General features: G+C 33.2%; 43 protein-coding genes and 2 rRNA genes. 15 read left to right on the forward strand and 30 right to left on the reverse strand.

The genetic code is table 11. The annotated features are described in order from the left end of the window. Positions 1 to 981: ribosomal RNA gene (locus DPN68_RS11320) — 23S ribosomal RNA — on the forward strand; the annotation flags it as partial. Positions 982 to 1,147: 166 nt separating this feature from the next. Next, a 5S ribosomal RNA gene (gene rrf, locus DPN68_RS11325) occupies positions 1,148 to 1,257 on the forward strand. A gap of 423 nt (positions 1,258 to 1,680) precedes the next feature. Here the strand turns inward: rrf and DPN68_RS11330 are convergent. Continuing rightward, the gene (locus DPN68_RS11330) at positions 1,681 to 5,193 is read right to left on the reverse strand and encodes a reprolysin-like metallopeptidase (RefSeq protein WP_162298414.1); all 3,513 of its coding nucleotides are present in this window, start codon (positions 5,191 to 5,193) and stop codon (positions 1,681 to 1,683) included. A gap of 746 nt (positions 5,194 to 5,939) precedes the next feature. On the opposite strand from DPN68_RS11330, the gene DPN68_RS11335 reads away from it, so the two are divergent. Next, positions 5,940 to 9,461 (forward strand): Ig-like domain-containing protein, encoded by a 3,522-nt coding sequence (locus tag DPN68_RS11335; RefSeq protein WP_162298415.1) that lies wholly within the window; start codon positions 5,940 to 5,942, stop codon positions 9,459 to 9,461. Positions 9,462 to 9,512: 51 nt separating this feature from the next. Here the strand turns inward: DPN68_RS11335 and DPN68_RS11340 are convergent, their stop codons facing one another. From DPN68_RS11340 to DPN68_RS11375, 8 genes are all read right to left on the reverse strand, one after another. After that, on the reverse strand, positions 9,513 to 11,477 hold the full coding sequence (locus tag DPN68_RS11340) for a DUF3857 domain-containing protein (RefSeq protein ID WP_113989763.1): 1,965 nt from the start codon (positions 11,475 to 11,477) through the stop codon (positions 9,513 to 9,515). A gap of 4 nt (positions 11,478 to 11,481) precedes the next feature. Next, complete coding sequence (locus DPN68_RS11345) at positions 11,482 to 13,410, reverse strand: DUF3857 domain-containing protein (RefSeq protein ID WP_162298416.1); 1,929 nt, start codon at positions 13,408 to 13,410, stop codon at positions 11,482 to 11,484. Next, entirely contained in the window at positions 13,385 to 16,639 is a 3,255-nt protein-coding gene (locus DPN68_RS11350; RefSeq protein ID WP_113989765.1) for a toxin-antitoxin system YwqK family antitoxin, read from the reverse strand. Before DPN68_RS11350 ends, DPN68_RS11345 begins: the two co-directional genes overlap by 26 nt. A gap of 86 nt (positions 16,640 to 16,725) precedes the next feature. Next, a complete protein-coding gene (locus DPN68_RS11355; RefSeq protein WP_113989766.1) occupies positions 16,726 to 17,766 on the reverse strand; it encodes an ATP-grasp domain-containing protein in 1,041 nt (346 codons plus the stop codon). After that, positions 17,763 to 18,440, reverse strand: coding sequence for an NRDE family protein (locus DPN68_RS11360; RefSeq protein ID WP_113989767.1), 678 nt, complete (start codon positions 18,438 to 18,440; stop codon positions 17,763 to 17,765). Before DPN68_RS11360 ends, DPN68_RS11355 begins: the two co-directional genes overlap by 4 nt. After that, a complete protein-coding gene (locus DPN68_RS11365) occupies positions 18,428 to 18,919 on the reverse strand; it encodes a DinB family protein (protein ID WP_113989768.1) in 492 nt (163 codons plus the stop codon). Before DPN68_RS11365 ends, DPN68_RS11360 begins: the two co-directional genes overlap by 13 nt. A 65-nt stretch (positions 18,920 to 18,984) precedes the next feature. Beyond that, on the reverse strand, positions 18,985 to 19,461 hold the full coding sequence (gene msrB / locus DPN68_RS11370) for a peptide-methionine (R)-S-oxide reductase MsrB (protein WP_113989769.1): 477 nt from the start codon (positions 19,459 to 19,461) through the stop codon (positions 18,985 to 18,987). Positions 19,462 to 19,533: 72 nt separating this feature from the next. After that, positions 19,534 to 19,977, reverse strand: coding sequence for a DUF4268 domain-containing protein (locus tag DPN68_RS11375; RefSeq protein WP_113989770.1), 444 nt, complete (start codon positions 19,975 to 19,977; stop codon positions 19,534 to 19,536). Between the two features lie 69 nt (positions 19,978 to 20,046). Here DPN68_RS11375 and DPN68_RS11380 point away from each other — a divergent pair, with 69 nt between their 5' ends. Continuing rightward, positions 20,047 to 20,688 (forward strand): NUDIX hydrolase, encoded by a 642-nt coding sequence (locus DPN68_RS11380; RefSeq protein ID WP_113989771.1) that lies wholly within the window; start codon positions 20,047 to 20,049, stop codon positions 20,686 to 20,688. A 79-nt stretch (positions 20,689 to 20,767) separates the two neighbouring features. After that, a complete protein-coding gene (locus tag DPN68_RS11385; protein ID WP_113989772.1) occupies positions 20,768 to 21,571 on the forward strand; it encodes a lysophospholipid acyltransferase family protein in 804 nt (267 codons plus the stop codon). Positions 21,572 to 21,615: 44 nt separating this feature from the next. Here the strand turns inward: DPN68_RS11385 and DPN68_RS11390 are convergent, their stop codons facing one another. From DPN68_RS11390 to DPN68_RS11400, 3 genes are read right to left on the reverse strand one after another with little or no spacing between them, the layout of a single operon-like run. Then, positions 21,616 to 22,470: a TraB/GumN family protein gene (locus DPN68_RS11390; protein WP_113989773.1), complete on the reverse strand. Its 855-nt coding sequence runs from the start codon at positions 22,468 to 22,470 to the stop codon at positions 21,616 to 21,618. Between the two features lie 2 nt (positions 22,471 to 22,472). Further along, positions 22,473 to 23,114, reverse strand: coding sequence for an ABC transporter ATP-binding protein (locus DPN68_RS11395; protein WP_113989774.1), 642 nt, complete (start codon positions 23,112 to 23,114; stop codon positions 22,473 to 22,475). A 4-nt stretch (positions 23,115 to 23,118) separates the two neighbouring features. Continuing rightward, complete coding sequence (locus tag DPN68_RS11400; RefSeq protein ID WP_113989775.1) at positions 23,119 to 23,613, reverse strand: RNA polymerase sigma factor; 495 nt, start codon at positions 23,611 to 23,613, stop codon at positions 23,119 to 23,121. A 418-nt stretch (positions 23,614 to 24,031) separates the two neighbouring features. On the opposite strand from DPN68_RS11400, the gene DPN68_RS11405 reads away from it, so the two are divergent. Further along, positions 24,032 to 25,336, forward strand: a complete 1,305-nt coding sequence (locus DPN68_RS11405) for an NAD(P)/FAD-dependent oxidoreductase (RefSeq protein ID WP_113989776.1) — start codon at positions 24,032 to 24,034, stop codon at positions 25,334 to 25,336. A 63-nt stretch (positions 25,337 to 25,399) separates the two neighbouring features. Here the strand turns inward: DPN68_RS11405 and DPN68_RS11410 are convergent, their stop codons facing one another. Continuing rightward, positions 25,400 to 26,470, reverse strand: a complete 1,071-nt coding sequence (locus DPN68_RS11410; protein ID WP_164496746.1) for a DUF3810 domain-containing protein — start codon at positions 26,468 to 26,470, stop codon at positions 25,400 to 25,402. Between the two features lie 102 nt (positions 26,471 to 26,572). Between DPN68_RS11410 and DPN68_RS11415 the strand changes: the two genes are divergently transcribed. Further along, positions 26,573 to 28,039, forward strand: coding sequence for an aminoacyl-histidine dipeptidase (locus tag DPN68_RS11415; protein WP_113989777.1), 1,467 nt, complete (start codon positions 26,573 to 26,575; stop codon positions 28,037 to 28,039). A 139-nt stretch (positions 28,040 to 28,178) separates the two neighbouring features. On the opposite strand, the gene DPN68_RS11420 is transcribed toward DPN68_RS11415, so the two are convergent. The 7 genes from DPN68_RS11420 to DPN68_RS11450 all read right to left on the reverse strand — a co-directional run bounded on the left by DPN68_RS11420 (position 28,179) and on the right by DPN68_RS11450 (position 35,040). Next, on the reverse strand, positions 28,179 to 28,937 hold the full coding sequence (locus DPN68_RS11420) for a hypothetical protein (RefSeq protein ID WP_113989778.1): 759 nt from the start codon (positions 28,935 to 28,937) through the stop codon (positions 28,179 to 28,181). A 144-nt stretch (positions 28,938 to 29,081) separates the two neighbouring features. Next, on the reverse strand, positions 29,082 to 30,050 hold the full coding sequence (locus tag DPN68_RS11425) for a hypothetical protein (protein ID WP_113989779.1): 969 nt from the start codon (positions 30,048 to 30,050) through the stop codon (positions 29,082 to 29,084). 168 nt (positions 30,051 to 30,218) lie between these two features. Next, entirely contained in the window at positions 30,219 to 30,608 is a 390-nt protein-coding gene (locus DPN68_RS11430) for a hypothetical protein (RefSeq protein ID WP_133256599.1), read from the reverse strand. A 13-nt stretch (positions 30,609 to 30,621) separates the two neighbouring features. After that, positions 30,622 to 31,122, reverse strand: a complete 501-nt coding sequence (locus tag DPN68_RS11435) for a hypothetical protein (protein WP_113989781.1) — start codon at positions 31,120 to 31,122, stop codon at positions 30,622 to 30,624. Between the two features lie 198 nt (positions 31,123 to 31,320). Then, positions 31,321 to 31,668 (reverse strand): DUF6686 family protein, encoded by a 348-nt coding sequence (locus tag DPN68_RS11440; RefSeq protein ID WP_162298417.1) that lies wholly within the window; start codon positions 31,666 to 31,668, stop codon positions 31,321 to 31,323. A 4-nt stretch (positions 31,669 to 31,672) separates the two neighbouring features. Continuing rightward, complete coding sequence (locus DPN68_RS11445; protein WP_113989782.1) at positions 31,673 to 32,845, reverse strand: PepSY-associated TM helix domain-containing protein; 1,173 nt, start codon at positions 32,843 to 32,845, stop codon at positions 31,673 to 31,675. A 53-nt stretch (positions 32,846 to 32,898) separates the two neighbouring features. Beyond that, complete coding sequence (locus DPN68_RS11450) at positions 32,899 to 35,040, reverse strand: TonB-dependent siderophore receptor (protein WP_113989783.1); 2,142 nt, start codon at positions 35,038 to 35,040, stop codon at positions 32,899 to 32,901. A 198-nt stretch (positions 35,041 to 35,238) separates the two neighbouring features. Between DPN68_RS11450 and prfA the strand changes: the two genes are divergently transcribed. After that, positions 35,239 to 36,312: a peptide chain release factor 1 gene (prfA, locus tag DPN68_RS11455; RefSeq protein WP_113989784.1), complete on the forward strand. Its 1,074-nt coding sequence runs from the start codon at positions 35,239 to 35,241 to the stop codon at positions 36,310 to 36,312. Positions 36,313 to 36,400: 88 nt separating this feature from the next. Here prfA and DPN68_RS11460 read toward each other — a convergent pair whose 3' ends face one another. From DPN68_RS11460 to DPN68_RS11480, 5 genes are read right to left on the reverse strand one after another with little or no spacing between them, the layout of a single operon-like run. After that, on the reverse strand, positions 36,401 to 37,051 hold the full coding sequence (locus DPN68_RS11460) for a hypothetical protein (RefSeq protein ID WP_113989785.1): 651 nt from the start codon (positions 37,049 to 37,051) through the stop codon (positions 36,401 to 36,403). Between the two features lie 10 nt (positions 37,052 to 37,061). Then, a complete protein-coding gene (locus tag DPN68_RS11465; RefSeq protein WP_113989786.1) occupies positions 37,062 to 37,391 on the reverse strand; it encodes a hypothetical protein in 330 nt (109 codons plus the stop codon). Positions 37,392 to 37,408: 17 nt separating this feature from the next. Continuing rightward, the gene (locus DPN68_RS11470) at positions 37,409 to 37,780 is read right to left on the reverse strand and encodes a hypothetical protein (RefSeq protein ID WP_113989787.1); all 372 of its coding nucleotides are present in this window, start codon (positions 37,778 to 37,780) and stop codon (positions 37,409 to 37,411) included. A 9-nt stretch (positions 37,781 to 37,789) separates the two neighbouring features. Continuing rightward, a complete protein-coding gene (locus DPN68_RS11475; RefSeq protein ID WP_113989788.1) occupies positions 37,790 to 38,059 on the reverse strand; it encodes a YtxH domain-containing protein in 270 nt (89 codons plus the stop codon). Between the two features lie 18 nt (positions 38,060 to 38,077). Then, positions 38,078 to 38,230 carry a lmo0937 family membrane protein gene (locus DPN68_RS11480; protein ID WP_113989789.1) on the reverse strand — a complete coding sequence of 51 codons (153 nt, stop codon included), beginning with the start codon at positions 38,228 to 38,230 and terminating at the stop codon, positions 38,078 to 38,080. Positions 38,231 to 38,441: 211 nt separating this feature from the next. Between DPN68_RS11480 and pyrF the strand changes: the two genes are divergently transcribed. The 6 genes from pyrF (at position 38,442) to DPN68_RS11510 (ending at position 43,190) form a co-directional block, all read left to right on the forward strand. Then, positions 38,442 to 39,257, forward strand: coding sequence for an orotidine-5'-phosphate decarboxylase (gene pyrF / locus DPN68_RS11485; protein ID WP_113989790.1), 816 nt, complete (start codon positions 38,442 to 38,444; stop codon positions 39,255 to 39,257). Between the two features lie 132 nt (positions 39,258 to 39,389). Further along, the gene (locus tag DPN68_RS11490) at positions 39,390 to 40,196 is read left to right on the forward strand and encodes a DUF2490 domain-containing protein (RefSeq protein ID WP_157958508.1); all 807 of its coding nucleotides are present in this window, start codon (positions 39,390 to 39,392) and stop codon (positions 40,194 to 40,196) included. Between the two features lie 10 nt (positions 40,197 to 40,206). Beyond that, positions 40,207 to 41,016, forward strand: coding sequence for an MORN repeat-containing protein (locus tag DPN68_RS11495; RefSeq protein WP_113989792.1), 810 nt, complete (start codon positions 40,207 to 40,209; stop codon positions 41,014 to 41,016). A gap of 25 nt (positions 41,017 to 41,041) precedes the next feature. Further along, entirely contained in the window at positions 41,042 to 41,545 is a 504-nt protein-coding gene (locus tag DPN68_RS11500; RefSeq protein WP_133256600.1) for a hypothetical protein, read from the forward strand. 4 nt (positions 41,546 to 41,549) lie between these two features. Further along, the gene (locus DPN68_RS11505; protein WP_113989794.1) at positions 41,550 to 42,347 is read left to right on the forward strand and encodes an ABC transporter substrate-binding protein; all 798 of its coding nucleotides are present in this window, start codon (positions 41,550 to 41,552) and stop codon (positions 42,345 to 42,347) included. A 57-nt stretch (positions 42,348 to 42,404) separates the two neighbouring features. Next, positions 42,405 to 43,190, forward strand: coding sequence for an alpha/beta fold hydrolase (locus DPN68_RS11510; protein ID WP_113989795.1), 786 nt, complete (start codon positions 42,405 to 42,407; stop codon positions 43,188 to 43,190). Positions 43,191 to 43,334: 144 nt separating this feature from the next. Here the strand turns inward: DPN68_RS11510 and DPN68_RS11515 are convergent, their stop codons facing one another. From DPN68_RS11515 to DPN68_RS11535, 5 genes are all read right to left on the reverse strand, one after another. After that, on the reverse strand, positions 43,335 to 43,898 hold the full coding sequence (locus DPN68_RS11515; protein ID WP_113989796.1) for a helix-turn-helix domain-containing protein: 564 nt from the start codon (positions 43,896 to 43,898) through the stop codon (positions 43,335 to 43,337). Positions 43,899 to 44,133: 235 nt separating this feature from the next. Continuing rightward, positions 44,134 to 46,128, reverse strand: coding sequence for an OmpA family protein (locus DPN68_RS11520; RefSeq protein ID WP_113989797.1), 1,995 nt, complete (start codon positions 46,126 to 46,128; stop codon positions 44,134 to 44,136). A 36-nt stretch (positions 46,129 to 46,164) separates the two neighbouring features. Further along, positions 46,165 to 47,925: an Ig-like domain-containing protein gene (locus DPN68_RS11525; protein ID WP_113989798.1), complete on the reverse strand. Its 1,761-nt coding sequence runs from the start codon at positions 47,923 to 47,925 to the stop codon at positions 46,165 to 46,167. 237 nt (positions 47,926 to 48,162) lie between these two features. Further along, positions 48,163 to 49,746 (reverse strand): ice-binding family protein, encoded by a 1,584-nt coding sequence (locus tag DPN68_RS11530; RefSeq protein ID WP_162298418.1) that lies wholly within the window; start codon positions 49,744 to 49,746, stop codon positions 48,163 to 48,165. Between the two features lie 346 nt (positions 49,747 to 50,092). Beyond that, positions 50,093 to 50,773: a hypothetical protein gene (locus DPN68_RS11535; RefSeq protein WP_113989800.1), complete on the reverse strand. Its 681-nt coding sequence runs from the start codon at positions 50,771 to 50,773 to the stop codon at positions 50,093 to 50,095. 205 nt (positions 50,774 to 50,978) lie between these two features. On the opposite strand from DPN68_RS11535, the gene DPN68_RS11540 reads away from it, so the two are divergent. Then, a partial coding sequence (locus tag DPN68_RS11540; RefSeq protein WP_162298406.1) for a transposase occupies positions 50,979 to 51,274 on the forward strand: 296 nt, incomplete at its 3' end.

Raw genomic sequence — 51,274 nt, forward strand, 5'->3', positions numbered from 1 at the left:
GTAAACGGCGGCCGTAACTATAACGGTCCTAAGGTAGCGAAATTCCTTGTCGGGTAAGTTCCGACCTGCACGAATGGTGTAACGATCTGGACACTGTCTCAGCCATGAGCTCGGTGAAATTGTAGTATCGGTGAAGATGCCGATTACCCGCAGTGGGACGAAAAGACCCTGTGCACCTTTACTATAGCTTAATATTGACCTTGGACACGTGATGTGTAGGATAGGTGGGAGACTTTGAAGTGGGTTCGCTAGGATCTGTGGAGTCATTGTTGAAATACCACCCTTTGCTTGTCTGAGGCCTAACCCCGCGATTGTGGGGGACATTGTTTGGTGGGTAGTTTGACTGGGGTGGTCGCCTCCAAAAGAGTAACGGAGGCTTCTAAAGGTTCCCTCAGCACGCTTGGTAACCGTGCGTAGAGTGCAATGGCATAAGGGAGCTTGACTGAGAGACATACAGGTCGATCAGGTACGAAAGTAGAGCATAGTGATCCGGTGGTTCCGCATGGAAGGGCCATCGCTCAAAGGATAAAAGGTACGCCGGGGATAACAGGCTGATCTCCCCCAAGAGCTCATATCGACGGGGGGGTTTGGCACCTCGATGTCGGCTCGTCACATCCTGGGGCTGGAGAAGGTCCCAAGGGTTGGGCTGTTCGCCCATTAAAGTGGCACGCGAGCTGGGTTCAGAACGTCGTGAGACAGTTCGGTCTCTATCTACTGCGGGCGTTAGAAATTTGAGTGGATCTGATTCTAGTACGAGAGGACCGAATTGGACTGACCGCTGGTGTATCTGTTGTTCCGCCAGGAGCATCGCAGAGTAGCTACGTCGGGAAGGGATAAGCGCTGAAAGCATATAAGCGCGAAACCCACCACAAGATGAGATTTCTTTTAAGGGTCGTGGAAGATGACCACGTTGATAGGCTACAGATGTAAAGGCAGTAATGTCATAGTCGAGTAGTACTAATAACCCGTAAGCTTATCTGCAAGATTGTCTGCCGAGAAATCGGCAGACGAGAACTTTCTACTAAATATTTACTTATCTCAGTATGTTAAGATATTAGTCACTAGGCAAAAGGCAATAGCCAATAGTTTAGTTGACCCGAGCAAAAAAGCTGATGCCTTATGGCTAATGCCTATTGCCTTAAAAACTTAAGGTGGTTATTGCGGCGGGGCTCACCTCTTCCCATTCCGAACAGAGTAGTTAAGCCCGCCTGCGCAGATGGTACTGCATGACTGTGGGAGAGTATGTCGCCGCCTTTCTTTTGAAAAGCCCTATCAGAAATGATAGGGCTTTTTTGTTACCTATATTCCGTCCCGAAGGGACTCAAACAACAAATCCTAACTGTAATGGTTGGGATTTTTTTGTTTTAGGATTAAACCATTTTTAAATAATTTTCCAATAGATTTCAACTGAAAACCAAATCCCGCGTTAGGGATAGCAGCATTTGTTTGAGCTCTTACTTAAAATGCCTAAGGATTTTAAGTAAAGCGAGTGTGGATAGCCCGACCTGTAATTGCGAGGTACGAAGCAAACAGGAACGCCCAAAAAAAATCCAACTCTTGTGAAGTTGAACTTTAATGTTTTATTTTTCTACTAATTTCTCTTAGTCATTGTTTTAAATTTATAGAAAAAGCTGCCCAATTGGACAGCTTATAGATTTGGTAATTATTGGGATTCTGTTTTTATTCTTTTATGAATCGTTTTGTTCCAGCAGATTTGCCATCTGTAACTTCAATGATATAAATTGCAGACATTAAATTACTTATGTTAATTGTATTGTTGTCTACATTTCCACTTGCTACTTGCTGTCCCATTTGGTTGAAAATTCTGTAGGATGAATTGTTGTTTTCCATTCCTGAGAAATAAATGATGTCTCCTTTTACTGGGTTAGGATATAATTTGAAATCCAGCTTTGTGATTTCAGATACTTCGTTCGTATCAACTTTATTACTTGTAATTTCTTCTGAGTTTCTAGTGTGAATTGAAGTTATGTTTATTGTATAATCTTCAACTTCTCCATTTGAGAAAGTTTCACAAGCTGTTGGTGAAAAATTGAACTTCATGGAAACTCTCATTCTTGTTGTTCCTGTTAATGCATTCGTTGGGATATTGATAGTTCCACTTACGGATGAAGCTTTATCTTTTGTTCTAGAGAATACTAATTCGGATGATTCAAAAATTCCATTTTTATTAAAATCTATCCAAACATTATACGATTCGGCTCTTGAGTTACCATACCAACCCGGAGTAATTGTAATTGTATTAGATGTTCCAACCGCTAAATTTGTTGCAATTGCAGTGTAATCACCATAACCATTATTGTCTCCAGAAGTATTATTAATTGTACCCAATTGTACTCGATTAATAAATTCTTTAGATGTTCCTCCTGATGAGTTACAATATGAAATTGTACTAATTGAAGGAGCAGCTGAAGTAGTTACATTTACTGTGTTACTTGCAGTAGAAACATTTCCAGCAGCATCTTTTGCTCTTACATAGAAACTGTATGAAGTTGAAGTTGATAAGTCATTTACAGTTAAACTAGTTGCAGTTGTAGTAGTTTTTAAGATACCATTTTGATAGATGTCATAACCCGATATTCCAACATTATCGGTAGCAGCAGTCCATGATAAATTTGTACTTGAAGTTGTAGTTCCAGAGGCAGAAAGTGTTACCGATGATGGCGCTGTTGTATCTAAAGCTGCAGAAGTAGTTATATTTACTGTATTACTAGCGGTAGAAACATTTCCAGCGGCATCTTTTGATCTTATATAGAAACTATAAGTAGTTGAAGCTGATAAGCCGGTCACTATTAAAGTAGTTGCAGTAGTTGTGTTTGTCAAGACTCCATTTCTATATACGTCATAACCCGTTACTCCAATATTATCGGTAGCAGCAGTCCATGATAAGTTGGTGCTTGAAGTTGTAGTTCCAGAAGCTGAAAGTGTTACTGTTGATGGGGCTGTTGTATCTACAGGCGTTAAAGTAGTTATTTTTGCTGTATTACTAGCAATAGATAGGTTTCCAGCATCGTCTTTTGCTCTAACATAGAAACTATAAGCAGTTGAAGCAGTTAAACCTGTTATCGTTAAAGAAGTTGTGGTAGTTGTTGTTTTCAATATTCCATCTTGATACACATCGTAGCCAGTTACACCAAGATTATCTGTTGCGGCTGTCCAAGATAAATTTGTACTTGATGTTGTAGTTCCAGAAGCAGTAAGGGTTGATGCTGAGGGAGCTGTTGTATCAGCAGTACCTGAACCTGTAATGGTAAAGTTAACATTGTTTACATCAAAGAAAATATGATTACTTCCTTTTACCATGATTCTATTAGTTGTTCCTGGGATATTTGGGATAATTACATTTTGCGTTCCATCATTGGGAGTTCCTGCTAATAAAACAATTGGAAAAGTTTGTCCACCGTCAGTAGAAAGTAGAATGTCTACATTAGCGCAGTTTACATTATTTGCGTTAGTTCCTGCAACTGTCCAGTTAACGGTTTGAGTAGTTCCTGCAGCGTAAGATACAGCTGTGTTTTGAGAATTAACGATAAATGGACCCGCATTTCCGTCTACGGTTACCACCATATCATCGGTATTGTTTGCGCCTCCTCCAGTTCTGTTATCTCTCACGGTCAAACGGAAGTTTAAAGTACGAGCAACGCCTGGTAATGTTTCTGAAGCAATTCTATGTCCTTGCGTTGTGGTTAATCCAGCCAAGATAGTATTCATATTTGGAAAATAGCGCGTTGGAGAACTAGTAGGAGGATAAGATCTAAATAAAGGACCAGTTGTAGCTGTGCTACTTGGTGTGGAGGCTGTTGCATTTCCTAAATCCATTTGTTCCCACGAGTAGGTTAATTGGTCGTTGCTGTTAGCGTCTGTTGCAGAACCATTTAACATAAATGGAGTTCCTTTCGGAATGGTATAATCTTGTCCGGCGTTTACAACTGGTGTTGCATTTCCTGTAAGTGTAATGGTTGCGCAAGTTTTGTTTTTGATGTTATCTGTAACTTGTTGGATACTAATCGCATGAAAATAAGCATCAGGACGTTGTACAATGTCTTTTAAGCTAGTTCCTGCATAACTCATAATTGTAGAAGCACTTCCTGGTTCCATTTGTGCTTGATTTCCACTTTCTGTTCTGTATGTAAAGGAATGATTGGCTCCCAATTGGTGTCCCATTTCGTGTGCTACATAATCGATGTCAAAATTATCTCCAGATGGCATGCTAGTACCAGTATAGGCGCTACCTTTTAGACCATCAACACAAATACAACCTCTGCAGTTTGCATTTCCGCCTGCGGTTGTACCTCCAAATAAATGCCCAATATCATAATTCGCTTCTCCAATAACATTGGTTAAGGTGGATTGAACTTGTTGTCCCCAGTAAGTAGGTGAGTCGGTATACGGATCTGTAGCAGCATTGGTATAAAGAACATTCTCGTTGTTAGCGATTAGAACTAATCTTAGTCCAAAATCTCTTTCGAAAATACCATTTACTCTAGTCATAGTATTTACTATTCCTGCCAAGGCTAAAGCTTTTGTGCCACCAAAGTAGTTGGCATATTCTCCAGTACAAGAAACCGCTAGTCTAAAAGTGCGTAGTTTTCCGTCATCAGCTCCTCTTTGGCTTGATGTAAGATTACTTATTGTTTCTATTTCGGAATCCGATACACCACATTCAAATTTAGTAAACGGAGTTTTTCTATCCGATTTTTTATATACAGTATATTTGGTATTATCAGAATTTATAGGTTCGATGAAAATAGCTTCTTTATCAGGATAAATAGTCATGGATTTAAATCCTAATGGTGAAGAACTAAAATAAGCAATTGCTTTTGGATTGTCAACACCAATAGCTACATACGATTTTATTTCAGGAAATTTTGCTGCAAGTTCTGGAGCCATTACCGAGCTTTCATACACTTTGAAGTTTTCCAATGTTCCTTCTCCATTTGGTAATGTAATAATAAGATTTGAAGAAGTTTTAAGTGCCTCTTTTTTAGGAGATTTACTCAATAAGGTTTTCATTGAAGTAACATCTAAGTCGAATGTATTCTTTTGAGGTAAGTGTAAATTAGTACTTCTATTTGAAGTTTCATTCGAATTACTTTTTTTCCATAAATCATTTTTGCCTTGAGCAATTCCGTAGGTACCAGTAAAAAGTAGAGCGGCACAAATTAATTTTTTCATAGTCATTTTCATTTTTGTTAACCGCTTCAAAACTAAGTATTTAAAAAAATATAATCGACGAAATTAACAATATAATCGATGAAATGCACTATTTTTCATTACCTTGTAAGATATAAGCTAAAATTTTGAGCCTATTTGTTAACAAAAAATGGTAACGTTATGATAATCAGTAATTTTTATCTTTTCTTTTCGTAAGAAAAATATTCTTCAGAATTAAATAAAAAAAATAAAAATGAAAATTCAATGATTTTTTATGTTTTTTTTGACTTCATTTTTAGAATAAAAAGTACTTGAACGGACTTTTTTATAACTTCATCTATTAGTTAATTTTTTTTCTAAAATAGCAGGCATTTTTAATTTTATTTTCATGCTAAGTTATTGATGGTTAATTAATTGTTAAAAAGTTAAAGTTTCAAAAATGACTCTATTTTTTTAAAAGATTAATGAAAATTGAATTAAATTTGTACAACAAAACCTAAGCAAAGGTTTTTGAAATGTAGTTAGATTTTATTTTTTAAGAGTTTCTACTTTTAGTAAATCTATCAAACTAAAGGATGGTTCAATTGATTTATTGTAATTGCCAATGGCAACTTCTTCTGCAAAAATCAATCAATAACAGTTTATTTCTTCACATAAGTTTTTTAATTCATTAAATTTTCAATTTATGATTGGAAAATTTTTAATTTATCTCAAAACCACTTCTACACAAACTTACTAATGATATGGTATTTTTAAACCGTATTATTATGAAAAAATTTATTTTATTTTATCGAGAAAATGCCCAAAAATTGAGCTGTTCTTTAGAGTATGCAGCAGGGGTATTGAGAGGTTTGGGGCTTAATTCCAGTTTACAAGGAATTAATTTTAGCAAAAAAGGGATTTATTATGTTGCATTTTTACTTTTATTCTTCAGTCAGTCATCACTACACAGTCAAATCATAATTGATGGTGATCCTAGTGATTGGCCTGCAGTTTTAAATAATCCCGCAAATACAAAGAAAGCTTTTAAGCATGATCCTTTTGATGTATTACATGTTGATGATCAATGGACTGGCGGTTCTTCTGATACAGGAGCCAACCCAAATACGCATTGGTTTTGGGCAAATGGTAATTCAAATGACAAAGGGGATATTGCCAATGCTGGTGCTGTTTTATTAGGAACAAAACTCTATTTTTTTGGAGATAGAACCGCAGCAAATGGTAATGCTCAAATTGGCTTTTGGTTTTTTAAAGATGATGTGCGACCAACAGGAAACGGCTCAAGTTCAAGTCCATTTACAGGTGAACATGTAAACGGAGACATTTTAATTATAAGTAATTTTGTAAATGGTGGTGGTAATGCTCAACCGAGTATTTACATGTGGGCTGGAAAAACAGATGTTAATCCAGGAGCGTTAGTTCTTGTTACTGGTGGCGGATTAGATGCTGCTTTAGCAACTAACAGTTCTGTTGTAGATGTTCCAACTGGTCAAATGTTTAATGGTGAAATGTGGACTTTTTATCCAAAATTTGGAGAAACAGGAACGTATCCTAATCCGTTATTCTTCGAAGGATATTTAGATTTAGCTACATTACCGGGTGAATATAATGCTTGTTTTCAACGCTTTTTATTAGAAACTAGAAATTCACAATCCATTAATGCTTCTTTACAAGATTTAGTTGCTGGACAATTTTACGGCATTCCACCAGCGCCAACAGCAATTTCAAATGCATTTTGTGGAACAGGCTCTGTAAGTTTATCTGCGTCTGGGTGTAATGGAACTCTTAAATGGTATACAAGCGCAAGTGGAGGAGTAGCAATAGGAGAAGGCTCTCCATTTAATACTCCAGAAATTTCAGAGACAACAACGTATTATGTTTCTTGTACGGTTGATGGTTGTGAAGGACCAAGAACTGCTGTAACGGCTACAATAAATCCTTTACCATCTGGTGTTGGAGTTCCCACACATGTTACGTGTTATGGAGCTGCTACAGGTTCAATTGATTTAACTCCTTCTGGAGGTACACCGCCTTATACTTATGCATGGACAAAATTGGGTGATGTTAACTTTGCTGCATCCACTCAAGATGTATCAGATTTAACAGCAGGGGTTTATAGCGTGGTTATAACCGACTCTAAAGGATGTGAAGGAAATGTTCAAGTGGAAATCGTTGAAGCGCCATTAGTAACACCTGAAATTTCTAAAAACCCCGGAAATGCTTCTACATTGTGTGGTGTTTCTCCATCTGAAGCTCAAGCTCTGATTGATACAGCATTTACTAATTGGTTAAATGAAGCTGGCGCAGGATATGAAAGCGGAGTTCATGTTGATAATCCGGGAACGGCACCATATACTATTACAATTAGTCCTGAAAATCCTTCTGCACCTTTATATTCTGGTGGAAGTGTTGATGTTACTTGGACAATCACTGATGCGTGTGGTTTAACCGATACTGTTATTGGAACATTTACTGTTGATAACAACTGTAGAATCATTTGTGAAACCGTTCCAACGGATGTGCTTTGTAACGATGGTTCAACAGGATCAATTGCAGTAACGGCTTCAGCTGGATTTCCACCATACAATTTCTATTTGTATTTGTCTTCAGATCTTAATACGCAATTAGATAGTGTTTTAGATGTTGATTCAAATCCTGGTATGGCAACATTTTTAAATCTACCAGCGGGAACTTACACCATTCTTATTACCGATGCTGTTCAAGATTTGGAAGATCCAACATTATGTGCAGATACTTCAATTTCACAACCTGAGTCGCCTTTGTCAAGTCAAATTAGTAATATTGACGTTTTATGTTATGGTGACGCAACTGGATCGATTGATTTATCTCCTTCTGGAGGCACTCCTCCTTATACATTTTCGTGGAGTGCTTCAAATGGTGGCGTGATTCCTGAAGGTCAGGAAAACATTGAAGATTTAACAGGGTTAGTAGCTGGGACTTACAGTGTTGTAATTATTGATGCCAATGGAAATGAAGGAGGTTGTCGTAATGAGAACAGTGCTGAAATCATGCAATCCGATGAGTTAACTTGTTCCGTAGAAAAAAACAGTGACGAAATTTGTATTGGAGGACTAAATGGTTCGGCAACAGTTAGCGTACTTGGTGGTAGTGGTGATTATACTTATTTATGGGATAATGGTGAAACAACCGCTACAGCAACTGGATTAAGTGGTGGGCTGCACTCTGTAACCATAACTGATTCTAATGGTTGTGTTACTAGTTGTGAAATTACAATTGCTACAATTCCATGTGATGATGCTCATTGTACTTATACCCAAGGATTTTATGGCAATTATGGTGGTTTAGGCTGTACTCCAGATTATGGAACAGTTAATTCTCATGTAATGATGACTAATGCTTTAACTCAAGTGGGAGGTAGCTTTAATTTTGGAAGTTTAAATACCGGAAATTATTTCTTGTTGAAACTTTCGGATGTAACTGGAGCAGGTAATCCTGCACAAAATAAGATCTACAAAATGCTTCCTGGCGGCGGTTCACCAAGAGCTTTAGTTGGTTATGCTACTTACGATGAGTATGCCACATGGTCAGACAATGATCCATTAGTTGCTAAAGGAGGAAATAAAGGAAAAATAAATAACAATTTGTTAAGTCAAACGATTACTTTATTCTTTAATTTACAAATGGATCAATCATTAGGAGGTGTTGTTTTAGAAAGCTCATTTGCAACTGCTAAAACCATAACTTGTGGATCCAATGAACCTAATATGGAAACGGCTCAAGAGTTCACAATTTCATCTAATGTAATTAGTTATTTAGAGAATAACGGAGGAGCTACTGTTGCTAATTTATTTGCTTTAGCTAATAAATCGCTTGGAGGAGAATCTACAGGTGGAATTAATGCTGCAACAATTAACAATGCTGTTGATGCAATCAATAGAGGATTTGATGAATGTAGAGTTAAAGTTGTAATTCCTGAAGAAACAATTGAAACGAGAAGTATTGCTTTTGATGATAAAGATGCAACTTCAAATTCAAGACCAATTTCAGGAAATGTAACTATTTACCCAGTTCCGTTCCAAGATTCCTTCACTGTTGATTATGGATTGGATTATGATTCTTTAATTAAAGTTCAAATATTTGATATTAAAGGTTCTCTAATTTATCAATTGAATGATATTGATACCAAACAAAATCATGAAATTAGAGTAGAACCAACTTTTAATAAAGGAAAAGGAGAAATGTATATTGTTAAAGTAATTACTGATAGAGAAGTAATCATTAAAAAAGTGATTTCGAGTCAGTTTTAATGAAATATTAATTATAAACAAAAAGAGGCTTTTAAGCCTCTTTTTTTGTTTTTATTTGTTTAATACTAAAGTGATTTTATTAAAATCTGCAGCAGCATTAATCACATCTTTATATGAATCAAAATGTTCTAAAGGATAGTTGATAATATTATAAAATTCATTGTTTTCAATGATGATTTCATTTTTATTCTGTTTGTATGAACTTACAAATCCTGCTTCAGTTTTACCATTAATTTCAGTTTTATAATCCATGTTAAAATTTTCAAGATTTTTAACTACTATATTTTCTGGAAGTTTAATGATAATTTTTCTATAATACGAATGTGGATAATCAATTTCTACGGGAAGTTTTCTTTTGTGTTCTTGGTACAATTCCATTTGGGAACCAATTGTTTTACCAATACTGAATAAATAGGTATTTCCCGCTTTTTGAATCAAATCGCTACCTTCAAAAGTTAAATCTAGATGGAATGGTTTTTTTCCAATGTTTTCTAAACCGTCATTTTTAGATTTAATTGTCGTTGGTTGTTTTTCACCTGTATAATTTTGGGCAATACTTTTTAAAATATCTTTATATTGTTCTTCCGAAATAAAATCTTTCATTGGTTGAAAATTTAATCCAGAATAACCGCCATAAGTTAAATTGGTTGTAATTATTGGGTTTTCTAAATCTTTGGTGAAATCAACAGTGATTTCCATTGTGTCATGAGTTAATTCAACACCTGGAATAGTAATGAATCCTTTTTCACCAATTCCCATTTTAATTCCTGCAAATTCTTTAGATTTAATAAATAATCCATGATTATTAGCCAAATTGGCTGGAATTAATGGAATTCTATATTCAATTTCTGTTGGAGTTAAAAATTTATTGATGGAAGGAAAATAAAGTAAAATTTCATCAAGATTTTCATAACTTTCAAATTCAATATCAAAAGGAGTATCAAATCTATCTGATGCAAAAACAATTTGTGATTCTATATTGAATTGATTTAAAACGGCAATATACAAACGTAAAATATCACCTTGACTTGCTTGTTTAGATTTTATAATATCTGTAATTGTTTCTTTTGAATCGTAATAACGGTTATAGGTAATTGATTTTTTAATTTTATCTTCAATATTCCAAAGTTGTTCTTGAAGGTTGTTATTTTTTGCAATACTTTTACAAAAATCGGCAACTGTTTTAGTGTCTTTCTTGTCTAGAGTTGTATAGAAACGTTCATAAATATTTGATGAGAATTCTTTGAAATTATACAAATTTTTGGCACCACTATACAGGTTTTGGTCTAGTTTATAACTTAAATATTTAATTTTTGATCTCCAATTAGAGTACTTTTCATCATCAGGTAAAGCTTCAATATTTTTTTCGTTAATTGTTAATTTTGTACTAGTTTCAGAAGTTTCGGTATCAAATACTGGTTCACTTAATCCATTATAAACTTTTGTTTTAAAAACAAGATGTTTTGGATAGATTAATTCAAAGTTAGCTTGAACAATTGGAATGTCGCTTTGCATTCTAAAAGTTTTGCCGTTTAAAGTTGGAAATTCTTCTAAAATAAAAACTTTTTCTATAATCGCACCTTTTTCAAGTCCGTTTACAGCAAAATAGTTGAATTTCAGGTTTCTTTCTTCATCTATTTCTTCTTTAATGTCTTTTTTGTTTAGTGTAATTATTTTTCCATTTTTTAAAATTACTCGGGCTTCATTTTTTATTACATTAACATTTTGTCCCATTGGTAAATAAATTTTATTGTTTTTTTCAATGGCGTCATCAGAATTAATAAAAATTCTATCGTGTAGTAAGTAGTATTGTTTGGCTCCGTTTTTATCAACGATAATCTCAATTTTATTCTTTTTACTTAAAATGATTTCATTTTCAGATTTAAATTGTTCTGGTATTTCTAATGCTTCTGGTTTCTCACTCCAAGTATAATTTTTGAAACTATACTCTTGTGCACAAACAAGATTAGAAATAAATAATAAGGTGATAACGAAACTGATTTTTTTGATTACCATGATTTTATTTTGTTTTTGATAATATAATTGACTCGCTGTAGTTTGATTTTAATTGTTTTAAGCTTTCATTCCAAAGTGCAAAATCTTCTTTATTGATTAGATTTTTTTTCAGTTGAATTTTGTAATTTACCCCAATAGTGTTTTTTTGTTGTTCGAAAGTAATGCTGATTTTCATTAATTCATTGTCAATTAACTCATTTTTTGGATAATTCTTAACCTTATAGTTTTCTGGAATTGCAAGTTCATAATCCAAATTAAAAATTGATACAATTTCGAAATCATAGCTAGTTGTTCTGTCAATTTCTATTGGGTTTTTATCGAAAATTTTATTTAGAAAAAGATTAATGTAAATCTCATTATCAACGTTAATTAAATAACTGTCCAACTCAAAGTCATAGTTGATATTATAGGACAAATCTCTATTTGTTGCATTTTCTTCACTAAAATCAATTAGTTTGAACTTGTTGTTTCCTTTTAGTACTAAGTTTTTGATAATGTCGAATCTTCTTTTTCCAGTATTATCACCAAGATAAGCAATTGGATATGTTCTGTTAAATCCGTTGTATTCAACTCTACCTTTTCCTTTTAATAAACCATTTTCAATTGTCAATTTAATGACATCATTTACTTGATTTACTTCTGCGTTTATAATTGGAACTTTTACAATTTCGTAGCCATTAGGTGTATTAATAAGTGCTTCTTTGTCTTGAATAAATGCTGTAGGTAAACCGTAACGCGTTTCTCTATCTGTTGCATCTAAAAAAATATATTTTGAGCCATTTTTGTAAGCTGCAATCATATGATTATCAACTGCTGGAGTAGGTAATTCATTATAGCTATATGGGATTTCTCTTGTGCCAATCCAACATAAATATACATTTTTAATACCTGCATAACTTGCCATAGTAACAATAATGCTCGACATATCTTTGCAATCACCAAATTTGCGTTCAAAAACTAAATTAGCTTCTCTTGGAATAAAGCCTTCATAACCATTTTCAAAAGCAATGTACTTGATGTTGTCTTTTACCCAATAAAAAATAGCTTTTACTTTTTCTTCTTCCGAATTTAGGTTTTTCGTTAAATCAACAGCTAATTCTTTTAAATCTTCATTTTCCTCCTTATTGATGTTGTCTACAAAACCTTTATAATATTTGTGAAGCCTATTAACATCATCTAAAACTTCAATTTTTTCGTTGTTGATGGTGTAATCTTTAATGTAAACATCAATATGGGGAATAAAATGTAAAACTCCAGGACCACTAGATTCAAATTTTTGAGGCATGATGTCTCTTTGTGTCCAAGAATAAACGGTTTTCCCTTTTTTTTCAGACTTTGTAAGGATTATAGAATTGTTAGGGTCGTTAAAAATTTTATAACCAATGTTAATATTTTTATCCGTTATCAATTCAAAAGTTGCATTTTTAATTGGATATCCACTTCCAAAAATAAATTTGTGTAATAAGAATGGATCTAAAAATTCTCTTTTATATGAATAAGATTTCTTTGCGCCAGCTTCTAAGTTAGTAAATATTAAATTGCGCTTTCTTACATCATCGAAAAAAATATTACTTCCGTTTGATTGTTTTTCATTGGTTTGCGTAACTTTAATTTTTTTCTCTTTACCATTAACATTCACAATAGAGTAGGCGTCATAACTTATAAGCTTAACTAAATCAGAATATGTAAATGATTCTTGATTGTTATGAATACCACTTTCAGACAAAATAACCGATTCCATTTCGGTATTTTGAATGATTTTTAATTTGTTTTTTTCTATAAAGATTTCATATGATTGATAATCTTTTGTGATAATTTCTTTTTGGTCTGGATATTCATTTTTAAGTTCTTGGAACGAATATTGAGCAAAACTATTCCAAGAAATTAGAATGAAGAAAACTAAAAGTTTATTGGATGATTTTAACCAATTCATCTGAGTCATATTTTTTAGTTACTAGTAATTTTCCGTTTTTGTAAATTAAAAAATCACCATGTAATTCGTCATTTTCAAAAGTTGCTGTAATCCATGGTCTTCCTTCTTCATCAAAATAATTTTGTTCACCAAAGTAATCCGAATTTTTGAAATTTTCTCTTTTATAAATTTTTCCATTGGAATAATATTCAATACGATTGCCTTCTAAAATTCCATTTTTGTAATTGGCTTCATATTCTGGATTTCCTTCTTTATTTTGAACAATTAATTTTCCAGTAATATTTCCTTTCTCAATTTGGAATTTAATAGCTAATTTTCCATTTGGATATTTAGATTCAATTATAGCAGTTTCATTAACGATCTCAATTGGTGTGCCAAAAACGCCTTCACTATTTAAATTAGAATACTGAATTGCCATATTGTTTTCGTAAACAACTTTTAAAATTGGAGTTCCTTCTTGGTTGTAATAAATATAGTCTCCTTCATTTGATCCATCAAAACTGGTGTATTCGTACATTTTTTTTCCACTTTTGAAAAAACGCACGGTTTTTCCATTATTTTCTCCAAATGTAAATTCATCAATTAATCTTAAATTTCCAACTAAATCGTATATCTTATCAATTCCGTGTAATTTACCATTGTAATAGTTTCTTTCATATTGAATGGTTCCATACGGACTGTAATATTTATAGGAATTGTGTCTTACTCCATTTTTGAATTCCATATCTACAATTGGAGTTCCTGTATTTTCTTTTGAAGTATATTTTCCATTAAAATTACCATTGACAATAGAAAATTCTGAAGTTGTTGTCTTATTGTTCGTTATTGTTATTTTTCCATTTTTGTTTATATAATCAATTTCATAATCCTTGTGGTTATTGATATCAAAACTTTCATTTAAAACGGCATCCCCTTCGTTATATTTTGTTTTTTGAGAAATTTGTCCGTTTTGTCTGTAAGTTATTCTAGAATTATGTAGTTCGCCGTTTTTATAGAATCCTTCAACTTTTACCTTTCCATTTGGATAGTAAGCAGTAAACGGACCATTTTGTGTACCATTTGAATAATAATATATATCACTTAAAATACCGTTGTCATAAACTTCATAAAGACCATTTATTTTATCATCTTTATAGTTTGAGATTGAATTTAATTCGCCTGTTCTATTATAATTATAACTTAATCCTTGTTGTAAATCAGCTACATTATTTTCTTTTATTCGTAAATAGCCATTTGAAAAATAATAATTCCATTCGCCGTTTTTCTTTCCTTTGTCATAATTACCACTTACGATAACATTTCCGTTTAAATTAGCAATTTGGAATGGTTTTTTCTGTAAACTCACTTCTTTTGGTTTTGCTGCGTTTTTTGTGTATTGTAATCCTGATTTTAATTCATTTCCTTTATAAATTTCTTCAAAATACTTTTCTCCTCTAATTGAAAAATAACTATAAGAAGTTAATTGTTCTTTAGCGTCAAAAATCAATTCTGATGATTTTTCTCCAGTGATATGATAATTTATGGTTTTAGTGATTTTTCCAGCAGTGTAAAAGCTTTCTGAATTCAATTTTGAGTTAGTGTAATATTCTTTGTAGTTACCTTCCACTTTCCCATTTTTATAAGTTGCTTCAGCTTTAAGAACCTTTCCGTCAAAAAATTGTTGGTAGTTTCCTTCTAAAAGATCATTCTTGTAATTTGCTGTGTAAGTAATATCTCCAACTTCATTATAGATAATATACTTTCCATCAAGCTTACCATTATTGTAAACAACTTCAGAGCTTTTAGTTCCATCTGCATGATAGCAGGTTAAAGTTCCGTTTCGTTCCCCTTCAGTAAAATTTAATTCACATCTTTTAGAACCATTTCCATAGAATGTTGTGCTCAATCCATGAAGTTTTCCATCCTTATAATTTTCAACCGTATTTAGTTTTCCATTTTCAAATTCTTTAACTTCTCCGTCAAGCTTTCCATTTTTGAAGTTTCTTTCAAGATCAACATTTCCTTTTTCGTCAAAATAGATTTGTTTTCCATGAAGTTCGTCGTTCTCAAGATTTAGTTCTCCAATAATATTTCCATTGTCATCTAACAAGGCAAATTTTCCTTGTTTTTTCCCGTTGATAACATTTCCAACTAAGTATGGGCGACCATCTTCTATAAAAGTGATTACATCTTGTTTTTTGCCAAAATGATTAACACTTCTTTTGGCATAAACATTCCAAAGATCTTTAATGATGTAACTTTCATAAAACGCAGTGATTTTCTTTTTGTGTGTGGTTAGTTTTTTTCCTAAATCTTCTTCTAAACTTAATAAGATATAGTAACTATAAGCCTCAAAATGATTTTTACTCATCAAGTCCTTAATCCAAGGAATATAAGTGGTTTCAAAGAAACCGTCTTGCATTTTATGCTCTTTGGTATACTCCATTACCGCTTGCATCTGACGGATAATTACATCATCAAAACTAGATTTAACTTTGTAAGCTTTTCGCAATGGTAATTGATTTGAAAGTATAGTTTCAATTTCGCTAAAATCATCTCCTGATTCAGAGAATTTTAGGTCTCCTTTAGTAATATAATTTTCACCATACTTTTTATTCAATTTGGTAATTGTTTCACTAGCATATCTTCCTGTCGGATTTAGAATTAAATAGCTTAGTAAAGCCAAAGTTCCTTCAGTAACATTACCATTTTCTAAAGCCAAGCTACCAAGGAAATAATGACCCGATGTTAAATTTGGATTAATTGTAACCACTTTTTTCAAGATATCTACACTTTTTTGTAAGTCACCTTTTCTTAAATATAGAATACCTTGATTATATAGAAAATTCGAAGAATTACTCATGTAAATTGCGCCTTCTTCAAATATTTTTTCTGCTTTTTCATACTCTTTTTCATCGCTTAAAAAACTTCCGTAAGAAGTATACATTATTGGCTTTTCCTTCATACTGCCATTATTGTATAAATCCTCAAAATGCTTTCTTAATTCTTCTTTTTTTCCTGCAGCAGACAACGCCAAGCCAATTTCATATTGTGCGGTTAAATATTTATCATCGTATTTTGAAATTTTTTGATACTCTTTAACAGCATCGTCATATTTTTCATTGTAATAACTTCTTAATCCATTAGTTAAGATTGAGTCGGTATTGTATGAGAAACTGTAATCTTTTTTGTTTTGAGAGTAACTACTAATGCTTGCAAGTACAAAGATTGCTAAAAATATTTTTTTCATTTGGAGTAATAAATTTTTCCAAATATAAATTTAAAATTTGAAAAGTACAGAAGTTGCTTGAAAATAAATTAGGAATTTATTCACATTTATTTTGATAACAGATTAACATGCTCAAAATGCTTTTTAAACTCTTTCTTACCAATGGAATACGCAATTGGTTTTTTCCCTTTCTTTTCTTCAAATTTGGCAATTTTATAGAGACAATTGTAATGACGTATTAATTCTTTCCAACCAAAAAATAGCGAATGTTTGGGGTCGTACATGTGTGTTGGTTCGCTTATTACGCCATTGATTTCTATGATTTTGAAGTGTTTGCCATTTTCTAAATCGGAAAAATTATCGAACATAATATCCATTCTACCGTAGTTAAAACCTTTTATTTGATTACAAATGGAATTAAAAGTTGTCGTTAGTTCGTCCGAAATTAAATGACTTTCATCAATGAATTTTGCGCCTCTACAATGATTCCCAAAAGGAACTAAAGTCACTTTTTCATTTTCAACTGGAATGCTATTTAAATTAATTTTTGGATTTTTAGCCAAGGTTTCCAATTGAAAGGCAAATCGCGGATTTTTTAATAACAACTCTTGAATTGTATTTTTTCCGTTTCCAATAACCGTTAAAAACTCTTTAGAAACAATTCCTGTGATTTTTCCCTGATTTTCATTGGGTAATTTAACATAAAACAAGCCAATTTCATTGGAATAAGGAACTAATTCTTGAACTAAAAAGGAATATGAAATCGAAGATAAAGTGTTTTTTAATTCTTGCTCTGTTTCAATTTTTTTTACAGCTGTTCCTCGAAGTCCAACATCAGGTTTTACAATAATTGGAAACGAAATTTCTTCTTTTTGAATGGATTTTAAAATGGTTTCAAATGCCGTGTTTGGCTGAAATAATAAGGTTTTTGGATAATATTCTTTGGGAATGGTATCGTAAATTTCTTTTTTGGAAGTAGTAAAAAATCCACCGTTTGAAAACCCAGTATTGGCTAAACTAAAAAAGAATAAAGAACGCATTCGCAATGCATAATAGCCATATTGAAAATACACTGGCAAGTATACGATTTGATACGGCCAATATTCCCAATGTGTGATTTTATGCCAAAGTAATTTCGTTTTTCTCATGATTCTAGTAAATCCAAATAATGCATTTCAATGGCATTGGGTTGCCAAATACATTGTGTTATGCTCACGGTTTTCAAGATGTTATTTCGGTTGATTTGCAAACCATAATCGGAATTCGTTGCTTGTTCAAATTGATGAAAATGAAGCAGTTCATCAGCTGAAATATCTTTTTTTTCTTGAATAAATTGAGAAAACCAATTGGCGCGTTCTGCTCGAATTTCTGGTTCGTATAAAGTGGCTGAAGACCAAATATGCGGTTCTTCTTTATTGAATTCTTTTGTTGTTTTTTCTACGGAATTCCATTGCCATTGAACTAAAATTTCACCATCAAAATATACGATTGTAAAAGGTTCTATATTTTCTAAATCAATGTTTTTCCATTCCTCGATTGGGTTATCACTTCCAATTAAATCCAATAGAATTAATCCTCTACTTTTTCTGTAATTTCCTGTTGAAATGTGTTTTTCATTGGCACCATTTAACAAAATCAAAATTGCTTGTTCATCATGAGCAACCCAAGTGCCGCCAGCAGCTGTGTCTTTCGGGAAAGTAATTGTTTTACCGTTAATCTCGTATTTTTTTGGAGGAGTCGCTTTGCTACGAGACACTTTTTCATCCCGATTGGATGTTAAACAATACCCGTTTTTAGTTCCAATGAAAGTTAACGTACACATTGTGATTCTCTGTAAACAATTGTAGATTGTGCAACGCCAAAATTCTCAGGAATTTCAAAGGATTGCAATTGCAATAAAGCGACTTTAATTAACGCTTGATGATGAATGCTATGTTCTAAGTTGTATAAAAGTTCGCGTTCGTAATTGGTTTCAATTTCCAATGTAATTTCGGTTGTTCCTTGTTGTAATACCAATGATTTATTGGGTTTTTCAATAGTAGCAAGAAGTTTTTCAATTTGCTCAATAGCGAAGGTGCGGTGGGTTTCAATAGTTTTGTTTCTTGCTCGTTTGTCGTAATTTACAATGCCAATTTCATAGGAATGAATCAACGATTGATACATTTCAATAATGTGTCGCGTGTGCTCACCAATGGTTGCATTGCTAAGCATTGGAAAAGGTTGTGTATAACTGAAATCATCTAGCCGTTGTAAGACTTCGATGATTTCAGTAAAGTTATTTTTTATTTTGTTTTGGAGCATGAAAAATACAAATCTAAATCTTCATGCAAATTAGGAAAAATTTCATCCCAAAGTACAAAATCGATTTATTTTTTTGGATTGGCAGGAATAAATTTGATAGAAACCGAGTTGGTACAATAGCGTTTCCCAGTAGTTTCTCGTGGTCCATCATCAAAAACGTGACCCAAATGTCCACCACAACTAGCACACATAACTTCAGTACGAACCATTCCAAAACTCAAATCGTCTTTGTAAATCACGGAGCCTTTAATGGCTTTGTCAAATGATGGCCAACCGCAATGCGAATCAAATTTGGTATCCGATACAAATAATTCGGCTTCACAACCGGCGCAAACGTATTTTCCTTTTTCAAAATGATCCCAATATTCGCCCGTGTAAGCTCTTTCGGTGCCTTTTTTTCTCAGAATTTCAAATTCTACTGGCGAGAGTTGGGCTTTCCATTCTTGTTCGGTTTTGTTGACTTTTAAATTCATTTTTTCTTTGGTTTGAGATTGACAAGCTTGTAGTGTGAATACAAAAGCAAGTAATAAAAAATTTTTCATAACATTTTGTTTTATGAATCTTAAAAGTACGTTTTTGTATTGGTAACAACTGTTAATGAATTGACAAAACTATTACGTGTTTATTTCCAAATCACTTAAATAGTCTTGGTATTCATAGAAAAAGCGTTCAAAAGCATCCATTTGCTCGGCAAAAAAATCGAAAACCGTTTCCCAAGTTGCACGATTATTTACACTTACTTGTTCCAATGTAACCCAAATGCGACTCACAATTTTGCCGTTTTCTAAATGGTAATTTCTTTCAAAAACGGCTTCAGGTAAATAGTCTTCCAATACAATCGACTTTAAAGATTCCATTTTTTCATAATAGATTATACGTTTTTCTTCATCTTTTGGTTCAATTTCGAGTAGCACTTCTGCTTTTTTATTGTCGATATAAAATTTGAAAGTAAAATCTTTTATTTTGGTATCATACAAAAGCCATTTCCTAGGATAGGTCTCGGCAAATGCAATCCAAAATTCTTTTTTAATACGCTGAGCTTCTTCTTTACTATACATTTTAGTTGTTATTTTTTTATTTTATTTCAAAAAAATGATTTAACTTAGGAAGTTGAAAAGTCTATTACCATGTTATTTCACGATTTTATAAAATATGTTCCAAAAATAGAAAAAGAAAAGTTGCTAGCCACAGATGCTCATGCAAAAATGGCTCCATTGGAACGAATTTCTTATTTGAAAGAAGAACATTATCAAGATAAAAACCCAAGACAAGCTGCAGTTTTGATGCTTTTATATCCCAAAAATAAGGTTACGCATTTGGCTTTGATTGTGAGAAACTCATATCCAGGTGTTCATTCTTCGCAAATTGGCTTTCCTGGCGGAAAAGTAGAGGAGGAGGACATTGATTTAGCAGCAACAGCATTGCGAGAAACTCACGAAGAAGTAGGAGTCTCTTCAGAAAAAGTTGAAATAATCAAACCGTTCAGTCAAATTTACATTCCACCAAGTAATTTTTTGGTAGCACCTTTTATGGGAATTTCGGAACATGAATTAACTTTCATTCCTGATTTGGATGAAGTAAAACGAGTTTTGGAGTTTCCATTGCATACACTTTTGGATGAAAAAACCATTACCAATGTAAAAATGACAACTTCTTATGCTGTAGATATTGAAGTTCCCGCTTTTATGGTTGAAAAATACGTGGTTTGGGGCGCAACAGCTATGATGATGAGTGAACTGAAAGAAGCTATCAAAAGCGGCATTCGTTAGAAAATTATCTTTTGTAGATTAACGCTTTGAAAAAGTATTGATTTTAGTACATTTGCAAACTTGTTTAAAAAAGAAAAAAATGGGGTTATTTAAAAGAAATCCTTTTGGTCATATATTGTTTTTGAAGAAATGGTTAATTAGAATTGCGGGCGCATTTACCCATAAGCGTTACCGTGGTTTTAATAAATTAAAAATTGAAGGTTCTGAAATCATAAGAGATTTACCAGATACCAATGTTTTATTTATTTCCAATCATCAAACGTATTTTGCAGATGTTGTGGCTATGTTTCACGTGCTTAATGCTAGTTTGAAAGGAAGAGAAAATAATATTAAAAATGTGGGTTATTTGTGGCAACCTAAGCTGAATATGTATTATGTGGCTGCCAAAGAAACCATGACTGAAGGGTTATTGCCAAAAATTTTAGCGTACGCTGGCGCTATTACTGTAGAACGAACTTGGCGAGCTAAAGGTGAAGATGTGAAACGCGATGTAAATCCGAACGACACTGAAAATATAAAAGTTGCTTTAGAAGACGGTTGGGTAATTACGTTTCCGCAAGGAACTACGCGTTCTTTTAAGCCTGTAAGAAAAGGAACGGCTCATATTATCATGCAACACAAACCTATTGTGGTACCCATTGTAATTGATGGTTTCCGTCGTTCTTTTGATAGAAAAGGATTGCGAATTAAGAAAAAAGGCATTTTGCAGTCGTTTGTGATTAAAGAACCTTTGCAAATTGACTACGAAAATGATACGATTGAACAAATTGTAGAAAAAATAGAGTATGCGATTGAGCAACATCCATCATTTTTAAAAGTAATTCCAGCTGAAGTTTTGGAAGAAAAATTAAAAGAAGACAAAGAACGCATGTGGCGTTACTAAACAAAAAAGGCTGATTTTTTACGAATCAGCCTTTTGTTTTACTGTTATTTTACAGCTTCTACTGTATAGCCCTGCTTACGTAATAGTTTGATTACTCCGTCCTCGCCAGCTAAATGAGCTGCTCCTACACCAAAAAAGGTTGGTGTGCTTTTTATTACTTTTTCAATTACTGGAATCCAATTTCTATTACGGTTTACCAATAAAACATCTTTATTATCAGCAGAAATTGTATTGTCTGATTCGTCCATAACTACTAGCATTTTTTCAATGTCTTTGGTTTTGTAGACGTCCATGATTTTCTTCATTTCTTCTTTTTCTTTAGACAAATCACTTTTAGCTGTTTTCAATAATTCATTTACTTGATCTTGGTAAGGAATTTTATCAAAAACTTGTAATTGGTCTCCAATGGTTTCTAAACCGTAAACCTCTTCGTTTTGCGCTTTGGTTACTTTCATCAATTCCATTTCTACCGATTGAAATTCACAATCTAGTAATTTTGGAAGTAACATAGAATTCAACATGAATGGCTTAAAAGTATTAATCATTTTAGCCGACATACCAATGTTTTTCTGTAAAAATTCATCTATAACTACAAATTCTTCTTCACTTACCAAACTTGAAATAGTTACGCCATTCTTCATGGTCATACCTTGCATCATTTGCATTTGTAGCATCGGATCGTCCATGTCTATTTCTAGATACAATTGTTTGGTTTCTTCCAAAGCTTTTAATGTTGCAGCATCTAAAGTAGCATCACAAGTAGCGTGAATGGTTCCGAATAAATAGGAAGGTTGTGTTAAACCATTTCCTGATATTTTCCAAAGCAAGGCTTTTTCAAGCGGTTGCGCTTGGTTGAAAATACTAAATAAACCAAAAACTAAAAATAAAATTTTCTTCATAATTAAAAATCGATTTTTGATAATTCGTTATAATTTTTTTGTAATCTACGCATTAAAATACCATACAGTAATTTGTAAAATAGCCAAATAACTCCAACAAAAACGGTAATTATTACAGCGTAAATCATTATAATGAGTAAAATAAACAAATTAGAATCCATACTTTCGGAAACTTTATCTATCATGTTTCTAATGTTTGGATCGTACAAAAATTGGAAAATAAATACTAAAACAAATCCAAATACAGCCATTCCAATATTATATCCGACATAATATTTTACTGTTTTTCTGGTTTTTAGAATATTTTGCATCAATGCCTTTACGCTTTCTGTAGTATTAATTGCTTTGTAGTTTTTATAAAACAAATAAATAAACACTAGAATCACGGCATAATTTACAAAAGTGATTACCGGCATGATTGTATTCAAATGATACATTTCTAAGGTTTTGAAATACTCATCATCGGAAGTAAAGAAGGTAATGCTGCTCCAAAGCAGAATTTCTAAAATACTGATTATTAAAATCCACTTCACTATCGAAGACGATGTCTTGTGAAGCATGCCATAAATTTCTTTCTCGCTTACCTGATTAAAAGAATTTTCTTTTTTCTTCCAATCGCGTTTTAATATTTCTAATTCATCCATTGTTTTACGGATTTAAAATCTTTTTTAATTTACCTTTTACTCTATTCATCTTCACTCTTGCATTCACTTCGCTAATTCCTAAGGTTGCAGAAATTTCGGTGTAATCTTTATCTTCTAAGTATAAAAAAACCAATGCTTTTTCAATATCGTTTAGTTCACTAACAGCGCCATACAATAATTTCAATTGCTCTTCTTCTTCATAGTTGTAATCATCTTCTTTAACTTTATGAAACGAACTATCAAACTCAATGGTGTCAATAGTTTTTTTCTTCTTTCTGTAAAGTGTAATGGCTGTATTCAAGCCCACGCGATAAGCCCAAGTAGTAAATTTGGAATCGCCTCTAAAATTGGGATACGCTTTCCATAGTTGGATTGTAATTTCTTGAAACAAGTCTTTATGCGAATCCTCGTCCGTAGTGTAAAGCCTACAGATTTTGTGAATGATATTTTGATTTTCTTTAAGTAACCCAACAAATTGGGCTTCATCCGATGTTCGCATGCTAATAAGTAGTACAAATGTTAAAATTGTTACAAGGATAAGGAAAAATTAATTTCAAAATTCAAGTTCAAGTTCAAGTTCAAAAATCAAGGTTAATTGTTGTAGCACAAAGTTCCACGAAGTTCTTCACAAAGTTCCACAAAAAAACTGTTATTATCCCCGTTCGAAAACTTGAAACCTGAAACTAAAAATTATCAAAAGTTTTTTAATAAGCATTTGATTTCCTTTTAAAGTTCAAAAGATTTTAAAGATTTCTAAATTTTTTAAATCTGTGTTCCAAAAAAATCCGTTGCCATTCGCGTTTCGAAGAATCCGTGTCATCCGCGTTCCAACTTCTGAAAATCTTAAAATCCGAAAATCCAATTTTACATTTACTTTAACATCTTAATTACTACATTTGTAAAACAATTTTTCAAATATGAATATTCCTCGTTGTAGTTTTCCTAGAATTGTTATTATTGGTGGTGGTTTTGCTGGAATTTCCTTAGCCAAAAAACTTAGAAATAAAAACGTTCAAGTGGTTTTGTTAGACAAACACAATTACCATAATTTTCAACCTTTGATGTACCAAGTAGCAACTGGCGGTCTAGAACCCGATTCTATTGCTTACCCAATTAGAAAAGTGGTGCAAGAATACCGCGATTTCTATTTTCGTTTGGCAGAAGTGAAAGAAATTGATGCCAAAAACAATACGATTATTGCTGATATTGGTGAACTCAAATACGATTATCTAGTCATTGCAACAGGTTCAAAAACGAATTACTTTGGCAACAAAGAAATTGAAGCGAATAGCATGGCAATGAAAACCATTCCACAATCGTTGAACATTCGCAGTTTGATTTTGGAGAATTTCGAACAAGCTTTGTTAACCAATGACATCAACGAGCGTCACAGTTTGATGAATTTTGTGATTGTTGGTGCTGGGCCAACAGGCGTTGAGTTAGCTGGAGCTTTAGCTGAAATGAAAAGAGCTATTCTTCCCAAAGATTATCCAGATTTGGATTTACGCAAAATGGAAATCAATTTGGTACAAAGTGGCGATCGCGTTTTAGATGCCATGAGTGAAAATGCATCAGAAAAAGCAGAAAAATTTCTATTGGATTTAGGGGTTAGCATTTGGAAAAATGTGCGTGTAATGAGTTATGATGGGAAAATGGTTACCACAGATTCCGATTTAAGTTTTGATGCGGCAACAGTGATTTGGACGGCTGGCGTTCAAGGCGCAATGCCTCACGGATTAAAAGCCGATAGTTTGGTGGCACGTGTCAATAGAATTAAAGTCAATGCGTTTAATCAAGTGGAAGGTTATGAGAACATTTTTGCTATTGGCGATATTGCTTCCATGACTTCAGAGGACTATCCTCACGGACATCCCATGATGGCACAACCCGCTATGCAGCAAGGAAGATTATTGGCTGAAAACATGATTCGTTTGATACAGAAAAAACAACCTAAAAACTTCGTTTACAAAGATAAAGGTTCCATGGCAACCATTGGAAGAAATAAAGCAGTTGTTGATTTACCAAAATACAAATTCAGCGGTGTTTTTGCTTGGTTTGTATGGATGTTTGTACATTTATTCTCTCTAATTGGATTCAAAAATAAAGCCGTTGTTTTCTTAAACTGGGTTTACAATTACATCCGATTCGACAGAGAAGCACGATTAATTATTCGTCCGTTTAAGAAGAAAAATCAAGTGAGTTTTACGAGTGACGAGGTTTAAGTCTTAGAAAGGGAAAAGTTACAAGGGATTAGAGAAGAGTTAATGCTTGATGTAAACTATTTTCTATTCCCTAATCCCTAATCCCTTATCTTCATACCCAATCGCCAAACCTACAAACTTACTATAGCCTTCCATGCCGTCTTTTTGTTGGTTTGCTTTTAGGAAATTATCGTAGAAAAATTCAAAAAACGTGTTAATTGGCGTTTGATATTGGTTCCAAAAAATATCGTTTTCTTCGAAGTTCTTCAAAACGCCTTTGTTGATTTTGGCTAGAAAAGGATTGGAGCTGTTTTCTTCAATTTTTTCCAAATTTCGTAAGCCATATCGTAAGGCAAAACTATAGGCCGAATACTGAAAATACAAATCGTCATTTTTAGCAGCGGCAATAAATCCGATGAAATTGCATTCACTTTCACTACCAATTCCGGTTTGATGCGCCATTTCGTGACAAGTGGTTAAGGGTGAAGTGTATTTGGGCTTTAAATAATTGACTTGGGCTTCATTGGTAAACGGATTCAAATAACCACCAAAACCCATATAACTCAACGGATAACTGAACAACGACTTTTTAATGCTTTTTACTTCGTAATGAAATTCTTTTAAATCGTTGGGTAATTTTTTATAACCTTCTAAAGCCAAGTTGTAAATTTCTTCATCCGAATACGGAATCACAACGGCAACGGAATCATTTTTGGTAATTTGCAATTGCAATTCGTTGGTTTTTACAATCATTTTTTCTACAAATGCCTCCAATTGTGCTACGGAATATTCCTTTTCAATTTGCAATTTTTCATGCAAGGGAATACGATAATAATTCATCCCCCAAAGCAAATGAAAGAAAAAGTAAAACACCGAAACCCAACTCAAAATTGCCAATCCGTTAGCTTTCCATTCTTTAAAAAACCCGATTCGGTGCTTCCAAATCCATCGGAATAAAAGTAAAATCAGAATAAAATAAATCACATCGCCAAAAGAAAACGGCAAGTTTCCAAAGATTTTTCTTGATACAAAACCCACTTTTGGATAAAAGCCTTTGCTGTACCAATTTTCTACAAAATCAGGAAACAAACCAATCGTTTTCACTACGATGATTTGGATAAGTAAAAATAAGGGAAGGACAAATTTTCTTTTCATGAGTAGTTTTCAAAAATGTAAATATAATCACAAATCAATTTGTAAAGAAATTAAACTTTGTAACTTTGTTAACTCAAACTTTAAACCTGAAACAAAAAAATAATGAGCCAAGAAATTAGAAATCTAGAGCCAAAAGCACTTTGGAATAAATTTGCCGATTTAAATGCAGTACCAAGACCATCAAAAAAAGAAGAGCGCGTAATTGCTTTCATGATGGATTTTGGACAAAAATTAGGATTGCCAAGCATTAAAGATGAAGTTGGTAACGTAATTATCAAAAAACCGGCGACACCAGGAATGGAAAACCGCAAAACCATTGTGATGCAATCGCATTTGGATATGGTACACCAAAAAAATAACGATACCAATTTCGATTTCGATACACAAGGAATTGAAATGTATGTGGATGGCGACTGGGTTCGTGCAAAAGGAACTACGCTTGGTGCAGATAACGGCTTAGGAGTAGCTACAATCATGGCAATTTTAGAAAGTACTGATATTCCGCATCCTGCAATTGAAGCTTTGTTTACGATTGACGAAGAAACTGGGATGACAGGAGCCATGGGCTTACAAGGCGGCATGCTTGATGGAGAAATATTATTGAATTTAGATACGGAAGAAGACGATGAAATCGATATCGGTTGTGCGGGTGGAGTAGACGTTACAGCTGTTGCAGAATACGATGAAGAACCCACTCCAGAAGGTTCTATTGGTTATACTATTACGGTGAAAGGCTTAAAAGGCGGACATTCAGGAATGGATATTCACAAAGGTTTGGGGAATGCGAATAAAATCATGAACCGTTTGTTGTATACGGGTTATGAGGATTTTGGTTTACAAATTGCTACTATAAACGGTGGGAGTTTACGCAATGCTATTCCAAGAGAAAGCGTGGCAGAAGTTGTCATTGCTCCGATTTACGATGAAGCTTTTGTGTTTGATATGATGCAAATTGCCAATGAAATCAAAGCGGAATTCAAAACTACAGAACCCAATTTAGAAATTACAATAGAGAAATCTGCTACTTTACCAAAAATGGTGATGCCTTCAATGGCGCAATTTTACTTGGTGAGAGCGATTTATACCGCACACAACGGCGTTTATAGAATGAGCGCTGATTTTGCTGATTTGGTAGAAACTTCTAATAATATTGCGAAAGTAACTGTTGGTGGTGGAAATCTTACCATCCAATGTTTAACGCGTTCTTCGGTGGAAACTGCTAAGTTTGATTTGGCAAATGCATTGCGTTCAGCATTTGAATTAATGGGTTGCGAAGTGACTTTTTCAGGAAGTTATCCTGGTTGGACACCTAATCCCAATTCAGAAATTTTAGACGTGTTAACCGCTATTTACGAAAAACAAAACGGTTCAAAACCTAATGTTGTTGCTTGTCACGCTGGATTAGAATGTGGAATTTTAGGAACCAATTACCCAAAAATGGACATGATTTCTTTTGGACCAACGATTCACGGTGCTCACAGTCCAGATGAAAGAGCAAGTATTTCTTCTGCTCAAAAATATTGGAAATTTGTTTTGGAAATTTTACAAAATATTCCGGTTAAGAAGTAAGAAGATAGAAAATAGATTTTAGAAAAAATCCCGAGATAACTCGGGATTTTTTCTAAAATCTATTTTCTTCATTGCTTGTGCTTTGCTTTGTGTTTACGATTGTGACGTGCTCGAATTAGATTGGATCCTGCCTGTCGTATCAATAAGCAATCGCATTAACAATATCTAAACCGATTGAATTAACATTTTTATACTTCGTAACTTTTAATTCAAAGTTTTTCGTTGAATGTGGAGAAAAAACTTCATAAATGGTATAATTCTCACTTCCCAAAACCGTCTTTGTCTTGGAATAATAAGTTACTTTAATAACTGCGTCTTTGTAAATTGCAACTGTTGCTGAATTTTTAATTCGTCCTTGAATTTTAATTTTGTTTCCCCAGAAGTTTTCATTGTATGTTCCATTTGCTGACAAAAATTTTTTCGGTTGTGAACGCTCTATTTCTTCTACTGTCATAACTTTCTCTTGATAGGAACTGCCCGAATTATAACCGCTACTGTTATGATTTGTGTTATTGATAAAAATCAGTCCACCTATTATTACTATAATCACAATGATTATAATTAAAATTGTCTTACCAATACTGCTTTTCTTTTTTGCTGGCTGTGTCTGCGGAGTTGCTTGTTTGGATTCAGTTGTTGTGTGCTGTTGCGAAGTTGTCGGAATAGTTGAAGAAACAAAGCGATTTGCAATTTCTTGTAAACGCTCTGCTATCAAAGCGTCCCGCTCATCATCTTGCAACTCTTCAAGTTTGAGAAGAATCTTTCCGTTGGAAAGTTTAACCGCATAATCAAAATTGTCTGTAATTGCAAAGATTTGATATGTGCCAATATCTGGGTTAAAAATTCTTACTTTCTGAAGTAGAAATTTTATTTCGTTTTCTCCGTAGTTTGCTTGCATAGTTATGTTTTTTTAATTATTGTCTGTTGTAAAATTGTTCATTGTTATTTTTGTTTGTCTTGCTACGTCATTGTTCACGAAGTACGATCTTTTATGCTTACTACTAACGTTTTACAAAACATCAGTTTGCAGTATTTTGTCTTGTCATTTGTCGTCAATTTTTGCACCACGAGTGTAACCACTTTTTTTATAGTTGTCAATAAATATAATTTTTGCTTCTCTTAGTCCAGGACCAAAATGCTGAACTCTAAAATGACCTGAAACACCAAACTCACCTGTCCGAATAAGTTTTGTAAAATAAGTTATGTCTATAATTTCTATGTTGTTCTTAGTTTCGTTGAGAAATTTTTCATCATTCAATTTTAAACGTCTCGATTGTCCAGTGTCAACACCGTGGATAATATGTGTTTCTGCTTCTGTAAAGTTGTAGAAAAGTATGAATGACATAACGTAATCGTGAATCTTTCCATACCAAGCCCTGCCTTCTTGGTCGCTATATTCCCAACCATAAATTTCGTCATTACTGATTAAATGAAATTGGTCTGTCCCTTGCGTAACTTTATTACAGTCAATTGGGATAATAATTAATGTTCTACTTTCTTCGTCCCATTCGTCTTCACCGCCCTGTAAGTCTTGGATTAATCTGTCCCAGTCTGCACCAGCAGGTGGTTTTTCACCAGCCTTAATTTTTTGTTGAAGGTTTTCAAGTTGGCTTTTATTTGAAATTCTCTCGTGGTTGTTAGCAGATAACCAACTGTAAAGAATTGCATTTATGGGATAATCTTTAGGGTCAGCACCTACGTAGTTGTGAATATTTGAAAAGTCAGGTAAAATTGTTTCGGGAAGTAAAAGGAGTCCTGTTGCTTTGGGTGAATTAGATAATAGTGATTTTGCTTTTACAAAATTATTTGTGTCTGCAATTTTTTGGTGTATTGTTGAGGATATGTAATTTATCTGCAAAGGTTTGCCAAAGAAAAAATTGAAACTTCGTTTAATGTCTGAAATTCCTTTTTCGTCATAACCCGAATTGTCAAGCATATCGAAAATTTTATTTGTCAGTTTGTTGTTTTCGATACAACCTAAAATCGGAAATTTTCTTTCGTCAATTTTCATATTATTCGAGTCGTTTTAAAATTACTGTTAACGTTCCCGTGCTTTGCGTCAGTTGTGAACTTCAGAACTGATTATTCTCTTTTAAATTATAAATTTCTTGCGAAATGTGAGCGTGAATTCACCACAAAATTCGCAATTGCACCAAACGTTTGTTGGTGATAGTTTTTATTAAAATATACTATTCTCGTAGTTCTGTAAATCAGTTCCAATTTTTTCAATTATACTTTCTTGATGCGTATTGTTTGGAAATTTCCAATTTAATTTATGATTTCCCATAACACCAAGATTGGAAATCCAATCTATTTCTACGAAATTAAAGTTTTCAGTTATTAAAAACTTAGTTATACTTGAAGGATAAATACAGCTAATTTCAATATGATCTCTTGTTGTTTTTGTTATACGAGCTTTTGGATCACTTGTTAACCATTCTATTAATAAAGAATACTTTCTTTTCATTCCACCAAAATTGTCAACTTGGGTTTCAAGCATTTTATCTCTGTCTTTTAAAAAGTAATAAATTATAACTCCAATTATTGTAATTATTATTATCCAAGTCATTGTTTGTTAATTTTTAAATTAAACTTTTTAATTCTGTTAATAGTTTGTTTATATGGAAATTATATACCGCATTAAAAGAATCTACTAAATGAAAATCATCAGGATTATCTTCAGCTTTCAAATGTCCAATAAATCCTTCCTGTAAAGGATATTTAAATAATCTAATAAATAAACTATTTGGGAATTCACCATTTTCTTTAAAATTATCTAATTCTTCCATATAAGAAATATATCTATCTCGGAATATTGGGATAAACTGAGAAGGCTCATAATTTCTTCCAGAAATTTCATTTACAAAACGCAAACAGTAGAGTTGATGTTTTAAGATATTTTCGTCAGACATAGTTATCAGATTTTCTTCATTGATAAATAGCCAAGAATAAAAGAAATTAAAAATACAAATTTCTGCAAGTCCATCAGGTTTTAAATCATCATTATAAAATTTAACAAATGGAGATTGATTATCCTTGCAAATTTTCGCAATACTTAAAATTATTTGATCTGATATTTTCATTGTTATTGATTTCGTCTTTTAGGGCAAAATTGCCACCAACGGTTTATATGCGAAACTTTCTGACAAGTTTTATACCATTTTGGCAAGATTGGCAAAAGTTTCGAGTGTTTTTATTTTACTTTTTATAAACAAAATCAAATATAAAAAAATATTTACAATTTCAAACACAAAAAAAGCCCACCTAAGTGAGCTCTCTTATCAATTCCAACAGATGCCATTTTTTAAATCGTGATAACTTAGCATTTCATTAGAACTTTCGGTGCTTAAAAGTAAAAGTAATTCATATAACTCCAATCGAGTAATGAGAATAATGAAATTGCTTTGCAAGGTTGGAATTGGGATTTTCTTTTTATAAATCGAGTGTTGGTATTCCTTTTCCCAATAGTCGATATCAATGCGTTTTAAATAATTTGTAAAAGCAATTAATTCTTCCTCGGTTAAGCTAAAGTTGAGGTTGTTCAAGGTTAATTGGTAATTGCCACAACCTTTCAAGAAAATTAGCATGCCGTTTTGAGTTTGTTTTAAAATGGAATAATTGCAACACATACTTTTATTTTTTATTTCGTTTTCCCCACCAAATTAAAAATCCAGTAACTGGTAATGAAGCACAAACTAAACTAATAATCAGCGCTAAAATCTTGCTCCAAATTCCGAAAATAGCACCAATGTGAATATCGTAATTCGCAGCGACTGCTTTTTCGCCCAAGTTTTTGTCGTGATGCGAATGTTGGTGCAACAATTCTCCCGAATTTTCATCAAAAATCAAACTGTGATTCACATGGTAGGAGTAGGAGAGTTGCTTTACAAACACATCATAATTCGGGTGTTCGTGGTCGTCTAAATGTTCGTAACCAAAATCCAAACTGTATTGAAATGCATCAGGATATAATGCTTCAACTTTTTTCCCAATTTTATCCAAAGTGTGCTCGTTACGCATTTCAATTGGCGCTTTCGTTTGAATGTGCGAAAAATCAGGATAAGTAGTATTTCCACCCGAAAATACTACGTATAAAATCACTTGAATGAAATAAAACGCATAAAACAATCCGGTAAAAGCAACTACAAAAGCTAAAGAAGCTACGTAAAATCCTAAAATGTTATGCAAATCGTAGTTTTTTCGTTTCCAACTTTTTACGTTTTTCCAATTGAATGCAAAGCGTTGTTTTCTGGCGTTTTTATTTTTGGGCCACCACAAAATAATTCCTGAAATCAGCATGAACAAGAAAATCAATGTTGGAATGCCACACACATAAGTTCCCCATTCGGTATTCAACATAAAGCTGAAGTGAATGGATTTGATGATGTTGAAAAAGTCTAATGTTTCATCATAAACACCTCGAATTTCACCCGTAAACGGATTCACATACACCGATTTGTAAACCACATATTCTTCGTAGAAATTCCAACCATCTGGATTTCTTTCGTAGTAATAAAAAATGTAGCTTCGGCTTTTGTCAATCGGAACGGTTACCCAGTGAATCGGATATTTTTCATTGGTATGAGCATTCACTTTTTGCTCTAAAACTTTCAATGAAAGCGGTTCTTTGGAAGAAATGTTCTCTTCGTAATGATGAATAGCGTCTTTTCGAAGGTAATTGGTGATTTCTGCCTGAAAAACATAAATAGCGCCAGTAATCGAAATCAAAAAAACGATTAAACCCGTTGATAAACCGAGCCAAAGATGCAACTTGCGAATACTTTTTTTAAAACTAAAGTTGTTCATAGAGAAAAGGTGAAAACTCCCCAAATAGATGAGGAGTTTAGTTAACTAACACATTAAAATTTATAGGTAATTCCTGCAATTAAACTTCTTAATTGTTGTGGTGTCACAGTTGACCAACCCGAATAATATTTTTCATTCAACATATTATTCAATTTCAAAGAAACATTGAATTTAGCATCATCATAAGAAAGTACAGAGTTTAAAATCGTATACGCTGGTAATTCAAAAGTTCCTGTATTGGCTCTGTTTAACGTTTTGTATTCGCTAGCGTAGTTGCCACCAAAACCAATTCCGAAACCTTTTAATTGTCCTTCCGTTACGGTGTAATTTGCCCAAAAGTTCACTAAAGTTTCCGGACCTGCTTCTTCTGGACGTAATCCTAAGTAACCTTCGCCAGGCGTTTCTTTGGTAACTTCTGCTTTGTTGTGGCTAATTCCAGTAATAATGTTTAATCCTTTAATCGGACTTGCTACGATGCTCAGTTCAACACCTTTGCTTTCTACTTCACCACCTTGAATAGCGTTGTTGATGTTGTTTGGATCAGTAATTATGCGGTCTTTCACTCGGATGTCATAATAGCTCAACGAAGCAGAAATAATGTCTTTGTACAAGCTTGTTTTCAAACCAAATTCATATTGATTGGCTTGTTCTGGATCAAATTCTTTAATTCTTGGATTGCTACCGTCCAAATCAGCAACTGTTCTTGGAGCTACATTTTGAAAACCATTCATATAGTTACCAAAAACCGAAACTTTGTTTTCAATAATTTGATATACCGCACCAAATTTTGGCGATAAAGCTACTTGACCTTTGGTTTCTTCAGCGTCCCATTGCGAAGCTTTTCCATCAAAATAATCCAAACGTAAACTCGCCATTACGGATAATTTGTTGGTAATATTCAATACATCAGAAACATAAACACTCATGATTTCTTGAGTAGCTTCAGTATTTCCAGCAAAATTTCCGGTTAAAAGAGCATCAGTTCCAGCTTGTGTTAAAATTCCAGTGTCAGTTCCATTTACTAGTGAAACAACACCATTTGCAACCCAACCTGAACCGCCATTAATTAATCTTGAATTGTAATAATCTACACCAACAACCATTCGATTTCTTAGGTTTCCAATTTTGAAATCACCAATAAAATTTTGTTGGATATCTGTCGTGTAGAATGTTCCATTGGCTTTTGAAATAAATCTTGTGAATTCATCACCATTGGCCGAATCCCATAAATAGTGGTAGTAACCGTTTGTTCGTGTTGAACTTTTTGATAAAACGGTTTGTGATGTCCAATTATTTGAAAGTTTATAGAGCGCTTGCATTTGCATATTAAAACTGCTATTTTCCATAGTCAAATCATTAGAAGTAAATGAGTTTTTGTAATTTCTATCAAATAACTCCATTGAATCAAATGAAAGTGGAGAGAAACGACTCAAGAAAATCATACTTTGTCTAGCAGATGTATTTTTGTAAAATTCGGTATTTACTAAAAACGTTAGTTTGTCGTTTACTTCATACTTCACTGAAGGCGCAATAAAAAAGGCATTTGAAAACCCAGCATCTTGAAACGATTCTTCATTGGTATAAGCCGAGTTCACACGAACTGCCATTTTATCATTTACAGGAAGATTGATATCAGCTGTAACACGATTACTTCCGTATGTTCCGTTGTTGTAACTAATTTCTCCACCAAAGTTTTGATATGGTTTTTTGGTTACCACATTAATTAATCCTCCATAGGAAATAACACTACTTCCAAATAAGGTTCCTGATGGTCCTTTGATGACCTCGATATTGTCAATATTGATTGGGTCAATAGTGGTGTTGGTTAAAGAAGGTAAACCATTTGTCATGGTAGGTTGAACAGAAAATCCTCTCATGGAGTAATATTCAGCGCCATCACCATTTCTTCCTGTTGATTCCCATAATCTTGCTACTCCAGTTGCGTTTTTCAAGGCATCATTGAAATTGGTAACCACTTGTTCTTTCAACAAATTAGCAGGAATGGAGTTGTACACTTGCGGATTTTCAATGTCTTTCAAAGGCATTTTGGCAACCGTTTCGCTGCTTTCTTTTTTGTACTTGTTTTCATGTAAACCTTCAACAATCACTTCTTTTAATTGTTTAATGGTATCTTTTTTTTCTTGAGCATAAGAAAAAGTAGTAAGTAAACTTAAAGTAAATACTATTTTATACATTTTATTTAGATTTAATTAAAATAACGAAGCAAAAATATTAAGTCGAAATTAATCTACAAAATTTATTTAGACTTATTTTAAATAATATTTGTAAGAAGTTGATTTTCAATTGCAAACTTTTATACCGAAGTTTCGAAACTTAAATTTTAAAACTTTAAACTAAAATTGTAACTTTGCACTCCAAAATAAATAACAGTTATGTTAGATAGATTACAATATGTAAAACAACGTTTTGACGAAATTTCAGATTTGATTATTCAGCCTGATGTGATTGCTGATCAGAAGCGTTATGTACAACTAAATAAAGAATACAAAGACCTTAAAGGTTTGGTAGAAAAACGTGAAGAATATATCGTTCTTGACGGAAATATAAAAGAAGCTCAAGAAATTATTGCGGACGGTTCTGATGCTGAAATGGTAGAAATGGCCAAAATGCAATTAGAAGAAGCCAAAGAGCGTTTGCCACAATTGGAAGAGGAAATCAAATTCATGTTGATTCCTAAAGATCCAGAAGATGCGAAAAACGTAATGGTGGAAATCCGTGCGGGTACTGGTGGTGATGAAGCTTCTATTTTTGCAGGTGATTTATTCCGTATGTATACCAAATATTGTGAAGCTCGCGGTTGGAGAACTTCTGTAGTAGACGTAAGTGAAGGAACTTCAGGTGGTTTCAAAGAAATTATTTTTGAAGTAACCGGAGAAGATGTATATGGTACATTAAAATTTGAAGCAGGCGTTCACCGTGTACAACGTGTGCCTCAAACGGAAACACAAGGTCGTGTGCATACTTCAGCTGCTACGGTAATGGTTTTACCAGAAGCAGAAGAGTTTGATGTACAAATTGACATGAACGATGTTCGTGTAGACTTTTTCTGTTCGTCTGGTCCTGGTGGTCAGTCGGTAAATACTACGAAGTCTGCGGTTCGTTTAACGCACATTCCTACAGGTTTAGTAGCGCAATGTCAGGATCAAAAATCGCAACATAAAAATAAAGATAAAGCATTGGAAGTATTGCGTTCGCGTTTGTACGAAAAAGAATTAGCAATTAAACAAGCGGAAGATGCAACGAAACGTTCTTCGCAAGTAAGTTCTGGTGACCGTTCGGCAAAAATTAGAACCTATAACTATTCGCAAGGTCGTGTAACCGATCATAGAATTGGTTTAGACGTTTTTGATATGGATGGTGTAATGAACGGTAAAATTCAAAAGTTTGTTGACGAACTTCAAATGGTGAACAATATGGAAAAACTAAAAGAGAACGAAGTTTTCTAATAGCCGCCAATAAGATTAAATAATAACAAAAAAAACACCAAACTAGCGAACTAGTTTGGTGTTTTTATTTCCAGAAAATGAGTAGTAACTATTCTTTAGCTTCTGCGTTTTCTTTTGATTTTTCTCCTGCTCTGTTTATAGCAAGCATTGGAGCAAATTTAACTTTTATTGAGGCAATTTTCATGTTGTCAGAACTAGATAAACCTTCTTTTTCAACGGTATTTTTTCTTGTTCCTAATGCTTCATATAACATTTTTATTTCATCCCAATCTTCTCTTGAGTACGTATCTTTGTTTTCTGTTACTGTTGAGGTAAATTTATCAAAAACACTCAAGATGTTATCTTTATTAACCCAAGTAAAGCTAATGTCATCTCCGATATTATCATTTCCAAATAAAGTAGCTCTAAATTGTGGCTTTTGATTTTTTTCTTGGTGTTCTAGATAATTGGTTCTGTAAAGCTCATATTTTTCATTAGATAGTATAACTTTTTCCTGTAAATCTTCACGGTCTTCAACTGTTACCAATGCATTTTCTGTGGCTAATTTTCTCAATTGATAATCGTTTTCAATATAGTCCCATCTCGATTCTATATCTAATATAGCAATGTTGTTGATAGAGTCTACATAATTTTCATAATCTGCAACTGCTTTTTCGGCATTGGTTTGGTTTTCATTTTTACATGAAAGTAGTGCAACACCTGATAAAAGCGTGATAACTAAAAATTTTAAATTTTTCATTTTTGATTGTTTATTTGTTAGTGAATTTTGATAATAATTTAGTTACAGCAAATTGAATTCCGTAACCTAAAACTTGTTTGAATGGATTATTTGAATCGCCTACAACTATTTTTTTTGATAAATATCCGCCTAGAACACTAGTTACTGTAGAAAGTAGATTGTCTTTATTAGTGGCTGTATTGTAAAATTCAGAAATGCCATGATGTACAATATTGGTAATGGTAAAAGAATGATGAACCACAAAATATTGCTCCTTCAGTTCTATAAATTCGGTATCGCGTCTAAGTTTTAAAGCAGCAATTTTATTGTCAAGTATATCCGTTTGTTTAAGTGTTTTCATGTTGAAATACTTTAGAATTAATTGGAACTTTTTTCAGAATTAGAACTGCTTTTCAAGAACTTAGAAACGATTAAATTGTCAATTGGAATTTTAATTAGCGTTTTTCTAAAAATAAATACGATAATTCCCAACACAAAATAGAATCCAGAAATAATAAAAAAGCCCATGGCATAATCATTTAGCAATTTCCCGATGTAAAGACTAATACCGATATTGATAAACAAAGTAAACATAGCCACTATAATAGAAATTGAAATCACAACTGATAATGAAGATATTACATCAGAAATCTTGTCAATTGTGTTTAATTGTAGTAATTCAAAACTGGTTTTTGAATACTGTTCTGCTTTTTTGTAAAGTAGCTCTATGTCAGTGGCTAGGTTTTCCATTGTTGTCTTTTATTTTTTAATTTCGTTGGCCACTTTTTCTAATTTCGATTTTCCTTCTTCAATAACATCTTCCGCATTGGAAGTGAAATTGGAATATTGATCTTCAACAGAAGCAATAAAATCAGCAAAACTTCCTTTTAAATTATCTTTTAAATCAGTTCCTTTTTGAGCTATTTTTTTTCTTGTATTGCATCCTTTATCTGGAGCAAATAACACACCCAAAAGGACACCAACAGCTAATCCACCTAACACACCTACAACAACATCAGTATTTTTCATAATTTTATTTTTAATGATTTATATTTCTCTTCCTTTAATTAATCGAAACAATATGGCAATTACCGCAATTACCAATAAAATGTGTATAATTGAACCCGCACTGTAAACGAAAAAGCCAAATGCCCAAAGAATAACCAGCACAACAGCTATAGTGTATAATAAATTTGACATATCTTTATTTTTTTAGTTAATATTTGAATGAATAAGTTTTTTTAACTCGTCTTTTTTACTCTTACAAAGGTGTAACTTACTCAATCAAATTGTGTTACATATAATCGTTTAAAAGTTATATGATTCCCACCTATAAGTAAAAGACTAGCTTTGCGTTTCCAAAACTTTGGATTAACTTTGCCAAGCAACTAACATTAAACAATATATCGTTTTGACAACACAACAACTCCAAGACCAAATTGAAATCAAAAAATCCTTTCTTTGCATTGGTTTAGATGTTGATTTGAATAAAATACCCCAACATTTACTGCAAACGGAAGATCCCATTTTTGAATTCAACAAAGCCATAATCGATGCTACTCACGATTTATGCGTTTCTTTTAAGCCTAATACAGCTTTTTACGAAGCTTATGGTATCAAAGGTTGGCAATCGTTAGAAAAAACCATTAATTATATTAACTCCAACTATCCGGAAATTTTCACCATTGCTGATGCTAAACGCGGAGATATTGGGAACACTTCTTCCATGTATGCCAAAGCTTTTTTAGAAGATTTAAATTTTGACTCCGTTACTGTAGCGCCTTATATGGGAAAAGATTCAGTTGAACCCTTTTTAGCATTTGAGAACAAACACACCATTTTATTAGCCTTAACTTCTAATGAAGGTGCTTTCGATTTCCAAACAAAAAATGTAGATGGAAAAGAAATATACAAAGTAGTTTTGGAAACATCTAAATCTTGGAAAAATTCAGAAAATCTAATGTATGTTGTAGGTGCAACCAAAGCGGAATATTTCACTGAAATCAGAAAAATTGTTCCCAATAGTTTCTTATTAGTTCCTGGCGTTGGCGCACAAGGCGGAAGTTTAGCGGAGGTTTGCAAATACGGAATGAGTGAAAATGTAGGTTTGCTAATCAACTCTTCCAGAGGTATTATTTATGCTTCTAATGGAACTAATTTTGCTGAAAAGGCTAGAGAAGAAGCGTTGAAATTACAACAGGAAATGCAGGCGCTAATGAAGTTATAAAAATGATTTTTTTTCAACCAATCAACTAAAAAATGCTGGAATGTGATTATTTTTTTAGTTTTATTAACACATAAGGCTTTTATTTTTAAATGTAGAACACTATTTTTGCTTTTTAACAAAATTGGAAAGCCATTGAAATTACTATTTAGAACCTTATTTTTTCTCTTTTTATCTCTTCTAAGCAAAGCCCAAGATCAAAAAATTGTTTATCCGCACCAAGTCTTTTGGCATAAAACGGAAATTAATGAGTTTTTTGATGAGAATTGGGGCGTTGGTGCCGATTTGGTTTACCGTAGCAAGAACGAATTGAATTCAGGAGGTATGTTTGATAGTCATTTGCGAACCAGTATCAGACCTTGGATTAATTACCAATTTAATAAAAACTCAAGATTATCTATTTCTCCAATAGGTTATATGTATACCAATGAGTACATTGGAAAAGAAGAAGATTATTTGCGTGAACCTTATTACGAATTACGTACCACTTTTCAGTTTTTTCATCATCAAAAACCAGAAAGCGGAAAATGGATGCACACTTGGCGTTATCGTTATGAATTAAGGTGGCAAGAACAAGCAAATAGCGATGATTATCGTTTTTTGATGCGTTTTCGTCTTCGCTACCGTTTGCGTTATATGATTAATACCAATGACTTTTACGAAAACAATACGTTGTATGCCGCCGTTTCTAATGAAATTGGTTTAAATATTGGTAAAAACGTTACTTACAATACCTTCAATCAAAACCGTTTGTATGTTGGGTTAGGCTATCGATTTTTAGATGTTGCCAGAATAGAATTGCGTTACGTAGATCGTTTCAGAACAAGAGGCTCTACGGGAATTGAATTTGACCACGGCAGAGGCTTAATGATAGGCTTTTATATTGACCAATTAAGTGGTTTATGGAAATCAGACGATCAAGGAGTTCGTTATTCAGATTAAAAAATTGAATATGAAGAAAAATACTGTTATTTTATCAGGAGTTATTTTAGCCTTACTTTTTTTAATTTGGTTTCAAAGCTTCCAATGTAAAAGGGAAAATAAGTTGCAAAATGAAGCTCACCAAAAATTTATTCTTGAAAAACAAAGAACAGATTCGTTATTTACATATTACAAAAACATTCAAAAAGCACAATATTATTTTTTGCATGACCAAGATTCTTTAGCATTGGATTTGTTAAAACCTTACGGAAAAATTTCGGATTCCATTCAGAATCACATCCAACAAATTAAAAGATTTAACAGCTTGAATAGGGTTGTTGAAAATAGCTATAAACCACAGAATAAGAAAGAAACAAATCGAGAAAGCAATACTATTGATGCCGTTTTAGCTGAAAATATCATTGTTAAAAATGAGTTGGCTTTAGTGAAATATGAATTAGACGAACTCAAAACGCCAAAAGCGATGTTGGATTTAGTAAGTTCAAAAGGCGTTAAATTTCAGTATATTGGACAAGTTAAAAACGGAAATGCTAACGGTTTTGGTATTGGTTTTTTTGAAAGTGGTAGTATTTATAAAGGTAACTGGAAAGATAATATGCGTCAAGGAAAAGGTGTTTTTACTTGGAAAGATGGCGAACGCTACGAAGGTAACTATGTTGATGATAGAAGAGAAGGTGAAGGTAGTTATTTTTGGAAAAACGGCGAATATTACCAAGGACAATGGCGCGAAGACAAACGCAATGGCTATGGGAAATTATATAAGAAATCAGGAAAAATTAAAAAAGAAGGTTTTTGGGTAGACGATGAGTTTAAATCCTAGTTTTCAAATTTTAAAAACAGAAAGCATGACTAAAAAAGATTTTTTTAGAATTATCATTAAATTATTCGGATTGTATTCCTTAGTAATTTCCTTATTCACTTTTGTTCCTCAAAATATTTCTAATCTTTATATTTACAGAGATGAATTATCTTTTTTATTGGTGCTAATTGGTTCCTTTTTATTATTGATTGCTTTATTTCTGTTTTTATTATTTCAAACGGATTGGATTATTGATAAATTGAATTTAACTGCAAATTTTGACGACGACCAAATTGTCTTGGGTAATTTAAATACCAATTCCATTTATACCTTTGCGATTATACTTATTGGAGGTTTTATGGTTATTGATAACTTTCCAATTCTTTTAATGGATTTAATCAATGAATTGAAATTACGGACGTCTAATTATAGCATTCCCAATCATGATACAAATTATTTTTGGTTTGCAGTTAATTTTTTAAATGTAATCATTGGCTATTTGTTGGTAACTAATTGCAAATCAATTGCAAGTTTTTTAGATAAAAAATAAATTTGTGACTACTTATATTGACCAACTAGGAACTTCACACACATTCGAATCACAACCCAATCGAATCGTTTCTTTAGTGCCATCACAAACCGAATTGCTCTTCGATTTAGGTTTGGAAGATTCAATTGTAGGAATTACAAAATTTTGCGTGCATCCTGTTCATTTTAAAGTTACAAAAACGATTGTTGGCGGTACCAAAAATATCAAATTCGATAAAATAAAAGCGCTCCAACCCGATATTATCATTTGTAACAAAGAAGAAAATACCAAAGAAATTGTAGACGAACTAAGCCAAATTTGTCCCGTTTGGGTTACTGATATTTACACTATTGAAGACAATTTACAAATGATTTCCGATTTCGGACAATTGTTCAACAAACGCACCGAAGCACAAAAATGGATCGATAAAATCAACTCTGCTTACCAAGATTTCCAACAATTTATTCAAGAGAAACCTATTAAAAAAGCTGCGTATTTCATTTGGGCAAATCCGTATATGGTGGCTGGAAATCACACATTTATTAATGAGTTGTTGAAAATCAATCACTTTCAGAATATTTACGAAGCCAAAGAAAGTCGCTATCCAGAAATTGAATTAAAAAAAATACGATTAGAAGGAGATCCTGATTATGTTTTTTTGTCTTCTGAACCGTTTCCCTTCAAAGACGAACACGCCTTCGAAATTGGACGATTTACGCATCATGCCAAAACCGTTTTCGTAGATGGCGAAATGTTTTCTTGGTACGGCAGTCGGTTGCTAAAAGCATTTGCTTATTTTAAAATTTTACATACCAAAATTTAGAGTTTGTTTAGCATTTGTACCCACTAAAAAGCACTATATTTGGTAAAATTTTAGCTCTTGATAAACTTCACTACATACCAAAACCCTACGACTACAGAGTGGGTTACTTTTGTTCACGGAGCGGGAGGAAGTTCGTCTATTTGGTTCAAGCAAGTGCGCGAATTTCAAAAGCATTTCAATGTGCTTTTACTCGACTTACGGGGACATGGAAGTTCAAAAACGCCATTAAAAAGCGCTATAAAACAAAAATATACTTTCAAAGCAATAGCCGATGATATTTATGAAGTTTTGGAGCATCTAAAAATTGAAAATTCTCATTTTATTGGCATTTCTTTGGGTTCTATTGTCATTAGGCAATTGGCAGAAATGCATCCTAATCGTGTAAAAAGCATGATTTTAGGCGGTGCGATTTTAAAAATGAATTTCCGTTCGCAAGTACTAATGAAATTAGGAAATACGTTCAAATATGTCTTGCCTTATTTGATTTTGTATCGTTTTTTCGCTTTTGTCATTATGCCAAAAAAGAACCACAAACAATCGCGTTTGCTTTTCATCAACGAAGCGAAGAAATTGTACCAAAAAGAATTTATCAAATGGTTCAAACTCACAGCCGAAATCAACCCTATATTAAAATGGTTCCGTCAAGTAGAACTGAATATCCCAACATTATACGTAATGGGTGAAGAAGATTATATGTTTTTACCTTCAGTAAAGCAAGTCGTTGCCAACCACGTTAAAACTGCCGAACTTTTCATCATTCAAAACTGCGGTCACGTTGTTAATGTTGAACAACCTGCTATTTTTAATGAAGCGGTTATTGGGTATTTGAAGGGAAGAAGGTAAATTTTTAATCTTATTGAAAAGTATAGTATTCGAAATACTTTGTGTCCTAATTAAAATTTGTTGTTTAAATAAAATATTTTTAAATTTTTAATACCTAAAAAAATCCGATTTGAAATGTCAAATCGGATGATGTTTTTTTGAATGCTACAAATCTTCTAGCATGATGCGTTTTTTGTATTTCTTTATTTTTTTGAAATAGGTTGGTGTTAAACCGGTTATTCTTTTGAATTGGCTAGATAAATGCGCTACACTGCTGTATTCCATTAGGTGGCTGATTTCGGTAAGCGATAATTCATCATATAAAAGCAGTTCTTTAACTCGTTCTATCTTGTTGATGATGATGTAATTTGCAATTGTAGTTCCTGTAACTTCTGAAAAAAGAGTGGCAAGTTGGTTGTAATTGTAGTTGAGTTTTTCGCTAATGTAATCGGAATAATTGATTTTGGTATTTTCTTCCGAGTAATGAATGAGTTCAATAATGATTGTTTTTGTTTTGGCTATCAATAAAGATTTTTTATCATCTATTAACTCTAAACCTTTTTTCAGAAGTCCTATTCTTAAAAGTTCTCTATCATCGCCGGAAATGTTTTTTTTAAGAGCAACTTCGCCCAAGTCAATAGCGGTATGTTTTAATTTTAACTTGTCAAGTTCTTCTTTTACTGCCATTTTACAGCGAAGCGAAACCATGAACTTTATGTGTATTTTCATAAAAATGTGCGCTAATTAGTTGTTTTTGCGAATGAAATGCAGATTTACACAAGACGCTTTACTAGATTTAGCTTAGTAAAGGTATCTTTATATTGCGGTGCAAAATTAATTTTAACATATGTTTAAGGGTTATATTTTTTTTGGAATTATTTATATATTTCCTCTTGTACAAAAAAAAGAGAACAAAAAAAATCCGTTTGAATGAACAAACGGATTCTTTATATTTTTAAATTGTTTATTTTATAATATCAATAATAACGGTTCTGTTATAAAAACGTTCTTCGGGATATTTATTTTCAAATGGTGCTAATTTTTCATTTTCACCTTCACCACGAACTTGAAACTTCACATCGGTTCTTCCTGATGCAGCAAGACTTTTTTCTAAAATGCTTTTCACATCATTGGCTCTTGCTAAAGATAGGTTTTTGTTGTAGTCAACTTCTCCAATAACATCAGTGTGGCCCGTTATGATTACAGTGCCGTTTTGAGGAATTTTAGGAGCAACAATTTCAGTTAAATATTTATCATAAATATTAATTGCTTTAGATTCATTGAATTCATAAATAACACTAAATCGGATGCTCTCTTCAACCACTGGCGCCACATAAGGTGTTAAAAGCATAGTGCTTTCTTGGTTAATAACCTTTCCTGTTTTAGTTGTTCCTGTCATGATGGTTTTGTAATTGCCTTCTGGTTGGTTACCCATGATTGTTTTTCTAGGAATACTAACTTGTTCCTGCGTATAAGGACCATAGTTTTGCGTTTTTCCTTTTTCATCAATAATTTGTAACGTCCAAAAACTTAAAGTTTCTTCAGCGCCTTTCACATCAAAAATTACATCGTTACTAGGATTTTGATTACCTGTTACGATTTCAATTGGTTTTAAAGGGGCATTTTTTCCACTTTGAAATTCCATTAACAATTCTGGTGAGTTACTTTCGATAGAAACTCTTCTGTCGCCTTCTCTAAGTAATCCAAGTTCTTTTGTACCACCAATTTGTTCTGATGGAACAGCTGGTTTGTCTCTTCCTTCTACGGCAATTCTATTTTCATTGATTTCAAAAACAGTTACCAAATAAGTTTTGATATTTTGCGCCATAACTATACCTTCTTGACGGCCATTTTCTGACGAACCTACCAAAGTAATTTTCGTATTTGGATTTTTAACCATTCGGTCTCCCAAAATATTTAGAATATTGTAATACACTAACATTTGACGTTCCGAACGCCCCGAAACTGTATTTGGCGTTTTGAATTGCACTTGATCTTCTTTGAAATCCTTTACTTCGCTTTTGTTTAATATAACATAGCGATTAGGAATTGCTGTTGAAGTTTCATTAAAAAACACATAATTACGGAGAGGAAATACTTCTCTAACCACTTTTACAGTCGCTACATTAGTAGGAGGAGTGGAAGAAAAAGAAACTTCGCCAGTTGCTGGTGGTTCGATTAATTTACCTTGACCAAATTTCAATACAGCTCCAGCTCGTACAGTAGTTATATTCCAAGTTTCAACATCTCTAGGATTTTGACCAAAGTAAGGATGATAAGCTACAAACGGAGATAAAACGAATTGTGTTTTACTAGTTGTTCCGTTTAAAGGAATATCATAACCCAATCCAATTTGCATGGAAATAATGTTTTTATTCATGTCACTAAAATCACCTTTCACATCAGGATTGGCTTCTTGAAGCGGAAAATTAGGATTTGTTCCTTGTTTGTAAGTAAACGATTTGTCTTGAATAAAAGCAAATCGAGGACCACCATATAAGTAGAAATTAGATTTGAAAGGAGCAAAACGCAAACTAGGTTCAATGGTAATATAGCTCAATTTAGTTTCCAAGTCAGCAGGACAATCACAAGGTGTCATTACTTGATCAAAACTTCCACGACGGCTATCATAACCCGCTTGAAGAATAAATCCAAATCTCGAATCCGGACGGTGATATTCTATGCTTGGTGCAAGAAATAAACCAACACCGTTTCCTTTGTGAAAAGTGGCCAATGGCGTAAAACCTTCATTTAGCATATAAGTAGAACCGCTATAGAAATTAAAATTCGCTCCTGCGGCAACACCAAACATCCAAGAAGGTTTCGTGTATTCTTCCTGAGCATTTACTTTTGTAAAGCTCAACAAGAGTAGCGTAACTACAATTAAAGTTTGTAATTGCAGCTGTGTTATGAATCTCACATTTGGAGACGCAATAGCTTTTGTATAATTTGTTTTCATATTTTATGATTTAGCTATCTTTTGTAAAGACATTTATTATTGAGGAACGTTAATGGTCGTATTAACCATAGTTACCGATGAAATCAACGATAACGCTCTACCGTTCAAAACCGTTTGTACTGCATTACCAGCTGTTGAAATGGAAACCCCTGAATTGGCTATAATTGTTCCAACCATTGTTCCACCACCAGCACCGTTAATAGTTGCTGAACTTCCCACATACCAAAACACATTTTTAGGCAAAGCACCATTAATTAAGATAACACTTTTAGCACCAGTTGGTCCTGCAATTCCTACAGTTAATCCAGCAGCTGTTTGAAAAACCCATACTGCATTTGGATCTCCTTGCGCATCAAGCGTTAAGTTTCCATTTGAAATATTGAACGTTCCACTATCTGATTTGTATACACCAGGCGCTAAAGTTAATCCGCCAAGTTCTCCTGCTCCAGGATCTATTCCGCCTGGCATTGAAGCTGGTGAAATACTTAAATAGGCTGCATTAGCATCTGCTAAAGCTTGTTGTGCAATTGCAAAAGAAGTTGCAGTTCCAGGCATTGGTGGTGCTGTAAAAATAGCTCCTGTTACATTCCCTACATTTAAAGGTGTTTCTGTGTAAATAGCAGTAGCATCATGAAAACCAGTAACTAAAGTTGAAGCTGCAGTTGTTGCAATACTTCCGTTGATTACTGTGTTTATTCCTTGATTCGTAATTCCTGCGTTTCCTCCAAATGCACCAAATGGTGATGCTGAACCTAAATCAGGACCTCCAGAGCTATTTATGGTTGTAAAATTCCAAACATAATTATTAGCAATTGAAACACCAGCCACATTTTTGGCTCCTGTTGTAATTGTAGCTGTGAAAGTTGTATTAGCTAAAAGTGGATTTGCAGGTGTAAAAGACGCCGTATTTCCACTATAACTTACAGCACCTGTAATAGGAGTTGTTCCTTGTTTCAGCGTAAAAGTTAAATCAGTAATGGTTAATGGATCCATTGGCATGTCAAAAGTTGCGGTTACAACTTTATCAACTGAAACTCCTGTTTCATTATTCTCTGGATCGGTTAGAATTACTTTTGGAGCTACAATGGTTCCAGTTGTAAAATTCCAAACATAATCATTGGCTAAACCAACACCAGCCATATTATAAGCTCCAGATGTAACAGTAGCGGTATAAACAGTATTAGCGGTTAAGTTTGCATTTGGAGTAAAAAAGGCTGTATTATTTGAATACGTTACCACACCAGTAATGGTATTAGCTCCTTGTTTTAAGGTAAATGTTGTAGTAGTAATAGTTGCTGGATCCATTGGCATGTTGAATGTAGCGCTAACTATTTTGTTCAATACTACCCCAGTTTCATTAGGTGTTGGACTTGTTGCAATTACGAGTGGTTGTAATGTTGCTCCCGTACTAAATGAAAAGAGATAATCTTCTTGCAGCGCATTTCCTTGTGGATCTTTTACAGCAGTTGTAATTCGTACTACATAAGTAGTGTTTGTGGTTAAGTTTCCAGTAGGAGTAAAGGTAGCAGTAACGCCAGAATAAGTAATTGTTCCTCCAATAGTTGAAGCACCAGTTACGATAAAAGAAGTCGAATTTATTGTCGATGGGTTCATTTCCTCATTGAAAGTAACTGTGATTACTTGGTTTAGAGGAACATTGGTCGCTAAGTCTGCAGGATTTGTTGCAATAACCATTGGGCAAACGCCAACTGTTTCTTGAAAGTCATCATCTGCGCAACCAATAATTAAAGTAGCTAAAACTATCGCAATAGTTACTAGAAAGTTTTTTTGTTTCATGATATTATATTTATAAACAAAGGTCAATTCAAACGAAGGAAATAACGTTACATTTATTAGGATTAGAATTATACATTTCACATGTTAAATATTAAATGCTAACTTGTTGCAGTTGAGGTTAAACGGGTATTAAAAGCATACTGATTAGTATAAAAAACTTTCAATCTAAATAGTAAATTAAAAAAACCACAACAAATTGCTGTGGTTTTTTATTAACTCATAACAGTTAGTTAAAAATTATTTTGCCACCATTCCCCCAAATTGAATGGTTTTGTTCGAGCTATTTATTTTGTAAAAATAAGTTCCCGAAGACAAATTACTTAAATCTAGTTGCATGGTTAAATTTGATAGGGTTACGCGATATATCTCTCTTCCTGAAACATCGTAAATGCTTAATTCAGCGTTATTTAAATAGGATGTATCGTTTAAAGTCAAGTTTATTACATTATTGAATGGATTTGGATAGAAAATAACTGCTTTTTTATGGATAGTATGGTCTATTCCTCCCAATGTTTCACAACCTTCAGTCATAGTTACTGTAACGGCTGCTGTGCTCAAAGCACCAGTTGTAGTCATGGCTCTACCGTCTAATTGAACACCAGTTAATAAGTCAATCGCACCATTGTTACCAATAATAGTTCCTTTAAATTCGGAATAATCACTGATTTCTACTGCACCTTCTATTTTCCAATATACATTTTTAGCTTGCGCTCCGTTAAGAAGCAGCACTTTGGCATACGTACTTGTTGAAAGCGCGCCATTAATTTTAATAACAAAAACCGCATCTGGATTATCTTGCGCATTTAAATAAACCGAATTCGTTAATACAGTAGCGGCATTAAGTAAATAGGTATGTGGTGTTAGTACTAAATCATTACCAAACTGAGCTGGGTATAATAATTCAATGTCATAAGGCAATACATTAAGATAGTTATAGGCAATCAGTAAGTCATTAGCAGCATCAGCCGTTGAAGTATCGGGAATAGGGTGAATTTCTCCAGTAACATTCAATTCATCAAAACCAGTTGTTAAACCTACATTTGTACCCACATCTCCAGTAACAAAGGTTACTCCAGCGTTAGTAACAGAACCGTTACTTGAAAAAATAGCGTAACAAATAGCACTATTAAGATCAGGAGCGGTTGGTCCGTTTAAAACAATACTACCACAACCAATTGGTTTGTAAGCTAAAATACCATCAACCGAAATGGCTCCTGTAGTAGATAAAGCTCTTCCTTCCAATACAGCTCCAGTATTAATATTGATTCCCGCATTATTGGCAACAATTGTCCCTTTCATACTGGTTCCAGTGGCTAAATCTACTAAACCTTCAATTTTCCAAAACACATTACAAGCTTGAGCTCCATTAACTAAACTTACTTCTGAATTAGCAGCAGATGAAAAAGCACCTTCTATTTGAAAAATAAAAACAGCGCTAGGATCATTTTCGGCATCTAATATCAGGTTGAGGTTTAAAGAAGCGGTACTTGGAATAGAATAAATTCCAGCGGTTAGAATTTGTCCGTTTCCTAATAAAGAAGCTGGAAAATAATCAGGAATAGCGCTATTAAGTTCGTTATAAGCTAAAAGTAAATCAGCAGCGCATTGAGCGCTTGTTCCGTTTCCGTCGTGCATTACGCCATCTACATTGCCAAATCCAGTACTTGAACCACTATTGGTTCCTACATTTCCTGTTAGGTGTGTAATACCTGTATTGGTAACTGCACCAACAGATGAAAATAGCACAAAATCTGAAGCCGTTCCCATAGTAGGAGCCTGCCCAAAATGGAATAACGGAATTAAGAATAGCATTATTCCCATTTTTAAAAGTAATTTTTGTCCCATGATATAAGTATCTATTGTAGATTAATTTCTACTTGTCAAAGGTCAACTTATATTCCCTCATGGTTGTTACATAAAAGAGGCATTATGTTACATTGTTCACTTGTTGTGGTTTACAAAAAAATCCGATTTGAAATTTCAAATCGGATTTTTTTAGTTTTACTTTGTGGGCTCGGAATGCAATTCCGCGCTATCGGGTTTTAGTTTTTGGGTGTGGATTGTGAATTTGTGTTATCGGGTGATGATTTGCAAACCGCTGTAATTGGTGCGGGAAACGCACTCCGTCAGTTACTGGCGGAGCCGTCTACTCGATTAGCGGTAGTTTTTATTCGTACATTTTAATTTTATGTTCAATATAATTTAAAGAGTTAATTTCTGAAATGTTAAACCCTTGTTCTAATATATAGTTCATTCTTTCGTTCAGTGAGACTTTAATTCCTTTTTTAATAGTCAAATTCCCGTGTTCTTCATAAGCTTCTGGTAAATAAATGGCAAATGATTCCCCATATCTGAAAGCTCCTACTTGTGTGTCACCATTCGAATTATATGGGTCTAAAAAGAATATGTAATCTTCTGTAGAATCCATTTTACTCTTAGAAAATCCGAATGTGAGTTCAGGAATATCGGAACTATCTTCGTAGCTAGTTAACCAACCAGCTAGATTGTGATAAACATAAAAACTAATGAAGTGGTCAATTTTTATGATTTTCCAATCTCCATGTTCTGCAATTCCAAAATTATATATCTCATATTCTTTATTACCAGAAAGCTCTCCGTAATCATTAATGCCCTTGATAAGGTAACTTTTAGTTGTATTTTTAGTTAGTATAAATCTGTCGTATTGATTACTTTTTATTTCAAAGTGTTTAGATTTAGGTTCTTCTATTGAGGCAGGTGGAACAATATAATGGTGTGTTTTCTCCTTTAACAAACGACTTCCTGGTCCAAATCGAAAATAGAAAAGGACAATTGCAATTACAGCTCCAATGATGATTTTAGGTTCCATATTTAATTACCGCCAACGGTTTGCCGCTTGTGGCAGTTGCGTAAATTTAAGACAAAAGATTACAAGTACAAAACTCCTCGTGGAATTTTCGGAGAAAATTCCGAACGCAAGCCAAGCCTAGCAATTGCTACAAACGGCTGTGCATGTTGCACAACTCAAATATACAAAAACTTGCATAAAAAAGAGATAATTTGTAAATTTATTCATGCAAGGAAAGAAAAGTTTTACCCCACAGTTATTTGTTTCGGTTAATTTGTTGGACATGGTTCCAGTGGATAATTTTTACAGAAAATTGTTAACCGAACTTGATTTACATTTTATTTATAAAGCTACCCAAAAGTATTATGGTAAAGAAGGTCAAGAGAGTATAGATCCTGTTGTTTTCTTCAAGATTTTGTTGGTAGGTTATTTGAATAACATCAACTCCGATAGACAATTAATTGCTTTTTGTAGTGATAGTTTATCGATACGTTTGTTTTTGGGTTATGATGTTCATGAGTC

This window comes from Flavobacterium tibetense (genome assembly GCF_003293845.1).
In the GTDB taxonomy this organism is placed as follows: domain Bacteria; phylum Bacteroidota; class Bacteroidia; order Flavobacteriales; family Flavobacteriaceae; genus Flavobacterium; species Flavobacterium tibetense.

Coding starts and splice junctions, on each gene's coding strand:
- DPN68_RS11335 (WP_162298415.1), top strand. CDS start 5,940: ATGAAAAAATTTATTTTATTTTATCGAGAAAATGCCCAAAAATTGAGC.
- DPN68_RS11360 (WP_113989767.1), bottom strand. CDS start 18,440: ATGTGTACGTTAACTTTCATTGGAACTAAAAACGGGTATTGTTTAACA.
- DPN68_RS11430 (WP_133256599.1), bottom strand. CDS start 30,608: ATGACTTGGATAATAATAATTACAATAATTGGAGTTATAATTTATTAC.
- DPN68_RS11410 (WP_164496746.1), bottom strand. CDS start 26,470: ATGAAAAGAAAATTTGTCCTTCCCTTATTTTTACTTATCCAAATCATC.
- DPN68_RS11365 (WP_113989768.1), bottom strand. CDS start 18,919: ATGCTCCAAAACAAAATAAAAAATAACTTTACTGAAATCATCGAAGTC.
- prfA (WP_113989784.1), top strand. CDS start 35,239: ATGTTAGATAGATTACAATATGTAAAACAACGTTTTGACGAAATTTCA.
- DPN68_RS11440 (WP_162298417.1), bottom strand. CDS start 31,668: ATGTGTTGCAATTATTCCATTTTAAAACAAACTCAAAACGGCATGCTA.
- DPN68_RS11415 (WP_113989777.1), top strand. CDS start 26,573: ATGAGCCAAGAAATTAGAAATCTAGAGCCAAAAGCACTTTGGAATAAA.
- DPN68_RS11425 (WP_113989779.1), bottom strand. CDS start 30,050: ATGAAAATTGACGAAAGAAAATTTCCGATTTTAGGTTGTATCGAAAAC.
- msrB (WP_113989769.1), bottom strand. CDS start 19,461: ATGAAAAATTTTTTATTACTTGCTTTTGTATTCACACTACAAGCTTGT.
- DPN68_RS11350 (WP_113989765.1), bottom strand. CDS start 16,639: ATGAAAAAAATATTTTTAGCAATCTTTGTACTTGCAAGCATTAGTAGT.
- DPN68_RS11375 (WP_113989770.1), bottom strand. CDS start 19,977: ATGTATAGTAAAGAAGAAGCTCAGCGTATTAAAAAAGAATTTTGGATT.
- DPN68_RS11520 (WP_113989797.1), bottom strand. CDS start 46,128: ATGAAAACAAATTATACAAAAGCTATTGCGTCTCCAAATGTGAGATTC.
- DPN68_RS11380 (WP_113989771.1), top strand. CDS start 20,047: ATGTTATTTCACGATTTTATAAAATATGTTCCAAAAATAGAAAAAGAA.
- DPN68_RS11530 (WP_162298418.1), bottom strand. CDS start 49,746: ATGGGAATAATGCTATTCTTAATTCCGTTATTCCATTTTGGGCAGGCT.
- DPN68_RS11345 (WP_162298416.1), bottom strand. CDS start 13,410: ATGAATTGGTTAAAATCATCCAATAAACTTTTAGTTTTCTTCATTCTA.
- DPN68_RS11435 (WP_113989781.1), bottom strand. CDS start 31,122: ATGAAAATATCAGATCAAATAATTTTAAGTATTGCGAAAATTTGCAAG.
- DPN68_RS11450 (WP_113989783.1), bottom strand. CDS start 35,040: ATGTATAAAATAGTATTTACTTTAAGTTTACTTACTACTTTTTCTTAT.
- DPN68_RS11460 (WP_113989785.1), bottom strand. CDS start 37,051: ATGAAAAATTTAAAATTTTTAGTTATCACGCTTTTATCAGGTGTTGCA.
- DPN68_RS11495 (WP_113989792.1), top strand. CDS start 40,207: ATGAAGAAAAATACTGTTATTTTATCAGGAGTTATTTTAGCCTTACTT.
- DPN68_RS11525 (WP_113989798.1), bottom strand. CDS start 47,925: ATGAAACAAAAAAACTTTCTAGTAACTATTGCGATAGTTTTAGCTACT.
- DPN68_RS11470 (WP_113989787.1), bottom strand. CDS start 37,780: ATGGAAAACCTAGCCACTGACATAGAGCTACTTTACAAAAAAGCAGAA.
- DPN68_RS11515 (WP_113989796.1), bottom strand. CDS start 43,898: ATGAAAATACACATAAAGTTCATGGTTTCGCTTCGCTGTAAAATGGCA.
- DPN68_RS11420 (WP_113989778.1), bottom strand. CDS start 28,937: ATGCAAGCAAACTACGGAGAAAACGAAATAAAATTTCTACTTCAGAAA.
- DPN68_RS11535 (WP_113989800.1), bottom strand. CDS start 50,773: ATGGAACCTAAAATCATCATTGGAGCTGTAATTGCAATTGTCCTTTTC.
- DPN68_RS11445 (WP_113989782.1), bottom strand. CDS start 32,845: ATGAACAACTTTAGTTTTAAAAAAAGTATTCGCAAGTTGCATCTTTGG.
- DPN68_RS11400 (WP_113989775.1), bottom strand. CDS start 23,613: ATGCGAACATCGGATGAAGCCCAATTTGTTGGGTTACTTAAAGAAAAT.
- DPN68_RS11390 (WP_113989773.1), bottom strand. CDS start 22,470: ATGAAGAAAATTTTATTTTTAGTTTTTGGTTTATTTAGTATTTTCAAC.
- DPN68_RS11330 (WP_162298414.1), bottom strand. CDS start 5,193: ATGAAAAAATTAATTTGTGCCGCTCTACTTTTTACTGGTACCTACGGA.
- DPN68_RS11465 (WP_113989786.1), bottom strand. CDS start 37,391: ATGAAAACACTTAAACAAACGGATATACTTGACAATAAAATTGCTGCT.
- DPN68_RS11395 (WP_113989774.1), bottom strand. CDS start 23,114: ATGGATGAATTAGAAATATTAAAACGCGATTGGAAGAAAAAAGAAAAT.
- DPN68_RS11475 (WP_113989788.1), bottom strand. CDS start 38,059: ATGAAAAATACTGATGTTGTTGTAGGTGTGTTAGGTGGATTAGCTGTT.
- DPN68_RS11385 (WP_113989772.1), top strand. CDS start 20,768: ATGGGGTTATTTAAAAGAAATCCTTTTGGTCATATATTGTTTTTGAAG.
- DPN68_RS11500 (WP_133256600.1), top strand. CDS start 41,042: ATGACTAAAAAAGATTTTTTTAGAATTATCATTAAATTATTCGGATTG.
- DPN68_RS11405 (WP_113989776.1), top strand. CDS start 24,032: ATGAATATTCCTCGTTGTAGTTTTCCTAGAATTGTTATTATTGGTGGT.
- DPN68_RS11355 (WP_113989766.1), bottom strand. CDS start 17,766: ATGAGAAAAACGAAATTACTTTGGCATAAAATCACACATTGGGAATAT.
- DPN68_RS11340 (WP_113989763.1), bottom strand. CDS start 11,477: ATGGTAATCAAAAAAATCAGTTTCGTTATCACCTTATTATTTATTTCT.
- DPN68_RS11480 (WP_113989789.1), bottom strand. CDS start 38,230: ATGTCAAATTTATTATACACTATAGCTGTTGTGCTGGTTATTCTTTGG.